This window comes from Mycobacterium appelbergii, from assembly GCF_032883035.1.
GTDB classification, from domain to species: domain Bacteria; phylum Actinomycetota; class Actinomycetes; order Mycobacteriales; family Mycobacteriaceae; genus Mycobacterium; species Mycobacterium appelbergii.
In genome coordinates, this window is record NZ_JAMQTH010000003.1 from 513,519 (window position 1) to 570,259 (window position 56,741).

The 56,741-nt window shown below is 66.9% G+C and carries 56 protein-coding genes (2 of these 56 cut by a window edge); 19 read left to right on the forward strand and 37 right to left on the reverse strand.

The genetic code is table 11. The features are described from left to right. The 4 genes in view from M1247_RS09825 to M1247_RS09840 are tightly spaced (at most 60 nt apart) and all read left to right on the forward strand, a layout consistent with a single transcriptional unit that may run on beyond the window. On the forward strand, window positions 1-233 hold the 3' portion of the coding sequence (locus tag M1247_RS09825) for a CaiB/BaiF CoA transferase family protein (protein WP_317156083.1). 1,054 nt of this gene lie to the left of the window's left edge; the window shows 233 of its 1,287 coding nt (coding positions 1,055-1,287); its start codon lies beyond the left edge, outside the window; it ends in the stop codon at window positions 231-233. Next, the gene (locus M1247_RS09830) at window positions 226-1,020 is read left to right on the forward strand and encodes an enoyl-CoA hydratase-related protein (RefSeq protein ID WP_317156084.1); all 795 of its coding nucleotides are present in this window, start codon (window positions 226-228) and stop codon (window positions 1,018-1,020) included. Before M1247_RS09825 ends, M1247_RS09830 begins: the two co-directional genes overlap by 8 nt. A 60-nt stretch (window positions 1,021-1,080) precedes the next feature. Beyond that, window positions 1,081-2,430: an SLC13 family permease gene (locus M1247_RS09835; RefSeq protein WP_317156085.1), complete on the forward strand. Its 1,350-nt coding sequence runs from the start codon at window positions 1,081-1,083 to the stop codon at window positions 2,428-2,430. A gap of 23 nt (window positions 2,431-2,453) precedes the next feature. Next, window positions 2,454-3,860 (forward strand): acyl-CoA synthetase, encoded by a 1,407-nt coding sequence (locus tag M1247_RS09840; RefSeq protein ID WP_317156086.1) that lies wholly within the window; start codon window positions 2,454-2,456, stop codon window positions 3,858-3,860. 4 nt (window positions 3,861-3,864) lie between these two features. Here M1247_RS09840 and M1247_RS09845 read toward each other — a convergent pair whose 3' ends face one another. The 8 genes from M1247_RS09845 to rimP form a co-directional block, all read right to left on the reverse strand. Continuing rightward, the gene (locus tag M1247_RS09845; protein ID WP_317156087.1) at window positions 3,865-4,485 is read right to left on the reverse strand and encodes a TetR/AcrR family transcriptional regulator; all 621 of its coding nucleotides are present in this window, start codon (window positions 4,483-4,485) and stop codon (window positions 3,865-3,867) included. Between the two features lie 81 nt (window positions 4,486-4,566). Continuing rightward, entirely contained in the window at window positions 4,567-5,913 is a 1,347-nt protein-coding gene (locus M1247_RS09850; protein ID WP_458695205.1) for an MATE family efflux transporter, read from the reverse strand. After that, complete coding sequence (locus M1247_RS09855; protein ID WP_317156089.1) at window positions 5,906-6,886, reverse strand: DHH family phosphoesterase; 981 nt, start codon at window positions 6,884-6,886, stop codon at window positions 5,906-5,908. Before M1247_RS09855 ends, M1247_RS09850 begins: the two co-directional genes overlap by 8 nt. Before the next feature lie 10 nt (window positions 6,887-6,896). Then, window positions 6,897-7,394 carry a 30S ribosome-binding factor RbfA gene (rbfA, locus tag M1247_RS09860; RefSeq protein ID WP_317156090.1) on the reverse strand — a complete coding sequence of 166 codons (498 nt, stop codon included), beginning with the start codon at window positions 7,392-7,394 and terminating at the stop codon, window positions 6,897-6,899. 3 nt (window positions 7,395-7,397) lie between these two features. Continuing rightward, window positions 7,398-10,214 (reverse strand): translation initiation factor IF-2, encoded by a 2,817-nt coding sequence (gene infB / locus M1247_RS09865; RefSeq protein ID WP_317156091.1) that lies wholly within the window; start codon window positions 10,212-10,214, stop codon window positions 7,398-7,400. A gap of 78 nt (window positions 10,215-10,292) precedes the next feature. After that, window positions 10,293-10,640: a YlxR family protein gene (locus tag M1247_RS09870; RefSeq protein WP_410506851.1), complete on the reverse strand. Its 348-nt coding sequence runs from the start codon at window positions 10,638-10,640 to the stop codon at window positions 10,293-10,295. 75 nt (window positions 10,641-10,715) lie between these two features. Next, window positions 10,716-11,747, reverse strand: a complete 1,032-nt coding sequence (nusA, locus tag M1247_RS09875; RefSeq protein ID WP_317156093.1) for a transcription termination factor NusA — start codon at window positions 11,745-11,747, stop codon at window positions 10,716-10,718. Continuing rightward, window positions 11,744-12,292, reverse strand: a complete 549-nt coding sequence (gene rimP, locus M1247_RS09880; protein ID WP_317156094.1) for a ribosome maturation factor RimP — start codon at window positions 12,290-12,292, stop codon at window positions 11,744-11,746. Before rimP ends, nusA begins: the two co-directional genes overlap by 4 nt. A 177-nt stretch (window positions 12,293-12,469) precedes the next feature. On the opposite strand from rimP, the gene M1247_RS09885 reads away from it, so the two are divergent. Together M1247_RS09885 and M1247_RS09890 are read left to right on the forward strand one after the other, a co-directional pair. Next, complete coding sequence (locus M1247_RS09885) at window positions 12,470-12,982, forward strand: hypothetical protein (RefSeq protein ID WP_317156192.1); 513 nt, start codon at window positions 12,470-12,472, stop codon at window positions 12,980-12,982. After that, window positions 12,979-13,446, forward strand: coding sequence for a ferritin-like domain-containing protein (locus M1247_RS09890; RefSeq protein ID WP_317156095.1), 468 nt, complete (start codon window positions 12,979-12,981; stop codon window positions 13,444-13,446). Before M1247_RS09885 ends, M1247_RS09890 begins: the two co-directional genes overlap by 4 nt. A 98-nt stretch (window positions 13,447-13,544) precedes the next feature. Here M1247_RS09890 and M1247_RS09895 read toward each other — a convergent pair whose 3' ends face one another. Both M1247_RS09895 and M1247_RS09900 read right to left on the reverse strand, forming a co-directional pair. Further along, window positions 13,545-15,290, reverse strand: a complete 1,746-nt coding sequence (locus tag M1247_RS09895; protein WP_317156096.1) for a proline--tRNA ligase — start codon at window positions 15,288-15,290, stop codon at window positions 13,545-13,547. Between the two features lie 27 nt (window positions 15,291-15,317). After that, complete coding sequence (locus tag M1247_RS09900) at window positions 15,318-15,998, reverse strand: 4a-hydroxytetrahydrobiopterin dehydratase family protein (protein WP_317156097.1); 681 nt, start codon at window positions 15,996-15,998, stop codon at window positions 15,318-15,320. Between the two features lie 116 nt (window positions 15,999-16,114). Here M1247_RS09900 and M1247_RS09905 point away from each other — a divergent pair, with 116 nt between their 5' ends. Continuing rightward, window positions 16,115-17,281: an FAD-binding domain gene (locus tag M1247_RS09905; RefSeq protein WP_317156098.1), complete on the forward strand. Its 1,167-nt coding sequence runs from the start codon at window positions 16,115-16,117 to the stop codon at window positions 17,279-17,281. Between the two features lie 21 nt (window positions 17,282-17,302). Here the strand turns inward: M1247_RS09905 and M1247_RS09910 are convergent, their stop codons facing one another. From M1247_RS09910 to mqo, 4 genes are all read right to left on the reverse strand, one after another. Further along, the gene (locus tag M1247_RS09910) at window positions 17,303-18,916 is read right to left on the reverse strand and encodes an MFS transporter (RefSeq protein WP_317156099.1); all 1,614 of its coding nucleotides are present in this window, start codon (window positions 18,914-18,916) and stop codon (window positions 17,303-17,305) included. A gap of 33 nt (window positions 18,917-18,949) precedes the next feature. After that, complete coding sequence (cobA, locus tag M1247_RS09915; RefSeq protein WP_317156100.1) at window positions 18,950-20,161, reverse strand: uroporphyrinogen-III C-methyltransferase; 1,212 nt, start codon at window positions 20,159-20,161, stop codon at window positions 18,950-18,952. Window positions 20,162-20,449: 288 nt separating this feature from the next. Further along, a complete protein-coding gene (locus M1247_RS09920; protein WP_317156101.1) occupies window positions 20,450-20,923 on the reverse strand; it encodes a GNAT family N-acetyltransferase in 474 nt (157 codons plus the stop codon). Between the two features lie 13 nt (window positions 20,924-20,936). Then, complete coding sequence (mqo, locus tag M1247_RS09925; RefSeq protein ID WP_317156102.1) at window positions 20,937-22,451, reverse strand: malate dehydrogenase (quinone); 1,515 nt, start codon at window positions 22,449-22,451, stop codon at window positions 20,937-20,939. Between the two features lie 139 nt (window positions 22,452-22,590). Between mqo and M1247_RS09930 the strand changes: the two genes are divergently transcribed. Both M1247_RS09930 and mtr read left to right on the forward strand, forming a co-directional pair. After that, window positions 22,591-23,610: an alpha/beta hydrolase gene (locus tag M1247_RS09930; RefSeq protein ID WP_317156103.1), complete on the forward strand. Its 1,020-nt coding sequence runs from the start codon at window positions 22,591-22,593 to the stop codon at window positions 23,608-23,610. An 8-nt stretch (window positions 23,611-23,618) separates the two neighbouring features. Further along, a complete protein-coding gene (gene mtr / locus M1247_RS09935; RefSeq protein ID WP_317156104.1) occupies window positions 23,619-25,016 on the forward strand; it encodes a mycothione reductase in 1,398 nt (465 codons plus the stop codon). 12 nt (window positions 25,017-25,028) lie between these two features. On the opposite strand, the gene nicT is transcribed toward mtr, so the two are convergent. The 7 genes from nicT to M1247_RS09970 all read right to left on the reverse strand — a co-directional run bounded on the left by nicT (window position 25,029) and on the right by M1247_RS09970 (window position 31,609). After that, window positions 25,029-26,141 (reverse strand): Nickel transporter NicT, encoded by a 1,113-nt coding sequence (gene nicT / locus M1247_RS09940; RefSeq protein ID WP_317156105.1) that lies wholly within the window; start codon window positions 26,139-26,141, stop codon window positions 25,029-25,031. A gap of 57 nt (window positions 26,142-26,198) precedes the next feature. Continuing rightward, window positions 26,199-26,528, reverse strand: coding sequence for an ArsR/SmtB family transcription factor (locus M1247_RS09945; protein WP_317156106.1), 330 nt, complete (start codon window positions 26,526-26,528; stop codon window positions 26,199-26,201). Window positions 26,529-26,611: 83 nt separating this feature from the next. Further along, a complete protein-coding gene (locus M1247_RS09950; RefSeq protein ID WP_317156107.1) occupies window positions 26,612-27,343 on the reverse strand; it encodes a FadR/GntR family transcriptional regulator in 732 nt (243 codons plus the stop codon). Window positions 27,344-27,355: 12 nt separating this feature from the next. Beyond that, the gene (locus M1247_RS09955) at window positions 27,356-28,129 is read right to left on the reverse strand and encodes a 3-oxoacyl-ACP reductase (protein ID WP_317156108.1); all 774 of its coding nucleotides are present in this window, start codon (window positions 28,127-28,129) and stop codon (window positions 27,356-27,358) included. Continuing rightward, window positions 28,130-29,494 (reverse strand): aldehyde dehydrogenase family protein, encoded by a 1,365-nt coding sequence (locus M1247_RS09960; RefSeq protein WP_317156109.1) that lies wholly within the window; start codon window positions 29,492-29,494, stop codon window positions 28,130-28,132. It lies immediately after the preceding gene. Continuing rightward, window positions 29,491-30,198 (reverse strand): gamma-glutamyl-gamma-aminobutyrate hydrolase family protein, encoded by a 708-nt coding sequence (locus M1247_RS09965; RefSeq protein WP_317156193.1) that lies wholly within the window; start codon window positions 30,196-30,198, stop codon window positions 29,491-29,493. Before M1247_RS09965 ends, M1247_RS09960 begins: the two co-directional genes overlap by 4 nt. 43 nt (window positions 30,199-30,241) lie before the next feature. Beyond that, window positions 30,242-31,609, reverse strand: a complete 1,368-nt coding sequence (locus M1247_RS09970) for a glutamine synthetase family protein (protein ID WP_317156110.1) — start codon at window positions 31,607-31,609, stop codon at window positions 30,242-30,244. 202 nt (window positions 31,610-31,811) lie between these two features. Between M1247_RS09970 and M1247_RS09975 the strand changes: the two genes are divergently transcribed. The 3 genes from M1247_RS09975 (at window position 31,812) to ngg (ending at window position 37,043) form a co-directional block, all read left to right on the forward strand. Further along, a complete protein-coding gene (locus tag M1247_RS09975) occupies window positions 31,812-33,380 on the forward strand; it encodes an amino acid permease (protein ID WP_317156111.1) in 1,569 nt (522 codons plus the stop codon). Window positions 33,381-33,438: 58 nt separating this feature from the next. Continuing rightward, window positions 33,439-35,244 (forward strand): N-acetylglutaminylglutamine amidotransferase, encoded by a 1,806-nt coding sequence (locus M1247_RS09980; RefSeq protein ID WP_317156112.1) that lies wholly within the window; start codon window positions 33,439-33,441, stop codon window positions 35,242-35,244. 65 nt (window positions 35,245-35,309) lie between these two features. After that, a complete protein-coding gene (gene ngg / locus M1247_RS09985) occupies window positions 35,310-37,043 on the forward strand; it encodes an N-acetylglutaminylglutamine synthetase (protein WP_317156194.1) in 1,734 nt (577 codons plus the stop codon). A 3-nt stretch (window positions 37,044-37,046) separates the two neighbouring features. Here the strand turns inward: ngg and M1247_RS09990 are convergent, their stop codons facing one another. From M1247_RS09990 to map, 3 genes are all read right to left on the reverse strand, one after another. Continuing rightward, window positions 37,047-37,610, reverse strand: a complete 564-nt coding sequence (locus M1247_RS09990) for an alpha/beta fold hydrolase (RefSeq protein WP_317156113.1) — start codon at window positions 37,608-37,610, stop codon at window positions 37,047-37,049. Between the two features lie 62 nt (window positions 37,611-37,672). Then, entirely contained in the window at window positions 37,673-38,341 is a 669-nt protein-coding gene (locus tag M1247_RS09995; RefSeq protein WP_317156114.1) for a hypothetical protein, read from the reverse strand. Between the two features lie 9 nt (window positions 38,342-38,350). Continuing rightward, window positions 38,351-39,220 carry a type I methionyl aminopeptidase gene (gene map / locus M1247_RS10000; RefSeq protein ID WP_317156115.1) on the reverse strand — a complete coding sequence of 290 codons (870 nt, stop codon included), beginning with the start codon at window positions 39,218-39,220 and terminating at the stop codon, window positions 38,351-38,353. Between the two features lie 85 nt (window positions 39,221-39,305). Between map and M1247_RS10005 the strand changes: the two genes are divergently transcribed. After that, window positions 39,306-39,692 carry a PaaI family thioesterase gene (locus tag M1247_RS10005; protein ID WP_317156195.1) on the forward strand — a complete coding sequence of 129 codons (387 nt, stop codon included), beginning with the start codon at window positions 39,306-39,308 and terminating at the stop codon, window positions 39,690-39,692. Window positions 39,693-39,710: 18 nt separating this feature from the next. Further along, window positions 39,711-40,154 carry a nuclear transport factor 2 family protein gene (locus tag M1247_RS10010; protein WP_317156116.1) on the forward strand — a complete coding sequence of 148 codons (444 nt, stop codon included), beginning with the start codon at window positions 39,711-39,713 and terminating at the stop codon, window positions 40,152-40,154. On the opposite strand, the gene M1247_RS10015 is transcribed toward M1247_RS10010, so the two are convergent. From M1247_RS10015 to M1247_RS10025, 3 genes are all read right to left on the reverse strand, one after another. Continuing rightward, window positions 40,151-40,732, reverse strand: coding sequence for a DUF1707 SHOCT-like domain-containing protein (locus M1247_RS10015; protein ID WP_317156117.1), 582 nt, complete (start codon window positions 40,730-40,732; stop codon window positions 40,151-40,153). The genes M1247_RS10010 and M1247_RS10015 overlap by 4 nt on opposite strands. Before the next feature lie 48 nt (window positions 40,733-40,780). Further along, window positions 40,781-42,601, reverse strand: a complete 1,821-nt coding sequence (locus tag M1247_RS10020; RefSeq protein WP_317156118.1) for a penicillin-binding transpeptidase domain-containing protein — start codon at window positions 42,599-42,601, stop codon at window positions 40,781-40,783. Window positions 42,602-42,690: 89 nt separating this feature from the next. Then, the gene (locus M1247_RS10025; RefSeq protein ID WP_317156119.1) at window positions 42,691-43,299 is read right to left on the reverse strand and encodes a TetR/AcrR family transcriptional regulator; all 609 of its coding nucleotides are present in this window, start codon (window positions 43,297-43,299) and stop codon (window positions 42,691-42,693) included. A 70-nt stretch (window positions 43,300-43,369) separates the two neighbouring features. Between M1247_RS10025 and M1247_RS10030 the strand changes: the two genes are divergently transcribed. Then, the gene (locus M1247_RS10030) at window positions 43,370-43,912 is read left to right on the forward strand and encodes a peroxiredoxin-like family protein (protein WP_317156120.1); all 543 of its coding nucleotides are present in this window, start codon (window positions 43,370-43,372) and stop codon (window positions 43,910-43,912) included. A 36-nt stretch (window positions 43,913-43,948) separates the two neighbouring features. Continuing rightward, the gene (locus M1247_RS10035) at window positions 43,949-44,881 is read left to right on the forward strand and encodes an arginase family protein (protein ID WP_317156121.1); all 933 of its coding nucleotides are present in this window, start codon (window positions 43,949-43,951) and stop codon (window positions 44,879-44,881) included. A gap of 21 nt (window positions 44,882-44,902) precedes the next feature. On the opposite strand, the gene M1247_RS10040 is transcribed toward M1247_RS10035, so the two are convergent. The 5 genes from M1247_RS10040 to sigI are packed head-to-tail and all read right to left on the reverse strand — an operon-like array spanning window position 44,903 to window position 50,291. Then, window positions 44,903-45,757, reverse strand: coding sequence for a GNAT family N-acetyltransferase (locus tag M1247_RS10040; RefSeq protein WP_317156122.1), 855 nt, complete (start codon window positions 45,755-45,757; stop codon window positions 44,903-44,905). 55 nt (window positions 45,758-45,812) lie between these two features. Then, complete coding sequence (ispG, locus tag M1247_RS10045; RefSeq protein WP_317156123.1) at window positions 45,813-46,970, reverse strand: flavodoxin-dependent (E)-4-hydroxy-3-methylbut-2-enyl-diphosphate synthase; 1,158 nt, start codon at window positions 46,968-46,970, stop codon at window positions 45,813-45,815. Window positions 46,971-46,997: 27 nt separating this feature from the next. Next, window positions 46,998-48,224 carry a M50 family metallopeptidase gene (locus M1247_RS10050; RefSeq protein WP_317156124.1) on the reverse strand — a complete coding sequence of 409 codons (1,227 nt, stop codon included), beginning with the start codon at window positions 48,222-48,224 and terminating at the stop codon, window positions 46,998-47,000. Then, entirely contained in the window at window positions 48,221-49,417 is a 1,197-nt protein-coding gene (gene dxr, locus M1247_RS10055; protein ID WP_317156125.1) for a 1-deoxy-D-xylulose-5-phosphate reductoisomerase, read from the reverse strand. Before dxr ends, M1247_RS10050 begins: the two co-directional genes overlap by 4 nt. A gap of 25 nt (window positions 49,418-49,442) precedes the next feature. Beyond that, entirely contained in the window at window positions 49,443-50,291 is an 849-nt protein-coding gene (gene sigI / locus M1247_RS10060) for an RNA polymerase sigma factor SigI (RefSeq protein ID WP_317156126.1), read from the reverse strand. A gap of 81 nt (window positions 50,292-50,372) precedes the next feature. Here sigI and M1247_RS10065 point away from each other — a divergent pair, with 81 nt between their 5' ends. After that, window positions 50,373-51,218 carry an NAD(P)H-binding protein gene (locus M1247_RS10065; RefSeq protein WP_317156127.1) on the forward strand — a complete coding sequence of 282 codons (846 nt, stop codon included), beginning with the start codon at window positions 50,373-50,375 and terminating at the stop codon, window positions 51,216-51,218. Window positions 51,219-51,245: 27 nt separating this feature from the next. On the opposite strand, the gene M1247_RS10070 is transcribed toward M1247_RS10065, so the two are convergent. Then, a complete protein-coding gene (locus M1247_RS10070; RefSeq protein WP_317156128.1) occupies window positions 51,246-52,052 on the reverse strand; it encodes a DUF4097 family beta strand repeat-containing protein in 807 nt (268 codons plus the stop codon). 23 nt (window positions 52,053-52,075) lie between these two features. Continuing rightward, window positions 52,076-52,546 (reverse strand): histidine kinase, encoded by a 471-nt coding sequence (locus M1247_RS10075; RefSeq protein WP_317156129.1) that lies wholly within the window; start codon window positions 52,544-52,546, stop codon window positions 52,076-52,078. 277 nt (window positions 52,547-52,823) lie between these two features. Between M1247_RS10075 and M1247_RS10080 the strand changes: the two genes are divergently transcribed. Beyond that, window positions 52,824-53,735, forward strand: coding sequence for a hypothetical protein (locus M1247_RS10080; RefSeq protein ID WP_317156196.1), 912 nt, complete (start codon window positions 52,824-52,826; stop codon window positions 53,733-53,735). 5 nt (window positions 53,736-53,740) lie between these two features. Here M1247_RS10080 and M1247_RS10085 read toward each other — a convergent pair whose 3' ends face one another. Next, window positions 53,741-55,237 carry a hypothetical protein gene (locus tag M1247_RS10085; RefSeq protein WP_317156130.1) on the reverse strand — a complete coding sequence of 499 codons (1,497 nt, stop codon included), beginning with the start codon at window positions 55,235-55,237 and terminating at the stop codon, window positions 53,741-53,743. 172 nt (window positions 55,238-55,409) lie between these two features. Between M1247_RS10085 and M1247_RS10090 the strand changes: the two genes are divergently transcribed. Next, complete coding sequence (locus M1247_RS10090) at window positions 55,410-55,664, forward strand: DUF2631 domain-containing protein (protein WP_317156131.1); 255 nt, start codon at window positions 55,410-55,412, stop codon at window positions 55,662-55,664. A gap of 21 nt (window positions 55,665-55,685) precedes the next feature. On the opposite strand, the gene M1247_RS10095 is transcribed toward M1247_RS10090, so the two are convergent. Continuing rightward, window positions 55,686-56,555 carry an acyl-CoA thioesterase gene (locus M1247_RS10095; RefSeq protein WP_410506846.1) on the reverse strand — a complete coding sequence of 290 codons (870 nt, stop codon included), beginning with the start codon at window positions 56,553-56,555 and terminating at the stop codon, window positions 55,686-55,688. Then, window positions 56,552-56,741, reverse strand: partial view of a hypothetical protein gene (locus M1247_RS10100; RefSeq protein ID WP_317156132.1) — the 3' end only. The gene runs 401 nt beyond the window's last position; the window shows 190 of its 591 coding nt (coding positions 402-591); its start codon lies off the right edge, out of view — the gene reads right to left on this strand; its stop codon occupies window positions 56,552-56,554. Before M1247_RS10100 ends, M1247_RS10095 begins: the two co-directional genes overlap by 4 nt.

Sequence of the window (56,741 nt, forward strand, 5' to 3'; positions counted from 1 at the left end):
TGCTGGCCCGCGACTTCTTCTGGGAATCCGAGCATTCCAACGGTGAGCGGGTCCTTCAGGTCGGTTCGCCGATGCGGTTGTCGAAGACACCAGCGGTACGCCACAGCGCCGGGCCTGTGCTGGGGCAGAACACCGCGGAGGCGTTGGACGAACTCGGCTACAGCCAGGCAGACATTGCCGAACTGTCCGCCGAAGGGGTCATCGCGGTATCGGGCAGCGCGCGCAATGACTGACGGCCCGTCGACACAGCATCTACTGACCGCGCAAGACGGCGCGGTACTCAACGTCACGTTCAATCGCCCGGAACGGCTCAACGCTGCGACTCCGGAGATGGAGGAGGCGCTGGTCCGTGCCTGCGCGCTCGCGAACTCCGACACGAGCATCCGGGTCGTGACGTTTTCCGGGGCCACCGGTTCCCGGCCGTCCTTCATGGCGGGCGCCGACATCGGGACCTTCTCGGCCCTGGATTCCGCGCAAGACGTGCGTGACCTCGAGGACCATGCTGAACACACCCTCGCCGCGATAGAGGGATTGAGAGTGCCGGCGGTTGCGGTGCTGGATGGGCCGGTCATCGGACAAGGGGCGCTGATCGCCTCATGTTGCGATGTCCTGCTAGCCGGTCCCGATGTCCGGTTCGGTTTCCCCATCGCGCGAACAGTGGGAAACTGCCTGACAATTCGAAACCTCTCGCGGATGACCGACTTGGTTGGCATTCCCGCGACCAAGACGATGATCATGCGCGCCAAGTTGTTCGACTACGCCGAGCTCATGCAGACCGGCGCCCTCAGCGGATCGGCCGATTCTCACGCCGGCTTACGAGAACTGGCCCGCACCGTCTCGGCGGAAATGGCCGAGCTGGCGCCCCTGACCCTTTCGAACACCAAGCTCACCTTTGCGCGGATGCGCGAGCCCGACGCGACTAACGAGGATCTGGTGGTGCAGAGCTACCTGTCCCAGGATGCGCGCGAAGCAGCCGCTGCTTTTTTCGAGAAACGCCCGGCGCGATGGCTCGGCCGGTAACCCCACCGTGCCCACTATGACCCACTACTCGAATCCCAAGAGCCACCGAGAGGTACCGTCATGACCACCGTCCAGCTGATCTCCATCGGGATACTGCTTCTCACCCTGGCAATCGGAACTCTGCGCGGCGTTCACATCGGCGCCCTGGCCTTGGCGGTGGCGCTCGGGGTCGGCTTGACCCTTGGCGCGGAGTCGGCCAAGGAAGTCATGGGAGGCTTCCCCGTAGACCTCATGCTCCTGCTGCTGGGGATCACCTATCTCGTGGCGATCGCACGGGTCAACGGAACCCTGGACCGGCTCGTGGATTGGGCCGTGCGCCGAACGGGTGACCGAAAGGCACTGTTGCCCTGGGTCATGTTCGCCATCGCGTTGGCCATCGCCGCGTTGGGCAACCCCCTTGCGGCGATGATCGTCATCCCCATCGCGATGCTGCTCGCAGAGCAGAACGGGCGCGACCCGGTCGTCATGGGCCTGGGGGCGATCAACGGTTCCCTCGCTGGTTGTTTCGCACCCACCAGCCTCTACGGCCTGCTTTCGGTGAGCATCGGGGAGATGGCAGGCGTTGAACTCAATCCCTTCGGCCAGTTTGCCTTCGTCCTGGCGGTGGTGATCGGACTACAACTCGGCGCCCAGTTCCTGTTCCGCCGTCACCGCACGACCGACCCTGACCACACACCGGTCTCGACCGCCGCCGCTTCGGCGCCCCCGGATATTGCGCCCCAGGACACCGACGAATCCGGCAGTGCCCCAGTCGCTGTCCAAACCAGGGTCGGCTATACCGCGCCGAGCGGCACCCGTGCGACCGCCGTTCAGCGCGTCACCATGGTGGCGCTGTCGCTTCTGGTGGCAGTGGTCATCCTGGTACCGCTGTTCGGCTACGAGGTGAACATCGGTGCCGTCGCGCTTTCTCTTGCAGTCGTCATTGCACTCCTGTTTCCGAAGGAGTCCCGTCCGGCCATCGCCGATATCGACTGGTCCACAATCCTGCTCGTTGGCGGCGTCGTCACCTATGTCGGGATCCTGCAGCGGATGGGCGCTGTGGACAGTCTCGGCGACGTCGCGGTGAACATTCCGTCGGCGCTGGCCGCCGCACTGACCGTATGTTTCATTGCCGCAGTGATATCGGCGTTCGCGTCGACGACCGCACTCTTCCCGGCGCTGATCCCCCTTGCCCTCCCGATGGTGGCCACCGGCAATGTGTCCGCAGCCGGCCTGATCATCGCGATCGGGGTCTCGGCGACACTTGTCGATGCCTCACCGTTCTCGACATCCGGCGCGGTCATGGTGGCGAGCAGCCCGCCAGAGGAACACACGCGGGTGTTCAAGATGCTGTTGCGCTGGGGGTTGTCCATGGCGATCATCGGCCCGCTCGTCACGTGCGGATTGCTCCTCCTGCCCGGATACTTCTGAGCCGTTCGACAGAAAGCACGCACATGACTTCTCCCCTGCTTCGCTCCCTCACCGGCACGACCGACTCCGACACCGCGGCGGTGAGCGTCGGCGACGCCACGTTGTCCCGTGAGGATCTCGTGGGATGCGCGACGGCGTTGGCCGATCGGATCGCCGGCGCCGAGGTGGTAGCGATCGACGCCGAGCCCGAGCTCTCCACCATCGTGGCGGTCGTGGCGTGTCTGCTGGCCGATGTCGCGGCAGTACCGGTCCCTCCGGATTCCGGCCACACAGAACTGGCCCACATCGTGACAGATTCGGGAGCACAGCTGTGGATCGGTGATGGTGCGCCGGCCATCTCACTTCCGGCGGTCCGGGTGGAGCTCGGTGCGCGCTCAGCCACCTCCTATCCCGAGGCCGACCCCGCACGGCCGGCGCTGATCATCTACACGTCCGGCACGACGGGTCGACCGAAAGGTGCGGTGCTGTCACGACGAGCACTTGCGGGCAGCCTCGACGGTCTGGCCGACGCGTGGCAGTGGAGCGAGGACGACACTCTCGTTCACGGCCTTCCGCTGTTTCACGTGCACGGGTTGGTCCTCGGTGTGATCGGGGCACTGCGATTCGGCTCGCCGCTCATCCACACGGTCCGCCCCAAACCGCAGGCATATGCCGCCGCGCAGGGCTCGCTGTACTTCGGCGTTCCCACCGTCTGGTCCCGTGTGTGCGCCGATCCGGCTGCAGCGCGCCAACTCAGCCGCGCACGCTTGCTCGTGTCCGGCAGTGCACCGTTGCCGGTGCCGACGTTCGAGGACCTCACCGCGCTCACCGGGTCGGCGCCCGTCGAGCGGTACGGCATGACTGAAACTCTGATCACCGTGAGCACCCGACACGATGGTGACCGCAGGCCCGGCTGGGTCGGTGAGCCGATCCACGGCGTACAGACCAGAATCCGCGCAGAATCGGGTGAGTTGGCCGGCTGGGACGGAAAGACGCTGGGCGAGTTGGAGATCGCCGGACCGACTCTGTTCGACGGGTACCTGAACGCGCCGCTCAAGACCCGGTCGGCGATGACCGAGGACGGATGGTTCCGTACCGGCGACATCGCAGTCATCGAATCCACCGGTTATCACCGAATCGTGGGGCGCGCATCCGTCGACATGATCAAATCCGGTGGGTACCGCATCGGTGCAGGCGAAGTCGAGCACGCACTCTTGTCGTTCCCCGGAATCCGCGAAGCGGCGGTCGTCGGTGTTCCCGACGAGGATCTCGGCCAGCGTATTGTCGCCTACCTCGTCGGCGACATCAGCGGCGGTGAGGCCATCAGTGACCATGTCGCCCAGGTGCTTTCCGTTCACAAGCGCCCCCGCGAAATCCGGGTCGTGGAGGCCCTGCCGCGCAACTCCATGGGCAAGGTGCAGAAGAAGCTGCTACTGGAGGGGGCGCAGTAGCAGCTCAGGCACTGGCCGCCTTGTTCAGTTGCCAAGTGGCAGCGAGCCATCTGGGCACCAGACCCGGGTCGAGGCTGACCAAGCCCAACACCTCTGGATCGAGCATGGCGTGCAGGGCTACTCCGTCGGACAGTCCGACCAGGTGCACGGCGAGTTGATCGGGATCGATCTCCGGCAGCGACCCCTCGTTCTGCGCCGCCACCACCATCCCGCGGACAGTGCGGCGCCAATTCGCCAGGTAGCCCGCAACCTCACGTCGTGTCACGTCGTCCGCGACAGCCTCAGCATAGAAATAGAGGAAGATGCGATTCAGCGCCACCCGTTCGGCGTCCAGCGGCAGGATGCTCTCCAGAACTCTCTGCAGCCGCTCCAGTTCGGTGTCGGCCGGCTCAGAATCCAGCTTCTTGAGCACCTTTCCCTGCAGATGCGCCGCCCGGCGCAGCGCGGCGATCAACAGTTCGTGCTGATTGCTGAAGTAATGCGCCAACAGGCCGGTCGAGCAGCCTGCCTCCTTGGCGACATCCTTGTTCGTGACCGCTGCCGTATCGCCCCGAGTCGAGATCACCCGCAGAACCGCGTCGGCGAGATCAGCGCGACGCTTGTCATGGTCGACGATCTTCGGCATGAATCCCCCGGCCCGTTGGTTTTATCTCGCTCGGTCAGTATACAAACCGGGACGCCGCATCCGACGCTTCTCGGTGAAACCTCAGCCGGTCCCCGGCACCAGCCAACGGCCGGACCAGGCACGCCACCCGACGAAAACCAGCCTCAGCACCATGAACGTGCTGAGCCCGGACCAGATCCCGAGCAGGCCCCAACCGAACGCCAATGACAACCAGATCAGAGGCAGAAAGCCGACCAGAGCACTGACCAGGGTGGCGTTACGCATGAACTTCGCATCACCGGCTCCCAGCAGGACGCCGTCGAGTGCGAAAACGATTCCGGCAACGGGCAGTTGGCCGACCAGGAACCACCACGGCACCCCGATGGCATCGAGTACCGAGCGATCGCCGGTGAACAGACCGGGCACCACCGAGGCACCGGCGGCGAACAACGCGGCCAGCGCCGTACCGGCGAGAGTGGAGAAGATGGTGACCCGCCAGGCGACGGACTTGGCGTGGGCCAACTGTCCCGCACCCAGTGCCGCGCCGACCAGGGACTGGGCGGCGATCGCCAGTGAATCCAACACCAGCGCAAGAAAACTCCACAACTGAAGCACCACCTGGTGGGCCGCCACCGCAGCCGCGCCGAACCGGGCCGCCACCGCGCCCGCGGAGACGAAACACGCCTGGAAAGCCAAGGTGCGCAACAACAGGTCGCGCCCCATCACCACCTGAGCACGCAACACGCCGGGGTGGATCCGCAGCGGTACCTTCTCCGCGAGCAGCGCCCACAAGAACAGGGAGGCGGCCAGCCACTGCCCCACCACGTTGGCGACCGCCGATCCGGGCAACCCCAGCCGCGGCATACCCAGCCAGCCGTAGACCAGCAGCGGGCACAACACCGCCGACACCGCGAATCCGAAGACCACATAGCGCAGCGGACGTGCGGTGTCCTGCACTCCGCGCATCCAGCCGTTACCCGCCAACGACACCAGGATCGCCGGGGCGGCCAGGATGGCGATGCGCAGCCATGGCAATGCCGCGTCCGCAATGTCGCTGCCGCCGGATTTGGCGCCCGAGATCACCGATACCAGCGGCACGGCCCCGGCCTGCACGACCGCCAGGATCACCACGCCGAGGCCGAGCGCCAGCCAGGTGGCCTGCACTCCTTCACCGACCGCGGCGGGCCGATTGCCGACGCCATAGAAACGCGCCGACCGGGCCGTGGTGCCGTAGGACAGGAACGTCAGCTGCGAACTGACCAGGCTCAAGATGAGGCCACCGATCGCCAGGCCGGCCAGACTGACCGCACCGAGGCGGCCGACGACCGCGATGTCGAACAACAGGTAGATCGGTTCGGCGGCCAACACACCGAGTGCAGGCAGGGCCAGGCCCGCGATGCGGCGGCTCGTCGCAGGGGCGACGGGCACATCGCCTTCCGGCTCAACCAAGAGCGGCCTGCAGCGCCCGTACTACCTCGTCTACCCCGCCGGTCGCCGAATATCCAGCGGCATGCGGGTGGCCGCCACCGCCGAAGGAGCTGGCCACCAGGGCCAGGTTGACCGACTTCGCCCGCATGGACACCGACCAGTGCTGCGGCTCGATCTCCTTGAACACCGCGGCCACTTCAGCCTGCTGGGTGGTGCGCACGATGTCGACGATGCTCTCGACCTCCTCCGGGCGGGCACTGGCCCATTCGGAGTGGGGAACGACGGCGTACACCAGCCCTCGGCCGGCGACAGCGTCCGGCAGGAGCCGTGCCGAGGACAGCACCCGCGACAGCATGGGCAGCCAGGCGAACGGATGGGTGTCGAGCAGGGTACGGCTGATCGACGCATTGTCCACGCCCAGTTCGACCAGTCGCGCAGCCAACCGGTGGGCCCGGGCGCTGGCCCAGCGGAACGATCCGGTGTCGGTGGTCAGACCCGCGTACAGGCAGTGCGCCACCGGTCCGTCGATCGGCTCGCCCCAGGCATCGAGTAACTCGGCGACCAGCACAGTGGTGGAGTCGGCCGAGGGATCGACATAGTTGGCGGTTCCGAACAGCTGATTGGAGGCGTGATGGTCGATGACCAGCACCTCAGCGCCGTGCTCGGCCAACCCACGTAATGTTCCGAGCCGGTTGATACTCGGAATATCCACTGTGACAACCAATTCGGCGTTGGGATGCATCGCCGCAGGGCTGACCAGCAGATGACCGCCCGGCAGTGTGCCCAGCGACTCCGGCAGTTTCTCGGGGGCCGCGAACGACACCTCGACCCGCTTACCGCCGCGCTCCAGGACCTGGGCCAGGGCAAGGCCCGCGCCGATGGTGTCGGCATCGGGATAGACATGGCACACCACGCTGACCGTCGCGGCCGCCGCCAACAGCTCGGCGGCCCGGGCCGCGTCGACCCGTTCGCCGGTGGGGGCGATGTCAGTCATCGGTTCGATCCTAGGATCGGTCGTCGTCACCCGCGTCCTTTGTGTCTGCCCCGTCGGCGAGTTCGTCCGTATCCTCCGCCCCGCTCACACGGTACGGGTCGGCGTCGCCGGCGTGCTTGGCACCCTCCCGAACTCTCGCCAAATCCTCATCCGCGGCCCGCGCCCTGGCCAGCAGCTCCTCCATGCGGTGCGCGGCGTCGGGCACGGTGTCGCGGACGAACGCCAGGGTCGGGGTGAATCGCACCCCGGTCCCGGCGCCCACCTTGGTCCGCAGTACTCCTTTGGCCTTCTCCAACGCCGCCGCCGCACCGGCATAGTCCGGTTCGTCGTCGAGCGTCGGGCCCAACACCGTGTAGTAGAGCGTGGCGTCGTGCAGGTCACCGGACACCTTGGCGTCGGTGATCGTGACACCGGCCAGCCGCGGATCTTTGATCTCGTACTCGATCGCCGAGGCCACGATCGTCGAGATCCTCTTGGCGAGCCGCTTGGCCCGTGCGGGATCAGCCATCTGCTACGTACGTACTTTCTCGACGAGCTCGTACGTCTCGATGACGTCACCTTCCTTGATGTCGGAATAGGTCAGCGTCAGACCACATTCGTAGCCTTCGCGCACCTCGGTGGCATCGTCCTTCTCACGCTTGAGCGAGGACACGGTGAGGTTCTGCGCGACGACGACGTTGTCACGCAGCAACCGGGCCTTGGCGTTGCGCCGCATGATCCCGGACTGCACCAGGCAGCCCGCGATGTTGCCGACCTTCGACGACCGGAAGATGGCGCGGATCTCGGCGCGCCCGAGTTCCTTCTCCTCGTAAACCGGCTTGAGCATGCCCTTGAGCGCGCTCTCGATATCGTCGATGGCCTGGTAGATCACCGAGTAGTACCGGATCTCCACACCTTCGCGGTTGGCCAGCTCGGTGGCCTTGCCCTCGGCTCGGACGTTGAAGCCGATGATGATCGCATCCGAAGCCGACGCCAGGTTGACGTTGGTCTCGGTGACGCCACCGACGCCACGGTCGATGACACGAAGCTCGACCTCGTCGTCGATCTGGATGCCCATCAAGGCTTCTTCCAGCGCCTCGACGGTGCCGGAGTTGTCGCCCTTGAGGATCAGGTTCAGCTGAGAAGTTTCCTTCAGCGCCGAATCCAGGTCTTCCAGACTGATCCGCTTGCGGCTGCGTGCGGCCAGCGCGTTGCGCTTGCGTGCGTTACGCCGGTCAGCGATCTGGCGGGCGATGCGGTCTTCGTCGACCACGAGCAGGTTGTCACCTGCGCCCGGCACCGAGGTGAAGCCGATGACCTGCACAGGTCGTGACGGCAGTGCCTCCACGACGTCCTCGCCGTGTTCGTCGACCATGCGTCGGACGCGACCGTAGGCGTCGCCCGCGACGATCGAGTCACCGACCCGCAAGGTGCCGCGCTGAACCAGCACGGTGGCGACCGGACCGCGGCCACGGTCGAGGTGTGCCTCGATCGCCACGCCCTGGGCTTCCATGTCGGGATTGGCCCGAAGGTCCAGGGCCGCATCGGCGGTCAGCAGGACCGCCTCGAGCAGCGCCTCGATGTTGGTGCCCTCACGCGCCGAGATGTCGACAAACATGGTGTCGCCGCCGTAATCCTCGGCCACCAGGTTGTATTCGGTCAGCTGGGCCCGGATCTTGGCCGGGTCGGCGCCTTCCTTGTCGATCTTGTTGACCGCAACCACGATCGGCACGTCAGCGGCCTGCGCGTGGTTGATGGCCTCCACCGTCTGCGGCATCACACCGTCGTCGGCGGCGACCACCAGGATCGCGATGTCGGTGGCCTTGGCACCACGGGCACGCATGGCGGTGAACGCCTCGTGGCCCGGGGTGTCGATGAAGGTGATCGGCCGGACGTTGCCGTCGAGGTCGACCTCCACCTGGTAGGCGCCGATGTGCTGGGTGATGCCACCGGCCTCGCCCTCGCGGACGTTGGCCTTGCGGATGGTGTCCAGCAGGCGGGTCTTGCCGTGGTCGACGTGACCCATGACGGTGACCACCGGCGGACGGATCTGCAGGTCTTCCTCGCCACCTTCGTCCTCGCCGTAGGTGAGGTCGAAGGACTCCAGCAGCTCGCGGTCCTCGTCCTCCGGGGACACGACCTGCACGACGTAGTTCATCTCGTTGCCGAGCAGCTCGAGGGTCTCGTCACCCACTGACTGCGTGGCGGTGACCATCTCACCGAGATTGAACAGCGCCTGCACCAGCGACGCCGGGTTGGCGTTGATCTTGTCGGCGAAATCGCTCAACGATGCGCCGCGGGCCAACCGGATGGTCTCGCCGTTGCCGTGCGGCAACCGCACGCCACCGACGACCGGGGCCTGCATGTTCTCGTACTCGGCGCGTTTGGCGCGCTTCGACTTACGACCGCGCTTGGGCGCGCCGCCGGGACGACCGAAGGCACCCGCGGCGCCGCCACGCTGCCCGGGGCGACCGCCGCCACCGGGACGGCCCCGGAATCCTCCGGCAGCTGCGCCACCGGCACCGCCGGCGCCACCGCCGCCACCGGGACGGTAGTTACCGCCACCGCCACCGCCGCCGGGACGACCACCCTGGCCGCCGGGACGGGGTCCGCCACCGGGACGCGGGCCGGGACGGGGCCCGCCACGGCCGGGTGCACCGGCTCCGGTCGCGGGACGCGGCGGCATGTTGCCAGGTGTCGGCCGCGGGCCGCCGCCTGGGCGGGGAGCACCGGGACGCGCCTGCGGCCGGGGAATGGGCCGCTCGACGGGCTGCTGTGTGGAGAACGGGTTGTTGCCGACCCGCGGTGCACGCGGCGCGGGCTTGGGGCCTGGCCTCGGACCTGGGGTGGCGCCCGGCGCGGGACGCGCGGCCTCGGTCGGACCTGCAGCAGGTGAAGCCTCCGCCGCAGCCGCCGGGGCACTGGGTGCGGCCGGCGCTTCGGGCGCGGCCGGCTTGGGCGCCGCAGGTTTCGCCGGAGCTGCCGGTGCCGGTGCCGCTTCTGCCGCGGCGGGCTTCGCCGGTGCCGGCTTGGCTGCTGCCGCGGGCGAAGGCGCCGACGCGCCTGCGGCGGCCGCCGGAGACGGCTTCGGGGCAGCGGGGGCGTCGACACTGGGTGCCGCATCGGCCTTCACGCCGGGCTTGGCGCCGGACGGGGCCGCCGACTTCGCGGCCGGTTTCGAATCAGATTTTGTGCCGAACGTTTCACGCAGTCGCCGTGCGACTGGGGCCTCCACGGTGGAGGACGCCGACTTTACGAACTCGCCCTGCTCTTTGAGCGTTGCGAGAAGTTCCTTACTTGTGACACCGAGTTCCTTAGCCAACTCGTGTACACGGGCCTTACCTGCCACTACATCTCCTCATCTAGAGGCGACAGCGGTGGTAGGCGCCGCGCCTCGGGTTAGCTATGACGCATGGTCATCGGGACTTCACGGTGTGCTCATGTTCTTCGCTACCTGTTCTCTTGCCGGGCGCATCGCCTCCGCCGAAAACTTCTCGACGTAGCCGACCACCGCGGATGTATCCGGTGAACCGGTGAGTCGCAACGCTCGTACGAATGCCCGCCGCCGGACTGCAACCTGTACGCACTGCCGATCGAGATGCAACCAAGCACCCCGCCCGGGCAGGCTTGCCGCTGTATCAACGGTTACGGAGCACTGTCCGTTCCCGTCGACCACGGCGACTACGCGAAGCAATTCGGCGGCCAGCTCCCGCTTCCGACACCCGATACATGTCCGCACTGGTCCGACAGAGGTGTCGGGGTTGCGTTGACGCATCGAATCCGGAGACTTGCGCTGGATCACGGCTGAGTCTACCGCCCCGCCCCCCTGGAGTTGAAACGCCGGTCGGTGCTAGTGCTCACGCACCGCTCCGTGGGCCGAATCCGATTCGGATTGGGGCGCCGCGTCGCTGCGAATATCGATCCGCCAGCCCGTCAGCCGCGCCGCCAACCTGGCGTTTTGTCCCTCCTTGCCGATCGCGAGCGACAACTGGAAGTCCGGCACCACCACCCGCGCGGCGCGCCCGGCCTCGTCGATCACCGATACCGACACCACCTTGGCGGGGCTCAGCGCGTTGGCGACGAACCGCGACGGGTCCTCGTCGTAGTCGATGATGTCGATCTTCTCGCCGGACAGCTCACTCATCACGTTGCGCACGCGTTGTCCCATCGGACCGATGCACGCGCCTTTGGCGTTGAGACCGGGAACCCGGGAGGTGACCGCGATCTTGGACCGGTGCCCGGCCTCCCTGGCGACCGCCACGATCTCCACCGACCCGTCGGCGATCTCGGGCACCTCGAGGGAGAACAACTTGCGCACCAGGTTGGGGTGGGTGCGCGACAACGTGATCAGCGGCTCGCGGGCGCCACGGGTGACGCCGACGACGTAACAGCGCAGCCGGTCACCGTGTTCGTAGCGCTCCCCCGGCACCTGTTCGGCGCTGGGGACCACCCCTTCGGAGCCCTTGGTCTCACTACCCATACGCACCACCACGAGGCCGCGGGCATTGGCACGGGCGTCGCGCTGGATCACTCCCGCCACGATGTCGCCCTCGCGCGCCGAGAACTCGCCGTAGTTCTTCTCGTTCTCCGCATCGCGCAGTCGCTGCAGGATCACCTGGCGTGCGGTGGTCGCCGCGATCCTGCCGAATCCTTCTGGCGTGTCGTCCCATTCGTGGAGCACGTTGCCGTCGGCGTCGATCTGCCGGGCCATGACCTTGACCACGCCGGTCTTGCGGTCGATGTCGATGCGGGCATCGGGCTCATGGCCCTCGGTATGCCGGTAGGCGGTCAGCAGCGCCGACTGGATGGTCTCGACGACCACATCAACCGTGATGCCTTTGTCCGCCTCGATGGCATGCAGTGCCGCCATGTCGATATTCATGCCCGGTCCCCCTTACCAGTTTGTCCAGCCAATTCCAGCTCGCGCGGGTTTGGAGGTGAGAACTCCACTTGGACAACAGCTTTGACGATCTCACTGAGTGCGATATCGCGTATCGTGAAGTCTCGGCCTGCCCGGACCACCACCTGCACCGTCGTGCCGTCGGCCTCCCCCAGCCGACCGGTCACCTGCGAGTCGTCGGACAGCGTCAACTCGACCTTGCGCCGGCGGGCGCGACGAAAATGCTTCTCGGTGGTCAGCGGCCGATCCACACCCGGCGAGGTGACCTCGAGCACGTACGGCGTGTCGTCGCCGGGACCGATCTGGTCCAGCAGTTCGGACGCGGTCCGAGACAGCTGCGCGATGGTGTCGAGGTCGAGGCCTTCATCGCCGTCGGCCACGACTGTGATGCGGGGCGGACGGGCGGTAGCGTCGATGACGACGTCGTCGATGTCATAGCCGGCGCGCGCGAACTCACCATCAAGTAGCTCGATCACCTGCGTCTGCGACGGTAAATCCGCAGACCGCAACTTAGGATCCGGTGCCACGGCGAGCTCCTCATCTTGAATTGTTCGGACATGATTCCCCGAGGAAGCCCCTGGAGACCCCCTGGAATCGACCTTCAACGATACGCCAGGCCAGCAGTGGCAAGTGTCGATCGGAGTTTGGTTCAGCGAATGCCGTCGGTCCGGCCCGCGCCGGAACGACCGACCGGCAATGGCAGGATGTTGCACGTGCCGAGCGCCCAGATCATGATCAGCCGGCGGCGTGCATTGTTCTCGGCCGCGGCTCTTGCCCTGGTGGGAGCCGCTGCTGCGTGCGGATCGAAACCACCGCCGCCCGAACTCGCCGACCTGACTGCACAACTCGACCGGGCGCGCGCCGACAGCAAGCTGGCCACGGATGCGGCGGCTGCCCTACCGCCGCAATCGCCGCAGACGCGGGCCCTGACCGCCGTCGCGACCGAACGTCGAGACCATGCCCAGGCGCTGTCGGATGAGTTGGTGCGGATGACCGGGGATTCGGCCGAGAGCTTCGAGGAGCCCTCGACCACCGAAACCTCCGACGCGCCGAAGCCCCCGCCGGCGGTCCGCGATGTGGTGGACGCCCTGAAGGAATCCGCACAGAGCACGACCGATCTCGCCGCCAAGCTTTCCGGCTACCGTGCCGGGCTGCTCGGCTCCATCGCCGCCTCCTGCACCGCGGCCTACTCCGTGGCACTGGGCGGTGCACGATGACCTCGACCGAACCCACGCCGTCGGGGCCCTCCGATCCGGCCGATGGGGCACTGTTCGATGCAGTCGCCACCGAACACGGGATCATCTACGGCTACGGGCTGGTGTCCGCGCATTCGACCGTCGAGGAAAACGCCCTGGTGGCGACCGCGATGGCCGACCACCGTGCCCGGCGCGAGGCCGGTATCAGGATGCTCAACGCCCGATCGGTGACGCCGCCGCTACCGGCGGCGGGCTATCAGTTGCCCGCGCAGGTGAGCGAGCCGACCGATGCCGCGAACCTGGCGGTGCGCATGGAACAGGACGCCGCCGTGGCCTGGCGGGCGGTGCTCGAACAGGCCACCACCAGCGAGGACCGTGCATTCGCGGTGACCGCGCTGACGGAGGCGGCAGTCACCGCAGCCAAGTGGAGCAAGATCCTCGACGTCTGGCCCGTCACCGTCGCGTTCCCCGGTGGCGCCGAGTAGGGACGCCCCCGATTTATGGCGAGCAGACAGTTAGGCCCCCTGCAACCTGCGGTTTCGGGTACCTAACTGTCTGTTCGCGCAGGCTGGTGAGTGCGGCCCTAGCTGGTGAGCGCCGCGGAGATCTCGGCAGCAGCGGTATCCACGCCGATCTCGCGGGTTTCGCCGGTGAACCGGTTGCGCAACTCCACCACGCCGTCGGACCAGCCGCGGCCGACCACCACGATCCACGGCATGCCGAGCAGTTCGGCATCCTTGAACTTCACCCCCGGTGACGCCAGCCGGTCGTCGAACAACACCTCGTGACCGAGCCGGTCCAGATCGGCGACCAGTTCACCGGCACCGGCGCGGGCCGCCGAGTCCTTGTTGGCGACCACGACGTGCACGTCGAACGGTGCCACCGACGACGGCCACCGCAGACCGATCTCATCGTGCTGCTGCTCGGCGATCACCGCGACCAACCGGGACACCCCGACGCCGTAGGAGCCCATGGTGAGTCGCACCGGTTTGCCGTTCTCCCCCAGCACGTCGGCGCCGAACGCCTCGGTGTATTTGCGGCCGAGCTGGAAGATGTGACCGATCTCGATGCCCCGCGCGCTCACCAGCGGTCCGGCGCCGTCCGGCGACGGATCGCCGTCGCGGACCTCGGCCGCCTCGATGGTGCCGTCGGGGGTGAAGTCGCGGCCCGCGACAAGCCCGAAGACGTGTTTGCCTGGCATGTCCGCCCCGGTGACCCAGGATGTCCCGTCGACCACTCGCGGATCGACGAGATATCGAACACCGTTGGCCAGCAATGCTTTCGGACCGACATAACCCTTCACCAGGTATGGATTGGCGGCGAAGTCGGCGTCGTCGAGCAGTGCGTACTCGGCCGGTTCGAGCGCCGCACCGAGGCGCTTCTCGTCGACTTCCCGGTCACCGGGCACACCGACGGCCAGCAGCTGCCAGTCACCGCCGGGTTCACGGGTTTTGAGGAGCACGTTCTTGAGAGTGTCGGCCGCGGTGAAGTTTCGGCCCAGGCCTGCCGAGTTGGCCCAATCGACCAGTGTCGCGATCGTCGGGGTATCCGGCGTGGCGTGTACCTGAGCCTCGGGCTGGCCTTCGATCGGCAACGGATCTGGTACCGCGGTGATCACCGCCTCGACGTTGGCCGCGTAGCCCGACTGCAGACAGCGCACGAAGGTGTCCTCACCGACCTCACTCTCGGCCAGAAACTCCTCTGACGCACTGCCACCCATCGCCCCGGAAACCGCCGATACCGTGACGTAGCGCACGCCCAGTGCGGCGAAGATCCGTTGGTAGGCCTCACGATGGGCGTGGTAGGCGTTCTTGAGACCGTCGTCGTCGACGTCGAAGGAGTAGGAGTCCTTCATCACGAACTCACGGCCACGCAGGATGCCCGCCCGCGGCCGCGCCTCGTCGCGGTACTTGGTCTGAATCTGATAGAGGCGCAGCGGAAAATCCTTGTAGGACGAATACTCGCCCTTCACCGTGAGGGTGAAGATCTCCTCGTGGGTGGGCCCGAGCAGATAGTCGTTGTCACGCCGGTCCTTCAACCGGAACAACGTGTCGCCGTACTCGGTCCAACGATTGGTGGTCTCATACGGTGCGCGGGGCAGCAGCGCAGGCAACAGAATCTCCTGGCCGCCAATCGCGTTCATCTCGGTGCGGACGATGTTCTCGATCTTGCGCAGCACCCGCAGCCCCAGTGGCAGCCAGCTGTAGATCCCCGGGCCTACCGGACGGACGTAGCCGGCCCGGATCAGCAACTTGTGGCTGGGCACCTCGGCGTCGGCGGGGTCATCGCGCAAGGTACGTAGGAACAGCTCTGACATTCGGGTGATCACAGCGCACACCTTAGCGACTGCCGACAGCTAGTCCCGTCCCTGCCAGGTACAGATGCACGCTTCGTTGCCTTCGGCGTCGGCCAGCACCCAGAACGCGGGCGCAGCGCGATCGTTCAACAGCGTGCCGCCGGCGGCCAACGCCGCCTCGATCCGGGCCGGCGCGGCGTCGTGTGGCACGTCGATGTCGAGGTGGATGCGGTTGCGCCCCCCGCGCGCCTGGTCCATCTGCTGAAACCAGATCGCCGGACCGCGCCCGAACGGGTCGACGAGGCCCTCGTTGAGGTCGGACGAGTCCGGCTCGTCGACGTATCCGGTGATCGCCTTCCAGAACGGCCGCACGGCGGCGATATCAAGCGCGTCGATCGCGATCTCAAACGCGCGGAGTGCCCCACCGCCGCGGACCGCCGGCTCGAAACCCCGGGCGGCCAGTTCCTGAGATACCTTGCGCGCCAACTCCAGATCGCGTCCGGTCACTGTGCCGGAGTCCCCCGATTGCAGCCGCAGGACCGCGCGGTCCGCGCGGACATCGATGCGCAGATGTCCCGGGGCATCGGCACCCGCTGCCGCGACCGCATGAGACGCCGCCGCCACGGCGTCAGCCATGGTCGGCACCAACACCTCGGTATAGACAGCGCCCAACACCAGCTGCCAGCCCTGCGGTCCGACCGCCTCGGAGATCTGTCTACGGGTGAGCGGTGCCTCCTGCACGGTGATCAGCGTAGCGACCCGCGCGATTCCGGAGGCCCTACATCTGTACATCCGGCCGGCATGCCAGCAAGATGACCAGTGATGCATTCTGCAAATATTGTCGTGGGGTAACCATCGTGCGAATCGCCATCAGCGGCGCCGGCATCGCCGGCCCCACCGCTGCGTATTGGTTGCAGCGCAGCGGTCACATCCCGACCCTGATCGAACGTGCCCCGGCGCTGCGCACCGGCGGCTACGTGATCGACTTCTGGGGCGTCGGGTACCGGATCGCCCAGCTCATGGGTATCGAGCACGATGTGCTCGACGCCGGCTACCGGGTCAGGAAGCTGCGGGGTGTCCGGTCGAACGGACACAGTTTCGCGAACGTCGACGTGGACGCGTTCGTGCGCGCGGTCGATGGCCGGTACGTCACGATCGCGCGATCCGACCTGGCAGCCATCATCTACTCGTCGATTGCCGATGACGTCGAGGTGATCTTCGACGACACCGTCACCGACATCGACAATCGCAGCGACGGAGTCACGGTCTCCTTCGAACGTCATCCGGCCCGCGAATTCGACCTGATTCTCGGAGCCGACGGCCTGCACTCAGCGGTGCGTGAACTCACGTTCGGATCCGAGGGCACCGAGCATTACCTCGGGTGCTGTGTCGGGGCCTTCACGACCGACGGGTATCGGCCCCGCGACGAACTGACCTATGTGCTCTACAACGTTCCCGGCGCGCAGGTCGGGCGGTTCGCGTTGCGGGATGACCGCACCCTGTTTCTGTTCGTCTTTCGGCACCCGGATCCGCATTCGGTCGACGATGCGCGTGCTCTGCTGCGGGCCCGGTTCGACGGCGTGGGATGGGAATGCCGGCCGATTCTGGCCCGGCTCGATTCGGCCACTGATCTGTATTTCGACGCGGTCAGCCAGATCCGGCTGGACCGCTGGTCACGGGGGCGCGTCGCCCTGCTCGGGGATGCCGCGGCCGCGGTGTCCTTCCTCGCGGGCGAAGGCACCGGGCTGGCGATGCTGGAGGCCTACGTGCTGGCCGGCGAGCTGGCACGGGCAACGGGCGATCACCGGATCGCATTCGCCGCCTACGACGAGCGGCTCCGCATGTTCATTGCCGACAAGCAGCGCGCCGCGTACCGGTACCTGCCCTTTTTCGCGGGCACCACGCGTCTCGGACTGAGTCTGCGCAACCTGGGCCTGCGGGCCATGAGCATTCCGGGCCTGGCCGAGCGGCTGGCCTCGCGTAGTTTCCGTGACGACATCGACCTACCCGATTACGGCATGTGACATCAGGCCGGGACGGTCAGGCTAATCGACTTCGATCTCGCCCGCGTCCATGGCGTCCTTGACGTCCTGCGCGTGTGCGACCTGATGGGACGTGTAGCCGATGAACAACGCCGCAGCGCCGACCAGGACCGCCACCGCAGCCACCCACAACAGCCCGTAGGTGTAGCCGGCGTCCAGCGCGGCGAGTTGAGTGTCGTTCATCTCCTTGACCGGTCCGGTGACACCACCCAGATACAGCGTGCGCGAAGTGATGACCGCCTGGACGACGGCCAGCACCAGCGGCCCGCCCAGGTTCTGCAACATCAACGCGATCGCCGACGCCGGGCCGATCCGGTCGAGGTCGACACCGGCGATGGCCGACAGCGTCAACGGCACCACGATCATGCCGATACCGATGCCACCGACGGTGATCGGCACCACCAGGTTCGGGAAGTACGGGATGCCTTCGTGCAACGTCGATCCGTAGATCATCGAGCCCAGCACGAGGATTCCGCCGGCGATGACCACCAGCCGCGGCTGGAAGAACCGCACCACCTGTGAGGACACCCCGAGCCCGATACCCATACCGATCACGAACGGGATGAAGCCGATACCGGCCCGAAGTGCGCTGTAGCCGAGAATGTCCTGCACGTACAGGCCGATGAGCACGGTCAGGGTGAACAGCACACCGCCGGCCAGGAAGATCGCCACGAAGGTGGCCACGCGGTTGCGTTCGTGGAACAGATCGAACGGCACGACCGGGTTTTCGGCATTACGTTCGGCGATGAGGAATGCCAGCCCGAAGACCGCCGCGGTGGCACCGGCGCCCAGCGTGACCGGCGACAGCCAACCGCTTTCGGGTCCCTGGGTGAACGCGAACACGGCCGCGGTACACGTCAGGGTCGCCAGCAGCGCCCCGGCGGCGTCGAGCTTCATCCGCTCCCGGTGGGTCTCCTGCAGGGCGGTGCGGGCCAGGTAGAGCATCACCAGGCCGATCGGCACGTTGACCAAGAACGCCCACCGCCACGACACCTCGGTCAGAGCGCCGCCGACCACCAGGCCCATCACCGAGCCGATCGCGGTCATGGCGCCGAACACCGCGGTGGCGGCGTTTCGTGCCGGCCCCTTGGGGAAGGTAGTGGCGACCAGCGCCAAACCGGTCGGCGACGCGATCGCCGCGCCGACGCCCTGCAGCAGCCGCGCGGTGACCAGGGTGGCCTCGTTCCAGGCGATGCCACACAGGATCGAGGCGATGATGAACAGCGCAACACCGACGATGAAGGCACGCTTGCGGCCGATGGTGTCGCCGAGCCGTCCGCCCAGCAGCATCAGCCCGCCGAAGGTGAGCACGTACGCGGTGATGACCCAGCTGCGGCCCGCATCGGACAGGCCCAACTCGTCCTGGATCTGTGGCAGTGCCACGATCGCCACGGTGCTGTCCATGGTCGCCAGCAGCTGCATGCCGCCGATGGCGATCACCGCGGACAGGAAACCCCACGACGGGAACCAGGACGGCAGCCGGCCTGCCAAACCTTGGCGTCGACCGGAATCTTTGCCGTCAACGCTCGCCGGCGTATACACGGGAATCGCCCGGTTTGCCCCGCCACCAGCGTCTCGATCGATGGCCGCGCCCTCTGCCTTATTGAGAGCAGTCATATCGGGCTACCTTACCGGAATCTTAAGAATCCTTTAACCGCCGAAGCCCGCCACCGCACCGATCACGATGATCGCGGGAGGGCGAATGCCGTCTTCACGGATCCGTTCCGGCGCGTCGCCCAGGGTGGCCCGCAGCGTCCGCTGCGCGACGGTGGTGCCGTGCTGCACCACCAGCACCGGTGTATCCGCAGGTCGGCCGCCTTCGAGCAACACCTTGGCGAACAATTCGATGCGTTCGACCGCCATCAGCAGCACGATGGTGCCGTTCATCGCCGCCAGTGCATTCCAATTCACTAACGATTCCGGATGCCCGGGTGCAACATGGCCGCTGACCACCACAAACTCATGCGTCATGCCCCGGTGGGTGACCGGAACACCGGCCAGCGCAGGAACCGCTATGGCGCTTGTCACACCCGGTACGACCGTGACCGGGATGCCCGCTTCTGTGCACGCGAGCAATTCTTCGTAACCGCGGGCAAACACGAACGGGTCGCCGCCCTTGAGCCGCACCACGAACTTGCCTGCCCTGGCCCGCTCCACGATGACCTGGTTGATCGCGTCCTGCGCCATCGCCCGCCCGTAGGGGATCTTCGCCGCGTCGATCACCTCGACGTGCGGACCGAGCTCGGCAAGCAGATCCTGCGGTGCGAGCCGGTCGGCGACCACGACGTCTGCATGGGCCAGCAGCCGACGGCCCCGCACGGTGATCAGTTCCGGATCGCCGGGACCGCCACCCACCAGCGCCACACCGCTCGTGACCGCGTCGGGCGCATCGGCGGCGACGATGCCACGCTGCAGCGCCTCGTGGATGGCCGATCGGATGGCCGCGGAGCGGCGGTGCTCACCACCGGCGGTCACGCCGATCGAGAGGCCGTCGTACTCGAAGGTCGCCGGGGTGACTGCCGAGCCGTCCCTGGCCACGTCGGCGCGGACACAGAAGGTGTGACGCCGTTCGGCCTCATCGGCGACCGCGGCGTTGACCGCCGAGTCGTCGGTGGCTGCGATGACATACCAGGCGCCCTCGAGGTCGCCCTCACGGAAATCTCGCAACTGCAGGGTGATCCCCGGTTTGTCTCGGCTGAGTGCTTCCACCGCAGGCGTCGCGGCGCGGGCGATCACGTGCACGTCGGCGCCGTGGGCGATCAACAACGGCAATCGGCGCTGCGCAACGGTTCCGCCGCCGACGACGACGACCTTCCTGCCGGACAGGAGCAGGCCGACCAGATAGGCATTCTCTGAACTCACATCGCTCCTCGCGTCGAACTCACATCGCTCCTCGCGTCCGCGCCACCCGCCGAGCTTAGAGCGTGCCGCCCCAGGGCATCGGTGGCAGCACCGGTGCCGGAGTGGTCACTTCTCCCGGCGAGCAGACACTAATGCACCCTTTTCCACGGGCTTTCGGGTACCGGAGCGTCTGCTGGCGGAGATGAGGTGACCCGCGGGGATGAGGTGACCCGCGGAATCACGTGACCCACCGTGTGGCGCTTGATCTTCCGGCGGCCCGGTGCGCCGGTCACGTCGTCGGGGCGCGGTTCATGACTGCTCGGCTTCGGCGCGTGAGCCGGGACGCGCCATCGGCACGTGCGGAATACCGTCGTCGAGAAACTGATCCCCGTCGGGGACGAATCCGTGCTGGGCGTACATGTCGATCAGATAGGTCTGGGCGTTGATCCGGCAGGGATAATCACCGACGTCGGCCAACGCCGCCTGCAACAACCGGGTGGTGTGACCGAGTCCTCTGGCCTCGCGCTTGGTGCAGACCCGGCCGATGCGGAACGCCTTCTCCCCGCCCGGATGCTCCTCCATCAACCGCAATGTGGAGAGCACTTCGCCGTCGGGTACCTCCAACCAGAAATGCCGGGTCTCGGCCAGCAGATCGCGGCCGTCCAACTCCGGATACGGGGTGGCCTGTTCGACCACGAACACCTCGACTCGGAGCTTGAGCAACTCGTAAAGGGTTGCCGCGTCGAGATCTTTGGCCCAGCTGCGGCGCAGTGCGACGGTCATCCGCCCACCACCGTCAGACGACCGCGGGAGTGTCCGCGGGCGCGTCCAGCTTGAGCACCTTGGTGCCCCACGACCACACTTCCTCGAACAGACCCGGTTCGTCGGAGAGCTTCGTGCCGAGCGAGGGGACCATCTCCTTGAGCTTGGGCAGCCAATCCTGGTAGCGGTCGGCAAAGCAGCGTTCGAGCACGTCGAACATGGCGGGCACCGCCGTCGACGCGCCCGGTGAGGCACCGAGCAGCCCGGCGATGCTGCCGTCGGCGGCGTTCAGCACGGTGGTGCCGAACTCGAGCACACCACCGGCGCCCTTGCGTCGGATCACCTGCACACGCTGTCCGGCGATATCGAGCTCCCAATCGGAATCGACTGCGCTGGGGGCGAATTCACGAAGAGTATCGACCCGGTCGGCCTCGCTGAGCAGCAACTGGCCGACCAGGTACTTGACCAGGCCCACCTCGGTCAGGCCGACTCCGAGCATCGAGGCGAGGTTGTTGGGCTTGACCGAAAGGGGCAGGTCGGTGATCTTTCCCTGCTTCAGGAACTTCGGCGACCAGCCGGCGAACGGGCCGAACAGAAGCCAGGACTTGCCCTGAATGACGCGGGTGTCCAGATGCGGCACCGACATCGGCGGCGCGCCCAGCGGCGGCAACCCGTACACCTTGGCCTGGTGTCCGGCGGTCAGCGACGGCCTGTCGGTGCGCAGGAATGCACCCCCGACCGGGAACCCGCCGAACCCCTTGGCCTCGGCGATACCCGACTTCTGCAGCAGCGGCAGCGCCCCGCCGCCTGCACCGACGAACACGAACTTGGCATTGATCTTCCGCTTGCCGCCGGTGCGCCGGTTGAGCACCTTGAGCGTCCAACTGCCGTCGGACTCCTTGTGCAGATCCCGCACGTCATGGCCGAACAGCGTCGTCATCCCCCGCTGGGCGGCATAGCCGATCAGCTGCCGCGACAGCGACCCGAAATCGACATCGGTGCCGTCCTGGCTCCAGTTCAGTGCGACCGGATCGGAGAAGTCGCGCTTGGCCGCCATGAACGGCAGCCGACGGGCGAACTCGTCGTTGTCGTCGATGAACTCCATCGAGGCGAACAACGGGTTGCCGACAAGCGCCTCATAGCGGCGCCGCAGGTAGTCGACGTTGCGCGCGCCGTGCACGAAGCTGACGTGCGGGACGGGGTTCAGGAAGCTGCGCACGTCGGGCAGCACACCGTTCTCCGCGGCGTATGCCCAGAACTGCCGCGATACCTGAAACTGTTCGTTGACGGTGACCGCTTTGGCGATGTCGATGGAGCCATCGGAACGCTCGGGGGTGTAGTTGAGCTCACACAGCGCGGAGTGCCCGGTGCCTGCGTTGTTCCAGGGATCGGTGCTCTCGGCGGCGGCACCGTCGAGGCGTTCGATCAGTGTGATCGTCCAGTCGGGCTCCAGCAGCCGGATCAAGGCGCCCAGGGTGGCGCTCATGATGCCGGCGCCCACCAGCACGACGTCTGTCTTTGCGGTCGCAGCTACGTTTGCCTCAGACACCCTGATCGCTCGTCCTTCAATCGCGGGACCCGTCTACGTTGACGGCTGTTGTTATGCCCAGGTTATCGCGCGACGAATCCCGATTGACCGGGCATGGCAGTGCTGTCGGTCACCCCGCCGCCGCCACTAGGGTGGGAGCGTGACGTCACGGGAGCCCGACTGGGAGCCGGATGTGCTACCCGGCTTCTGGCAGTTGACCATCGACCTCGGCCCGGACCCCGACGGCGAAGGCCAGCTGGTTGCCACTCTGGTGCGCCGCGGCGAACCCGGAACCGGCGGGCATGCGGTGCTGGGGCTGCACGGCTACACAGACTATTTCTTCCACACCGAGCTCGCCGACAAGTTCGGCGAACGCGGTTTCACGTTCTACGCGCTGGACCTGCACAAGTGTGGACGCTCCCGCCGGGAGGGCCAGACGCCGCATTTCACCACCGACCTCGCCCGCTACGACACCGAGTTGGAACGCGCGTTGTCGACCATCGCCGCCGACACCGGCGGCGCCCGGGTTTGTCTGTACGGCCATTCGGCGGGCGGGCTGATCGTCACGCTGTTCGCCGACCGACTGCGCCGCCGCCGCGCCGTGACCGACCACAACATCGGCGGGCTGGTGCTCAACAGCCCGTTCTTCGATCTGCACGGTCCGGCGATCCTGCGCACCGCACCCACCTCGACCGCGCTCATCGCCCTCGCCAGGTTGCGCAAGCACCAGGTCATCCGCAGGCCCACCGAGGGGGGCTACGGCAGCAGCCTGCACCGGGACTACGCCGGCGAGTTCGACTACAACCTGGAGTGGAAGCCGCTGGGCGGGTTTCCGATCACGTTCGGCTGGATCAACGCCATCCGCCGCGGCCAGGCCAGGCTGCATCGAGGGCTGGATGTCGGTGTGCCCAACCTCATCCTGCGGTCTGATCACAGCGTCACCGAGACCCCGGACCCTGAGGACCTGCAGCGCGGGGACGCGGTGCTCGACGTCGCTCAGATCGCCCGATGGGCCGGCTGTGTGGGTAACCACAGCACCATCGTCCCGATCGCCGACGCCAAGCACGACGTGTTTCTCTCACTCTCCCAGCCTCGCGCCGCGGCGTACCGCGAACTGGACCGCTGGCTCGACCACTACCTGAGCTCGCAAACACCATCGAACGCAACATCTTCCGGATAGGAACGGCTGTGGAGCACTACGACCTGACAATCATCGGCACCGGCTCGGGTAACAGCGTCCTCGACGACCGTTACGCCGGCAAGAAAGTGGCGATCTGCGAGCAGGGCACCTTCGGTGGCACCTGCCTGAATGTCGGCTGCATACCGACCAAGATGTTCGTGTACGCCGCCGAGGTGGCCCACGCCATCCGCGACAGCGCGCGGTACGGCATCGACTCCCACATCGACAAGGTGCGCTGGCCCGACATCGTCTCACGGGTGTTCGGCCGGATCGATCCGATCGCCGCAGGCGGGGAGTCCTACCGCCGCTCCAACCCCGACATCACCGTGTACGCCAGCCATACCCGGTTCCGCCCGCGCGCTGCCGACGGCCGCTACATCTTGCGCACCGAGGCCGGTGACGAGTTCAGTTCCGACCAGGTGGTGATTGCCGCGGGATCGCGCACCTTCATTCCCCCGGCCATCGTGCAGTGCGGGGTCAAGTACTACACCAGCGACGACATCATGCGGATCCCTGAGCTCCCAGAACATCTCGTGATCGTCGGGGGCGGCTTCGTGGCCGCGGAGTTCGCCCACGTGTTCTCCGCTCTCGGGGTCCGGGTCACCATCGTGGTGCGCGGATCCGGACTGCTGACTCATTGCGACGAGACAATCTGCCACCGCTTCAGTGACCTCGCCACCGAGAAATGGGACCTGCGCACGCATGAGAACGTGATCGGTTCCCACGTGTCAGGTGAATACGGTGAGACCGTTGTCCTGGAGCTCGACGACGGCAAGACCTTGGACGCCGACATGCTGCTGGTGGCCACCGGACGGATTCCCAACGGCGATCTGCTCGACGCCGAACTGGCCGGCGTCGAGGTCGACGAGGATGGTCGCGTGATCGTCGACGAGTACCAACGCACCACGGCGCCTGGCGTTTTCGCGCTGGGTGACGTGTCGTCGGACTATCAGCTCAAGCATGTGGCCAACCATGAGTCCCGCGTGGTCAGAGAAAACCTGCTGCGTGACTGGGACGACGCCACGGCACTGGTGCGCAGCGATCACCGGTTCGTGCCCTCGGCGGTGTTCACCGAACCCCAGATCGCGACCGTCGGCCTCACCGAGGCGCAGGCCCGCGAGGAGGGCTACGACATCGTCACGAAGATCCAGGATTACGGCGACACCGCGTACGGCTGGGCGATGGAGGACACCACCGGCATCGCCAAACTGATCGGCGACCGTGCCACCGGCAAGATCCTGGGTGCGCACATCATGGGCTATCAGGCGTCCTCACTGATCCAGCCGTTGATTCAGGCGATGAGTCTGGGACAGACCGCCAAAGAGGTTGCGCGCGGACAGTACTGGATCCACCCGGCGTTGTCCGAAGTGATCGAGAATGCGTTGCTGGGCCTGGTGGAGGACTGAGACCAGGCGCCGTCAGGACGGAGTGCTCCAGCGCTGCTCGATCCGGCCGAAACGCCAGATGCCCACGGCGACGAGCCAACTCAACACGAACAGCCCGACGATCGCGAAGCCGACGGACTCCAGATCGGCGGATCCGATGACCGCGAGCGGCCCGTCGGTGATGCCGAGGCGATCGACCAGCAGGCCGGTGAGCACGATGACACCGATCACCAGCGCGACGATGACCGACAGCACGGTGACCGTGAGGTTGTAGTAGACCTTGCGGATCGGCTGCAGGAATGCCCAGCCGTAGGCGCGGGCCATGAAGATGCCGTCCAGGCTGTCGAAGAGGCTCATACCCGCGGCGAACAGCACCGGTAACACCAGGATCGCGTACCACGGCAGCGTGAACGCCGCCGTCCCCGCTGCCAACACCAGCAGCGCCACCTGGGTGGCGGTGTCAAAGCCGAGGCCCATCAGGAAGCCGACCGGGTAGAGGTGCCATGGCTTGCTCACCCGTCGCATCACCCGGCCGAGCAGGCGGGCCAGGAAGCCGCGCTGGTGGAGTTGACGTTCGAGTTCGGCCTCGTCGAAGTCGCCGCTGCGCATCGCACGAAAGATCTTGGCGATCCCCACGGCGGCGAACAGGTTCGTCAGGCCGATCAGGATGAGGAACGTACCCGCCACCAGCGAGCCGACCAATCCGAGGGTCTGCAGCATCGGTGAGCCCTCGTCTTGAACCGGGCCTGCGAGCGCATGGACGCCGAGCGCCAGGAGCAGGGCAAGCCCGAAGACCACACTCGAATGCCCGAGTGAGAACCAGAAGCCCGCGGACAGCGACCGGGTGCCCTCCCCCACGAACTTGCGGGTGGTGTTGTCGATGACGGCGATGTGGTCGGCGTCGAAGGCGTGCCGCACGCCCAGTAGGTAGGCCGTGACCCCGAGGCCGACACCGAACACTCCGGCCGAGCCGAGTGTGATGTGCTGCGGTACCACTCCGAAAGCCAGCACACCCCAACCGAATAGGTGAAGCACCAGAACAACGCCGCCGATCATCGCGATCGAGAGCCAATCGGAGCGGTCGAAGCCGGGCGACTTCGTGGCGCTGGTGGGGTCGCTCAGCTCGGGAAGCGCGCCGCTGATCATTGACCGAGCGTAGAACCACACCAGATATCTGTCCAGATGAACAGATGACAAGGTCACTCAGCCGTGTCGTGCACCGATCCAATGCAGCAGGTCGTGCACGATCTGGTCCTCCAGCCGGTAGTTCACTGTGCGCCCCACCCGGGTGGCACTCACCCAACCCTGTTGACGCAGCACACGCAACGCCTGGGAGGTGGCGTTCTCCGACCGCCCGAGCGCCGAGGCGAGATCGCTGACGCAGATGCCGGGTGCCCGGTGCAGTCCGAGCAGAATTTCCAGACGGTTCGGATCCGACAGCAGATCGAAGCGCAGCGCCCAACCAGAGGCATCCACGTCCGCCAGTGCCGACGACGCACGCTCGACATGCACTTGATTTCCAGGCCGGGCCACGGTTCGAATTTAGCCCAGGACTGGGTGTCGGGCGCCTGCATGCGGCCGACCGGTATGCGGCCTTGGTGCAGAGGTGCAGGGAGTCAGTCCAGGAAGCCGTGCAGCAGCGCGGCTGACCCACCGACGTGGGCCAGCATGGCGGCCGCCGCACTGTCCGTGTCACCGGCCAGGATCGCGATGACGATCGCCTCGTGCTGTTCGTCGGAGTGCGCGATATTGCGTGGCAGCAGCGGGATCTGGTCCAGTAGCGCGTTGAGCCGCATCCGGTTCTCCGCTACCAGCGGCACCAGCGACGGCGATCCGGCGGCCTCGGCGATCGCCAGGTGCAACCGCGAATCGAGGCGTCGGTAGTCGTCGGGCTCGGCACCGCGGACATCCGCCAGCCGGGAGTACAGGCCGTCGCGCTCACCGGCGCTGAGTGTGCGGCCCGCCGCCATCCGGGCCGCCCCCACCTCGAGGATCTCCCGCAGGCGTAGTGCGTCGTCGATCTCGTCACGAGTGGGTCGCCGGCTGGTCGTCGGCAGTGCGGGCAATTCAGAGGCCAGGAACGTGCCGCCGTACCGGCCCCGCTTGGCCACCAGGTACCCCGCGTCGGACAGCGACTTGATCGCCTCCCGGACGGTGTCACGGCTGACCCCCAGCCGGGCGGCGAGTTCCCGCTCCGGCGGCAGCGATTCGCCGGGGGCCAGCACCCCGAGCCGAATGGTCTCCAACAGCCGGCCAACGGTGTCCTCGAACGCGTTGCCGAGTCGCACCGGCCGCAGGAGGGCGTCGGTTGTTTCAGGGGTGGACTCCGGGTCCGGTTCGGCGGTCACGATGTCAGGGCCTCAGAGCGGGGTCACGTACGCGGAACTGATCCCGCCGTCCACCAGGAATGTGGAACCGGTGATGAATGATGCGTCGTCACTCGCCAAGAAGGCGACCGCGGCGGCAAGCTCCTCCGGCTCGGCGAACCGGCCCACCGGAATGTGCACCAACCGGCGCGCCGCACGCTCCGGGTCCTTGGCGAACAGTTCCTGTAGCAGCGGGGTGTTCACCGGTCCCGGGCACAGCGCGTTGACCCGGATGCCCTGCCGCGCGTACTGCACGCCCAGTTCGCGAGACATCGCCAGCACCCCACCCTTGGATGCGGTGTACGAGATCTGGGAGGTCGCCGATCCCATCACCGCGACGAACGAGGCGGTGTTGATGATCGATCCCTTGCCGGCAGGAACCATGTGCCGCAACGCCGCCCGGCATGACAGATACACCGACTTGAGGTTGATGTCCTGGACCTTCTGCCACGCGGGCAGCTCGGTGTTCTCGATCAGATCATCCTCTGGCGGGGAGATCCCGGCGTTGTTGAACGCGATGTCGACCGAGCCGAAGGTCGCGGCAGCGGTATCGAAGAGGTTGTCGACGGCGGCTTCGTCGGCGACGTCGACCGGCACGAACAGACCGTTGAGTTCGTCGGCGGCCGCCTTGCCCGTGGTGGGGTCGATATCGCCGACGACGACGGTGGCGCCCTCGGCGTGCAGACGCTTGCCGGTGGCCAATCCGATACCGCTTGCGCCGCCGGTGATCACGGCGACCTTGCCTGCGAGTCGTTGGGTCAGGTCCATCTACAGCTCCTCTACGGCGAAAAAGACGTTCTTGGTCTCGGTGAAAGACAGCGGCGCATCGGGTCCCAGTTCACGGCCGAGGCCGGACTGCTTGAATCCGCCGAACGGGGTGTTGTACCGCACCGAAGAATGCGAGTTGACACTGAGATTTCCCGCTTCCACAGCGCGTGACACCCGTATCGCGCGCGACACATTGTCGGTCCACAGCGAACCGGACAGCCCGTAGGGCGTGTCGTTGGCCAATGCGATCGCGTCGGCCTCGTCGTCGAACGGCAGCACCGTGACCACGGGTCCGAAGATCTCCTCGGTGACAGTCCGATCGGTGCGCTGCGGGGTGAGCACCGTTGGCGGGAACCAGAATCCGGGCCCCGACGGTGCGGAACCGCGGAATGCGACGGGTGCGCCTTCGGGAACGTAGGCCGATACCGACTCCCAGTGCGGCCGCGACACCAGTGGCCCCATCTCGGTGGCGCGGACGTTGGGATGCCCGACCACGACGCCCTTGACGGCGGGTTCGAGGAGCTCCATGAAGCGGTCATACACACTGCGCTGCACCAGGATCCGACTGCGTGAGCAACAGTCCTGTCCGGCATTGTCGAACACTCCGTAAGGCGCGGTGGCGGCGGCCTTCTCCAGATCGCAGTCGTCGAACACGATGTTGGCGCTCTTACCACCCAGTTCCAGGGTGACGCGCTTGATCTGCGCTGCCGCGCCTGCCATCACCCTGGTGCCCACCTCGGTGGACCCGGTGAACACCACCTTGCGGATGTCGGGATGGCTGACGAAGCGCTCCCCCACCACCGAGCCCTTCCCCGGCAGCACCTGGAACAGGTCGGCGGGCAACCCGGATTCGACCGCGAGCTCCCCGAGACGCATGGTGGTCAGTGGCGTCCATTCGGCCGGCTTCAGCACCACCGCGTTGCCCGCGGCCAGTGCCGGGGCGAACCCCCAGGCGGCGATGGTCATCGGGAAGTTCCACGGCGTGATGACCCCTACCACACCGAGCGGTTCGTTGAACGTGACGTCGAGTCCGCCCGCCACCGGGATCTGCTTACCGGACAGGCGCTCCGGGCTTGCGGAGTAGAACTGCAGCACGTCGCGGACATGCCCTGCCTCGCCCTCGGCCTGTCCGATCGGATGTCCCGAGTTCGCCACCTCGAGGGCGGCGAGCTCGTCGACATGGGCGTCGACCGTGGCCGCGAATGCCCGCAGGGCCGCGGCCCGCTGCGCCGGAGCCAGCTTGGCCCAATGCCGTTGCGCCACCTTGGCGCGCGCCACCGCATCGTCGACGCCGGCCTCGTCGAACTGCTCGACGTCGGCGAGCACCTCCTCGGTCGCCGGATTGATGACCTGACTGACGCTCATGAGACCCTTTCTGTGGCATAAACTCTCGCGGCATCCACCACACCGGTGAACAACCGGATATCGTCGAGCCGCTCCTCAGGATGCCACTGCACCCCGAGCACGAAATCAGCGCCGGGCAGCTCGACCGCTTCGATCACTCCGTCGGTGTCCGACGCGCTGACAATCAGCCCGTCGCCGATCCGGTCGATGGCCTGGTGGTGGTAGCACTGGGCATCGGAGGACTCACCGATCAGCCCCGCCAACCGGGTACCCGCCACCGTGCGCACGGCCGAGGTGCCGAACACCGCGTTGCCCTTCTGGTGGTGGGTGTGGCCGATGACCTCCGGCAGGTGCTGATGCAGCGTGCCACCAAGGGCGATGTTGAGCAGCTGCGCGCCGCGGCACACCCCCAGGACCGGAATGCCGCGCCCCAGTGCGCCTTTGATCAGGGCGAACTCCCACTCGTCGCGGGCGCGGGCCGGCTGGTCGGTGGTCGCATGGGGCGCCTGCCCGTACCACGCCGGATCCACGTCGGGACCGCCGGTGACGACCAGGCCGTCCAGCCGGTCGAGTACCCGATCGGCGATCTGCTCGTCAACCGGTTGCGGCGGCAGCAGCAGCGCGATTCCGCCTGCCAGGTTGACACCCTCGAAGTAGACGTGCGGCAGGAAGCTGGCCCGCACATCCCACACGCCGGTCTGCGCCTGCTGCAGGTAGGTGGTCATGCCGATGACCGGCGCCACCACCGAGTCGGGAGCAGAACCTGGATCAGAGCCGTTCAAAGCCGCGTACCCTTTCCCAATCGGTCACTGCGGCATTGAATGCCGCCAGTTCCACCCGTGCGTTGTTCAGATAATGCTCGACGACTTCGTCACCGAACGCCGCGCGAGCCACTTCTGACTTCTCGAACAACCCGGCAGCTTCGGCGAGCGTCGTGGGCAACCGTTGGGCGCCACTGGTGTATGCATTGCCCGCCAACGCCTCCGGCAGATCGAGCTCGCGCTCGATGCCGTACAGTCCGCCTGCGATCAACGCCGACACCGCCAGGTACTGGTTGACGTCCCCACCCGGCGCCCGGTTCTCCATCCGCATGCCATGGCCGTGCCCGACCACCCGCAGGGCGCAGGTACGGTTGTCGATCCCCCAGGCCACCGCGGTTGGCGCAAAGCTACCGTCGACAAAACGCTTGTAGGAGTTGATATTCGGCGCGTAGAACAACGTCAGCTCGCGCATCGTTTCCAGCTGTCCGGCGATGAAACTGCGGAACATCGGCGACATCCCGAGCGGGTCACCACGATCAGCGAACACCGCGGAGCCGTCCTCCCCGCGGAGCGAGATGTGGATATGGCAGCTGTTACCTTCGCGCTCGTCGAACTTCGCCATGAACGTCAGGCTCTTGCCGTGCTGGTCGGCGATCTCCTTGGCACCGTTGCGGTAGATGGTGTGGTTGTCGCACGTCACCCGCGCGTGGTCATAGCGAAAGGCGATTTCCTGCTGACCGAGGTTGCACTCGCCCTTGACGCCCTCGCAGTACATTCCCGCCCCGTCCATGCCGAGTCGGATGTCGCGTAGCAGGGGTTCCATGCGGGTGGACGCCATCATGGCGTAATCGACGTTGTAGTCGCTGGCGGCGCTCAGATTCCGGTATCCGGCTTTCCACGCCTCGCGGAAGCTGTCGTCGAACACCATGAACTCGAGTTCGGTGCCGACGTAGGGCACCAGGCCGAGTTCGGCCAGCCGGTCGATCTGCCCGTTGAGGATGCTGCGCGGGGCCGCGGCCACCGGGCGGCCGTCGGTCCAGGACAGGTCCGCCATGACGAGGGCGGTGCCGGGCAGCCACGGGATCACCCGCAGCGTGGTGAAATCCGGTGTCATCACCATGTCGCCGTAGCCGGTCTCCCAGCTCGACATCGCGTAGCCGTCGACGGTGTTCATATCGACGTCGACAGCCATCAGGTAGTTACAGCATTCCGCGCCGTGTGCGGCGACGTCCTCGACGAACAGCCGGGCGGACACCCGCTTACCGGTCAGCCGGCCCTGCATATCGCAGAACGCGACGATCACGGTGTCGATCTCGCCGGCGGCCACCATTTGCTCCAGGTCGCGCTGCGCCAGCATGCCGGGGTTCGGGCTCATTGCGCGCCTTCCTAACGATGTTCAGATAACAGGCCGACATGACGACAAGCCGACCATTGCGTTGACCATGACCGGGAGATAGTCCCTCCAAGCCAGGAAATTGTGGCACTCAAAGGTAGGACAATCAACCAATAACAGCCTATTCTGCCTACGCAGTGACTGTGCGTCCGACCCGCCCATACCTCCCGACAAGGAGACCGCGATGCCAGAAGGCCACGAGCAACTGAGCGACGACGAGAAGCACCTCGCGAAGCTCGGATACGTCCAGGAGTTGCAGCGGTCCTGGTCGGGGTTCTCCAATTTCGCCATCTCGTTCTCGATCATCTCCATCCTGGCCGGTTGCTTCACCTCGTTCGGGCTGGGCTGGAACAACGGCGGTCCCGCTGCCATCGCGTGGGGCTGGCCCATCGTCTCGGTGTTCATCCTGATGATCGGCCTCTGCCTCTCCGAATTGGTGTCGGCATTTCCGACCTCAGGTGGCATCTACTGGTGGGCAAGTAAACTCGGTGGCGCAAAGGCCGGCTACTACACCGGCTGGCTCAATCTGATCGGGCTGGTCGCCATCCTGGCCTCGGTGTCCTACGGGTGCGCCACCTTCCTCGACCTGACCTTGGGCACGTTCAGTGAAGGCTGGCTGGCCGGCTACAGCCTGACGCGCACCTTCATCATGTTCGTGATCATCCTGGCCGCATCGGCGACCATCAACATCTTCTCGTCACACCTGTTGGCGATCATCAACAACGTTTCGGTGTGGTGGCACGTGGCAGGCGCGACGGCGGTGATCGCGATCCTGTGGCTGATCCCCGAGCAGCACGCCAGCTTCGGTGAGGTGTTCGCCCGCACCATCAACAACAGCGGCATGATGGGCGGCGCGACCTCCGGCTGGGGCTGGCTACTGTTCGTGCTGCCGATCTCGGCGATCCTCACGCAGTACACGATCACCGGCTACGACGCGTCGGCGCACCTGTCCGAGGAAACCAAGAGCGCGGCCAACGCTGCGGCCAAAGGCATCTGGCAGTCCATCTTCTACTCCGCCATCGGCGGCTGGATCCTGCTGCTGTCGTTCCTGTTCGCCGTCCAGGATGCCGACGAGGTATCGGCAGGCGGCGGCGCCGTCGCGGTCATCTTCAGCCAGGCCCTCGACGCCAAGTGGGTGGTGGTCGTCCTGTTCATCTCCACCGCGGGCCAGTTCTTCTGCACGACCGCCTGCCAGACCAGTGCCTCCCGGATGCTGTACGCGTTCAGCCGCGACCGCGCGGTCCCGGGCCACCAGCTATGGTCGAAGGTCAGCTCCAAGCGCGTGCCTGCCAACGGCGTCGTCGTCACCGCGGTTGTCGCGGCGCTCATCACACTGCCCGCACTCGTCGAGGTCGACATCAACGGGGCACCCGTCCCGGTGGCGTTCTTCGCGGTGGTCTCGATCGGCGTCGTCGGGCTGTACCTGTGCTTCGCGGTGCCGATCTACTACCGGTGGAAGGCCGGGGACTCGTTCGAGGCGGGCAGCTGGAATCTGGGTAGGCACTACCGCTGGATGGCCCCCATCGCGCTGGTGGAGATCGTCCTGACCTCGATCATCGCGATGTTCCCGACGTCGCTGGGCGGGATGCCGTGGGACCCCAGCTTCGAGTGGAAGTACGTCAACTACACACCGCTGCTCGTCGGCGGTGTACTGGTGCTGCTGTTCGTCTACTGGCAGGTGTCGGTGAAGCACTGGTTCACCGGTCCGATCAAGCAGATCGATGCGGGCGAGGAGCTCGAAGGGGTGGCCTGACCTCCCGGCGACACGCCGCCGGGAGACACCCGGGCACAAGCCTTGTAGGGTCGAATTGATGTGTGGAGCCACGGGCGAGGTGCGTCTCGATGGCCGGTCACCCGATGTTTCAGCGGTGACGGCCATGGCGGAGGCGATGTCGCCCAGAGGTCCCGACGCGGCCGGAGTGTGGTCGCAGGGTCGGGTAGCTCTGGGCCACCGGCGCTTGAAAATCATTGACCTGACCGAAGCCGGCGCACAGCCGATGATCGACTCCGAACTGGGGTTGAGTGTCTGCTGGAACGGCTGCATCTACAACTATCAGGATCTGCGGCGGGAGCTGGCCGGGCATGGCTACCGGTTCTTCTCGCACAGTGACACCGAGGTGCTGCTCAAGGCCTACCACCATTGGGGCGATCGATTCGTCGAGCACCTCAAGGGCATGTTCGCATTCGCGATCGTCGAACGCGACAGCGGCAGGGTGTTGCTGGGACGCGACCGGCTGGGCATCAAACCGCTGTACCTGACCGAGGATGCGCACCGGATCCGCTTCGCCTCCTCCCTGCCTGCCCTGCTTGCCGGTGGCGGCGTGGATACCAGCATCGACCCGGTCGCCCTGAACCACTACCTGAGCTTCCACTCGGTGGTGCCGCCACCACTGACGATTCTGCGTGGCGTAAAGAAAGTCCCGCCCGCGTCGATCGTCGCCATCGAACCCGACGGCAGCCGGCGAACCACCGTCTACTGGTCACCGGACTTCAGCCGGCGGGCCGATCGAGCCGACTGGTCCGAACAGGACTGGGAGGACGCGGTGCTGGAATCGCTGCGACTGGCCGTCGAGCGGCGACTGGTCGCTGATGTCCCGGTCGGCTGCCTGCTCTCCGGCGGGGTCGATTCCAGCCTGATCGTCGGTCTGCTCGCCGAGGCCGGCCAGCACGGACTGGCCACCTTCTCAATCGGTTTCGAGTCGGTCGGTGGTGTGGCCGGAGACGAGTTCAAGTACTCCGACATCATCGCCGAGCACTTCGACACCGATCACCATCAGATCCGCATCGGGACCGACCGCATGCTGCCCGCGCTCAGCGACGCGATCGCCGCCATGAGCGAGCCGATGGTCAGCCACGACTGTGTGGCCTTCTATCTGCTCAGCCAGGAGGTGGCCAAGCACGTCAAGGTGGTGCAGTCCGGGCAGGGCGCCGACGAGGTGTTCGCGGGGTATCACTGGTATCCGCCGATGGCCGAGCCCGGCGCGGCAACGCTGGACGGTGCGGTGGCCAGCTACCGGGGCGCCTTCTTCGACCGCGACAGCACCGGGGTCCGCGCCCTGATCAGCGATGCCTACTGGGCCGAAGCCGATCCCAGCGGCGCGTTCCTCACCGAGCATTTTGCGGCTACTGGTGCACAGACCGGCGTGGACCGGGCGCTGCGCCTGGACACCACGGTCATGCTGGTCGACGATCCGGTCAAACGGGTCGACAACATGACCATGGCGTGGGGCCTGGAAGGCCGCGTTCCGTTCCTGGACCACGAACTCGTCGAACTGGCGGCCACGTGCCCACCGGAACTCAAAATCGCGTACGGCGGCAAGGGTGTGCTCAAGCAAGCGGCGCGCCGCGTGATCCCGGCGGCCGTCATCGACCGTCCGAAGGGTTACTTCCCGGTGCCGGCTCTGACCCATCTCGAGGGGCCATACCTCGAGATGGTCAGGGACGCGCTGTACGCACCGGAAGCCAAGGAGCGCGGCCTGTTTCGTCCCGAGGCCGTCGACCGCCTGCTCGCCGATCCGAACGGCAGGCTCACCCCGTTACGCGGTAACGAACTGTGGCAGATCGCGCTGCTCGAGTTGTGGTTGCAGCGCCACGGCGTGACGGGGGCCGCGGTGTGACCAGCCTCGACCCCGACTCGGCGAAACCTCAGGCACCTCACCTGAGCGCCGACCATCCGGAGGCCATGACGCTGAGCCTGCACGACGCCTCGCCTCAGCACCTGGTCGATGCGATGGCTGACGATGTGGTGCTGGAACTGGGTTGGGGTCGTTTGATTTTCGGGCAGACGTTCGCCGACCCCGAAAAGCTGGCCGAGGCGCTGCAACACGAAGGCCTGGGCCGTCGGGACATCTGCATCTATGCCCGTGAGTCCCATGTGCTGATCGCCCGCTCCCCCGCGGAGTTGTTCATCGACCCCAGCCACACCTACCGGCTGCGGTTCGCAGACGATTTGAATCCGGCCGAACCGATCGGCTTCACCGTGCGGAGTCTGCAATCCTCGGACGACGCCGACGAGATGAACCGGCTCTACGTGCGGTGCGGGATGGTGCCCGCCCCGGTCGAGGTCATCTGGGAAAACCACACCAGCAACCCGGCGGTGCAGTATCTGGTCGCGGTACGCGACGACGACGGCACCGTGATGGGGACGGTGACCGGCGTCGACCACCAGCGGCTGTTCAACGATCCGGAGAACGGGTCGAGCCTGTGGTCACTGGCCGTGGACCCGACGGCCGGGCTGCCCGGTGTCGGCGATGCATTGACCCGGACGCTGGCCCAGACGTTCCGGGACCGCGGCCGGGCCTACATGGACCTTTCGGTCGCCCATGACAACACCGCCGCGATCGCGCTGTACGAGAAGCTCGGCTTCCACCGGGTGCCCGTGCTGGCGGTCAAACGCAAGAACGCGATCAACGAGCCGCTTTTCACCCACCCGCCGGAAACGGTCGATGATCTCAACCCGTATGCACGGATCATCGCCGACGAAGCGATCCGCCGCGGCATCTGGGTGGAGGTGCTCGACGCCGAGACCGGCGAGATCCGGTTGTCGCACGGTGGCCGCAGCGTCGTCACGCGCGAGTCCCTGTCCGAATACACCTCGGCGGTGGCGATGGCCCGGTGCGACGACAAGCGGTTGACCCGCCGCATCGTGTCGGAGGCCGGCATCAAGGTGCCGCGTGGGCGGCTGGCCACGTTCGACGACGCCGACCGCGCGTTTCTGGCCGACGTCGGCGAAGTGGTGGTGAAACCGACGCGTGGCGAGCAGGGCAAGGGCATCACCGTCGGTATCGACAACCCGGAGGACCTCGAGGCGGCGCTGGCCAGGGCGCGCGTTCAGCACCCCGAAGTGCTCATCGAACAGCGTGCCCCCGGCGACGATCTACGGCTGGTGGTGATCGACGGCAAGGTGGTCGCGGCTGCGATCCGCAGGCCCGCCGAGATCATCGGCACCGGTGTGCACACCGTGCGTGAACTGATCGAGAGGCAGAGCCGCAGGCGGGCCGCCGCGACGGGCGGTGAGTCCACCATCCCGATGGATGACGTCACCACGGCGACGGTGGCCGAGGCGGGGCACACCTTCGACGACATTCTTCCGGAGGGTGTGCATCTGCGGGTACGGCGCACCGCCAACCTGCATCAGGGCGGCACCATTCACGACGTCACCGCCGAGGTGAATCCCGAACTGTGCCGTGTTGCGGTGATGGCGGCCGAAGCCATCGGCATCCCGGTCACCGGGATCGACCTGCTGGTGCCGGACGTCACCGGCCGCGAGTACGTTTTCGTCGAGGCCAACGAGCGCCCCGGGTTGGCGAATCACGAGCCACAGCCCACCGCGGCGGCCTTCGTCGATTTCCTGTTTCCGGGTCAGCCCGGACTACCCCAGGCCTGGACCCCGGAAGAACAACAGACGCAGCAGTAGGGCTTACCAGGTACTGGTGCGCAGCACGATCTCGGCGGCGAACTGCGCCGTCGACTCCTGCGCGTTGCGGCGACCCAGCATCTCCACCAGACGGAAGTCGCCGTAGACGTACCGTTGGCTGGCCTTGGCCACCGCCCGGGTGGCGGGGGTGCTGACCAGGGCGGTGGTGTTCATCTCCACCGGCGGGCAGGTGTCGTCGCGGACCACCCCGGTGAGGTCGGCCACGCAGGGGTGGCCGCGGTCGACCACTACCAGTCCGATGAACCGGTCCAGTCGGGTCGCCGCCAGCTCCCAGGCCAACTCACCACCGAGCCGGTCGCCGACGAGCAGCGCCCACTTGATGTCCAGCACATCGAGGATTCCGACCACCGACTTCGCGGTCAGCCGCGGGTCGGGTCCGATGACGACGGTTCGCAGGGACGCGGTGTGCAACCGATGACATACCGCCTCATACGCCGCGGGCCCGTGATGGCCGGCGCTGAGCAACACCACCGTGGAGCCCCTCTCCGGTCCGGCGACGTCGACGGGCACCGCGAAGCCGTCGATCGTCATCACGCTGGATTGCATTCGGACAACCTACCGTCCCGATTCGACGAGCGGGGGAAATCCCGCGGTCCTTGACGTTGACGTCAACGTAGTTCCAGGCGGTCGGTCTGCATGTCGAACGTGTCCAGAAACGTCTGCGGCAACGTGGCTTTGACGGGAATCGACGGGTTTGCCGCGGGGAATGCGATGCCGAATACCGCCCACCCGTCGATATTCGCGAAGGCGAAGTAGACGTGCTCTTCAGCCCCGCTCAACCGCATTGTCTGTTGGTAGGCCAACGTCGAGGAGTTTCGGGTGGGCAGCTTGGTGGTGGTCATCGGGATGCCCGGGTCCGATGGATCAAAGTAGGTGCGGAACTCTGCGCACCGTTCGGCGGTCGCCTCGAGTTGGTCCAGCCGCAGCGGCGAGGACAGGACCGTCAGCACCATGCGCGCGCCGTCATAGGTGGCGACGAATTGTGCGGCGCTGCCGGGACCACGCTCGGCCGATCGGGCGATCACCCGGGTCAGCCCGTCCGAACAGCCCTCCGGCGAGGACAGCATGGCCGGAGGTCCGCCCGCACCGTCGGGGCGTCCCGGATCATCGCTGACGCGGTCGTATTGCACGCCCGCGGGAAAGTCGGCGGCGGTGAGCACGACCTTGTCCAGGGTGGCGCCGGGCCAGGTCGCCTGCCCGGACACCACGGCGTCGCACGCGGTCGCAGTCAACAGCACGATGACAAGCACTGCCTGCGCAGATACCCGCCCGATCATGGGTCAAGGTTACCCAGTTGACGACGACAGGGTCAGGATGTCGGCGCCGTCATCGGTGACCACCAGGGTGTGCTCGAACTGTGCGGTCCATTTGCGGTCGGTGGTGGCCACGGTCCAGCCGTCGTCCCAGATCTCGTAGTCCAGCGACCCGAGATTGATCATGGGCTCGATGGTGAACGTCATCCCGGGTTCGAGCACCGTCTCCACGGCAGGCTGGTCGTAGTGCAGCACCACCAGACCATTGTGGAAGGTGGTGCCGATCCCGTGACCGGTGAAGTCACGAACCACGTTGTAGCCGAACCGGTTTGCGTACGACTCGATGACCCGACCGACGACCGACAGTGCCCGGCCCGGCTTGACCGCCTTGATGGCGCGCATGGTCGCCTCGTGGGTCCGCTCCACCAGCAGCCGATGCTCCTCGGACACATCGCCGGCGAGGAAGGTCGCGTTGGTGTCGCCGTGCACCCCGTCGATGTAGGCGGTGACATCGATATTGACGATGTCACCGTCTTCCACGACGGTCGAGTCGGGGATGCCGTGGCAGATGACCTCGTTGAGCGACGTGCAGCAGGATTTGGGAAAGTCCTTGTAGCCCAACGTCGATGGGTATGCGCCGTGGTCGACCATGAACTCGTGGGCGATGCGGTCCAGTTCGTCGGTGGTGACGCCGGGAGCGACGGCTTTGCCCGCCTCTTCCAGCGCACCGGCGGCGATGCGGCCCGCCACCCGCATCTTCTCGATCACCTCGGGGGTCTGCACCCAGGGTTCGCTGCCCTCCTGCACGGTCGGTTGCCACGCGTACTCGGGTCGAGGGATCGATTTGGGCACCGAGAGGGTCGGCGAGAGCACGCCGGGGCGAAGGGCGGTACGAACGGACATAGCAGCAAGGATAACGACGAGAATGACAATCTCTCACAGCGAGAACGGTGCTAACTTATTAGCCATGCTCAGCGAATCGGTCCCGATGCAGACCACGCCCGGCCACCTGCTCGGTCAGATGGGCTTCCGGGACGTGCTGGAAAACGACGAGATGCTGATCGTCGAGATGGACAACCGACCCGACCTGACCAATACGCGCGGGGCCCTGCAGGGCGGCCTGGTCGCGACCCTGATCGACATCGCGGCCGGGCGCCTGGCCGGCCGTCATGTCGAGCCCGGCCAGGACGTCACCACGGCGGACATGAACGTCCACTACCTCGCACCGGTCGTGTCGGGACCCGCCAGGGCGGTGGCCACCGTCGTGCGGGCGGGACGGCGGTTGATCGTGACCTCGGTCGAGGTCACCGACACCGGACGCGATCGCCTCGCGGCGTGCGCGACACTGAGTTTCGCTGTTCTGGATCGACGCTGACCTCGCTACCCTCATCCCATGAGCGACGAGGTCGACGAAGAATTCGCCACCACCTTCGCCGGTCGGTTCGCCGACACCTGGCGCACCCCTGACCTGTCAAAACACGTTGCGCTGTGGAGCGACGACATCGTGCTGATCCAGCCGATGATGGGCACGCTGCGCGGCAAGCAGGCCTGCCGTGCATCGTTTCACCGGTTGTTCTCGCTGATTCCCGACCTGCACGCCGATGTGCACCGCGTCGCCCACGGCCGCCACGAGGTGTTCATCGAATTCACGTTGAGCGGAACCTACGGCGGCAAACCGATCGCGTGGGATGCCGTCGACCGGTTCACCTTCGCCGACGGTCTGATCGCCGAACGGGTTTCCTACTTCGACGCCACTCCCCTGGCACTCACGCTGCTCAGACGTCCGCGGGGTTGGTCTCGCCTGATCCGCACCGGGGCTCAACTCTTCAAGCGTTAATGCGAGCGGCTGAACCAGGCCTTGCGCGGACCGCGGATTTCGACTGAACCGCACACCACCCGCCCGGTCAGGATGACGTGCGGGGTGCCGTCTGCCGGCGCGTCACGACGGTGGTCGCGGGCACTGCCGACGATCACCTCCACATCGTCGATCGAGGCGCTGGCGCCCTCGGGCAGCCGGATGTCCACCGAACCGAATTTGATGTCGAGTTCGACGACCACGATGGGGCCGCCGAACCGGGCCCGCGTGAGATCGAGGTCCACCGATCCCATCCGGCGCACCAGCGCCAGCCGGGTCGGCACCGTCCATTCACCGTGGCGCTTCAGCGATCCGAGCACGCCACGCAACTCGACCCGGTCGGCAGCCGAGGTGACGATCGCACCGGGCCCCGGCAGATCTCCGACCAGAGCTTCGAGGTCGGGCTGTAACCGCGCCCGCGACACCAGCGCCGAACGCTCCTCGAACTCGGCGATATCGATCAGCCCGAGCGCGACGGCGTTGTGCAGCCGCCGCAACGTCCCGTTACGGTCGGCATCCGAGATCCGCAACTCCACCGATTGCTCATTGGTCCCCGTCATGGCGTGTCCCAGGTTACCGCTAGCCGCTACCGCAGGTAACGCACCGCGTCACGCCAGGTAGTCGGGCGGAAGGCTGTCGAACATCGCTTTGCACATCCGCACGGCGTACTCCGAACTACCGCCCCCGACGATCAGCGCCGCGAACGCCAGGTCCCCGCGGTAACCGGCGAACCAGGAATGCGATCCGCCCTCGAATTCGGCCTCGCCCGTCTTCCCGCGGACGTCCCCGATCCCGTTGAGTTCCTTGGCGGTGCCGTTGGTGACCACCAACCGCATCATGGGCCGAAGCCCGTCGATCATCTTCGGGCTGATGGGCGCACCCGCATTGTCGACGACGGTCTCGTGTCCCTCGATGAGTTGCGGCACCGGGGTTTTGCCCGCCGCCACGGTCGCGGCCGCCATCGCCATGCCGAACGGGCTGACCAGCACCTTGCCCTGACCGAACCCGTCCTCTGTGCGTTCGGCGAGGTTCACCGTGGGAGGCACCGAACCGGTCACCGTGCCGATGCCCGCGACGTGATAGTCGGGCCCGATGCCGTACCGGGCGGCGGCCTTGGTCAGGCCCCGCGGCGGCATCCGGCTGGCCAACTCGGCGAAGGTGGTGTTGCACGAGTTCGCGAAGGCCCTGGACATCGGCACCGTGCCGAGGTCGAATCCGCCGTAGTTGGGCACGGTGCGGTGGCCGATGTCCAGATGCCCGGGGCAGCCGAGCAGGGTGTTCGGGGTAGCCATGTCGCGCTCGATGGCAGCACCCGCGGTGATGATCTTGAAGGTCGATCCCGGCGGATAGAGCCCCATGGTGGCGACCGGCCCGTCGGCATTGGCGGCGGCGTTCTGCGCGACGGCCAGGATTTCACCGGTCGACGGTTTGATCGCGACGATCATCGCCTTCTTGCCGGTGATGTTGACGGCGTTCTGCGCGGCGTTCTGCACGGAGCGGTCCAGGCTGATGGTGATCGAGGGTGCGGGATCGCCCGGGACCTCGTTGAGCACGTCGACGTCGACACCGTTCTGGTTGACCGTGACCACCCGCCAGCCGGCCTCGCCGTCGAGCTCGTCGATCACAGCCTTCTTGACTTCGTTGACGATCGCGGGGGCGAAAGTGTCGTCGGTGGGCAGCAATTCCGCTTGCGGTGTGACGACCACGCCGTCAAGCTGTGCGATCGCGGGGGCGACCCGATCGTGGTCGGACTGGCGCAGTGTGATCAGGCTCAGCGGCTGTGCCGAAGAGCTGGCCAGTTCGGCCAGGCGTTGTGCGTCCATCGTGGGATCGAACGGTCGCAGCGCATCGGCGACCGCCCGTGCGGTGATCATCAGGCGCGCACCGGCGGACCTGGCGTCCAGCGCGTAGTGATAGAGCCTGCCCGGCACCAGGACGTCGCTGCCGCCCCGTTCGTTGACCGACGCCCGTCGCGGCGGATCGGCACGCAGCGCGAACGTCTGGTGCTCGCCCAGCCGGGGATGCAGTCCGGTGGCACTCCACCGCACCTCCCAACGGCCTTCGTCGCGAATCATGTTCAGCTGACCGTCGTAGGTCCAGGTGCGGTTCTTCGGCAGGTGCCAGGTGTAGCGGTAGGCCACGCTGCCGGTGTCCTCGGAGTACTTCGAACCCAGGATCTGCGCGTCGAGTCTGGTGGCCTGCAGTCCCGCCCACGCCTCGCTCAGGGCCGTTTTGGCGTCCTCGGGGCGGTCGGAGAGTTCTGCCGCCGCCGCGGTGTCCCCGGTGGCCATCGCGGCAAAGAACATCTCGGCCGCCGGTTCGGGCCCGTTGGGCCGAGGCGTGCAGCCGCTCAGCGCCACCGCGCCCAGAACCGTCACGACCGTGAGGAACCCGGCGACTCGTGTTGCTGATGATGTTGTGGTTGCCATTGGGGCTGATGTTAAGAACGTTGGAGCCTGATTCGTCGGAGGCGCACCGAGACCGAACCGAGACTCCGGCGATATCTATCTGTTGAGCATCACAGTCCCAGCCCGCGCAACAGGACTTCGAGTCCACCTCGGAACTCCTCGCGCGGATCGATACCGCGCGCCAGCGTGGCGGCCTGCGACAGCAGTGGATACCGTTCGGCAGCCAATTGGGCGAGCTCGTGGGTTCCCGCACCACCCAACGCGCCGAACCGTTGCACCTCGAGCGCACCGAAAACGTAGGCCAGCAGCGCCCGGAACGCGTACACGCGCCGTCTGCCGGTGCAGCCCGCGTCGGTCAGCACGCCCAGCACCGCTTCTCCCCACCGCAGCGACGTTGGCGCGCGATGCCGGTGGGCCAGCAACAGGGGCATCGCCGCGGGATGCTGCTCGGCGGCGTCGCGCACCCGTTCGGCCAGCACCGTGAGCCGGTGCGCCGCCGAGCCACGGGGTACCTCGAGATCCACCCCGCCGAGCAGCAGATCCACCAACATCACCTCGAGTTCGTCGCGGTCGGCGACATAGCGGTACACCGACATCGTCGCGATCCCGAGCTGACGCGCGACCGTGCGCATCGACAGCCCCGCGAGGCCGTCCGCATCGACCACCGCCAGTGCGGCAGCCGCAACCTGATCCTGACTGAACGAACGTGGGCGTGGCACGCCGTTAGCGTACAGCGTACGGTTATGGCATCGATCGTATGCGCACATCGCACGCCGACAAGGAGTCACGATGGCCCGACCGCCCGTACCGAGCACTGTCACCAGAACCGAATTCGTCAGTGTCACCGGACAACACATTCAGGTACCGGATCCCCAGCACCTCGTGCACCTGCAGTTCCGCCGATTCGCCGGCTGCCCCATCTGCAATCTACATCTGCAGTCTTTCGTCGCCCGTCACGATGAGATCACGGCCGCGGGCATTCGTGAAGTGGTCTTCTTCCACTCGCCGGCAGCCGAATTGGCCGAGCACACAGCGGATCTCCCGTTCGCCACGGTGGCCGACCCGGACAAGGAGACCTATCGACGCTTCGGCGTGGAAGCCGGGGCGCGGGCGCTACTCGACCCGCGGAGCTGGCCGGCGATCATCCGTGGCAGCTCCCTCACGTTGCGCGGTCGCTTCCGCGCCCCCGCCGCTAGGCAGACCGGCGGGCGGCTCGGCCTTCCCGCTGACTTTCTGATCGGTCCGGACGGGACGGTGCTGGCCGCGAAGTACGGCACGCACGCCGACGACCAGTGGTCGGTCGACGAGATGTTGGCATACGCGAGCGAATGATCCGGTTCTGGCCTCGGGTCTCCCACCACGGCTATCGTGTCCATCGAGTCCGACGCCTTTCGATGGGACGACCTGATGCCCGTCACCGAGATGATCTACGTGCCGTGCAATGCGGCAGGGGTGCCCACCGGTGTGGCGCGCATGCCGCAGGCCGTCCGCGCCGCCGGTGTCGAGCGGCGGATTGCCGCGCCGGTTCGCTCCACGTGGATTGGCGTGTCTGCGATGACCACGGCACGCGGCAACAGCGGGCTGATCAACGAAGACGCGTTGACACAGGTGGTGACCGACACCGCTGCCGCCGTGGACGCCGCATGGCGTGACGATGCGGTTCCTGTCGTCGTCGCCGGCGATTGCCCGGTCCTGTTGGCGCCGCTCATCGCGGCGGCCGGACGCGGCGGCGCCGGATTGGTCTTCATCGACGGCCACGAAGACGCGTGGGATCCTCACCGCACCCCGACCGGTGAAGCCTCGGACTGCGAAATCGGGCTGGCGCTCGGGCTTTTCACCGGGCCGCAGGCTCTCACCGCGCGCCTGCCGTGTGTACGTCCACAGCACCTACTGATGCTCGGACCGCGCGACCACGCCGAACTCGCCGAGGCCGGCCAGCCGAGCGTCCGGGACCAGATCGCGAACTATGTCAGCGGCGCCGCGCTCGCGGTCCACGCCGACGCTTCCCGCTTCGGCGAGGTCGCCGAACTGGTAGCGGGAACTGCTGCCACCGCTGCCGCGGGTTGGTGGTGCCATGTCGACCTCGACATTCTCGACCCCACGGCGCTGCCTGCCGTCGATTACCCGCAACCCGGCGGCCTGACGTGGAATCAACTGGACCAACTCACCGCCGCCTGCCTGAGTGTTCCCGGGTGTCTGGGCGCCAGCGTGGTCATCTACAACCCTGACCTCGACGGCGGTCAGGCCGCCGACCGAATAGCCGGCTATATCGCGTTCATCCGAGATCGGTTGAGCCCATGACGCTGTCTGAGAGGTACCGCCCTAGTCCAGCAGCACAGTGGCGAAGGTACCCACCTGCTCGAACCCGATGCGGGTGTAGGTGGCGCGGGCCACGGTGTTGTAGCTGTTGACGTACAGGCTGGCGATGCGGCCCGTCCCGACCACCGCTGTGGCCAGCGCTGCCGTCCCGGCGGTGCCCAGGCCGCGACCGCGCCAGTCCGGACGTACCCACACCCCTTGAATCTGTCCGACCGCGGGCGACTGCGAACCCACCTCGGCCTTGAACACGACCTCGCCCCGATCGAAGCGGGCCCACGCCCGTCCGGCGGCGATCAATCCGGCGATCCGGCGGCGGTACCCGCGGCCGCCGTCGCCGACCCGCGGGTCGACACCGACCTCGCCGATGAACATGTCGACCGCGGCCACCAGATAGGCGTCGAGTTCGTCGATGCGGACCGGCCGCACGGCCGGGTCGATCACGCACTGCGGCATCGAATTCAGTGCCATCAGGGGTTGCTGATCGCGCACGTCGCGGGCCGGGCCCCACACCGTCTCCAGGCGCTGCCACATCGGCATCACCAGTTCGGCGCGGCCGACCAATGACGAGCACCTCCGCGCCGTACTCATCGCCTTGTCGGAGAATGCCTTCAGATCATCGGCGTCGCCGCGCAACGGAATCAGGTTCGGGCCTGCATAACACAGCGACTCACTCGCTCCGCGCCGCGTCCACAACTCGCCGCCGATCGCCCCCGGTTCCACGCCGTATTCGGCGACCCGCGCGGCGACCATGCACGACCCCACCGGATCCTCGTCGAACACACGTAGCGCGGCGGTGGCATCACGCAGCACCGACACCCGTCGCTCGTCGACGAGGCGGAAAAGTGGCGGAGCCGACATCCAGATTCTCTCTGCTTAACCCGATGCTGTGGTGACCCCGCTCACAGGGTCGTGTTCAGCTTACGGTCACGACCGGCGAACCGCTCGTATCCCCTGAACCGAGTTCTTCGGCGAGCCGCATGGCTTCCTCGATCAGTGTCTCGACGATCTGGGACTCGGGCACCGTCTTGATCACCTCGCCCTTGACGAAGATCTGGCCCTTGCCGTTGCCCGATGCCACCCCGAGGTCGGCCTCACGTGCCTCCCCGGGACCGTTGACGACGCATCCCATCACCGCCACCCGCAACGGGATGTCGAGCCCGTCGAGGCCCGCGCTGACCGCGTTGGCCAAGGTGTACACGTCGACCTGGGCGCGCCCGCACGACGGGCAGGACACGATCTCCAGGCCGCGGGGCCGCAGGTTCAGCGATTCCAGGATCTGGTTGCCCACCTTGACTTCCTCGGCGGGCGGGGCCGACAGCGACACCCGGATGGTGTCGCCGATGCCCTTTGACAGCAACGCCCCGAACGCCACCGCGGACTTGATGGTGCCCTGAAACGCCGGGCCGGCCTCGGTGACGCCGAGGTGCAGGGGGTAATCGCACTGCGCGGCGAGCTGCTCGTAGGCCGCGACCATGATCACCGGATCGTTGTGCTTCACGCTGATCTTGATGTCGCCGAAGCCGTGCTCCTCGAACAGCGAGGCCTCCCACAGCGCCGACTCCACCAACGCCTCGGGAGTGGCCTTGCCGTACTTCTTCATCAACCGCGGATCCAGCGAACCTGCGTTGACCCCGATCCGGATCGGGGTGCCCGCCGCGCCCGCAGCCTTGGCCACCTCTTTCACGCGGCCGTCGAACTCCTTGATGTTGCCCGGGTTCACCCGCACCGCGGCACAGCCCGCATCGATCGCGGCGAAGATGTACTTGGGCTGGAAATGGATGTCGGCGATCACCGGGATCTGGCTGTGCCGGGCGATCTCGGCCAACGCGTCGGCATCCTCCTGCCGCGGACAGGCCACCCGCACTATGTCGCAACCCGACGCGGTGAGCTCGGCGATCTGCTGCAGCGTGGAGTTGACGTCGTGGGTCTTGGTGGTGCACATCGACTGCACGGCGATCGGGTGCTCACTGCCGACGCCGACGTTGCCCACCATGAGCTGACGGGTCTTGCGCCGCGGTGCCAGCGTGGGCGCCGGCGGGGCCGGCATACCCAAACCGATGGACGTGGTCATAAAAGTCTCCTACCGACTGTGCCTAGTTCACTGAAAAAGCCTGATGGGGTTGACGAGATCCGCGGTCACGGTCAGCAGCATGTAGCCCACCACCACGAACAGGATCGCGTAGGTGGCCGGCATGAGCTTGAGGTAGTTCACCGGCGCTGCGGCCACCTTGCCGCGCGCCGCCCGGATCATGTCCCGGATCTTCTCGTACACCGCAACCGCGATATGGCCACCGTCGAATGGCAACAGCGGCACCAGGTTGACCGCGCCGAGCACGAAGTTCAGCTGCGCCAGGAAGAACCAGAACGCCACCCACAGACCGGCCTCGACGGTGTCGCCACCGATGATGCTGGCGCCCACCACGCTGATCGGGGTCTCCGGGTCACGCTCACCGCCGCCGATCGAGTGCACCAGGGCGCCCACCTTGGTGGGGATCTTTGCCAACGATTTGCCCAGCTCGACCGTCAGATCACCGGTGAACACGATCGTGCCCGGCACCGCCGAGAGCGGGTTGTACTGCGTCGGCCCGAATTGTGCCGCGGCGACCCCGATGGTGCCGACATCGGCGGGTGCGGGCTCCTTCGCACCGTCACCGATGATGTAGCGCTGGGTCGAGGTGACGTCGACGGTGGTGGTGATGGTCTGCCCGTCGCGCTGCAGGGTGATCTCGGTGGGCCCGTCGAGCTTGCGTACTGCTGCTGCCATATCGGCGAAGGTGGCCACGTCGGTGTCACCGACCTTGACCACGGTGTCGCCCGGTTTGACGCCTGCCTGCGCGGCCGGGCTGGGACCGATGCACGGTCCCTGCTCACCCTGTTTGAGTTCGTTTGTGAGGCATCCTGTTTCACCGACAACCGCACCGGTCGGTGCATGCAGGTTGGGCAGCCCCCAGACCACCGCGATGCCGTAGATCAGTACCAGCCCGATGATGAAGTTCATGGCGGGCCCGGCGAACAGCACCGCGACCCGCTTCCACACCTTCTGCCGGTACATCGCGTACGGCCGGTCCTCCGGGGCGATCTCGTCGATCGAGGTCATTCCGGCGATGTCGCAGAAGCCGCCCAGCGGGACGGCCTTGAGGCCGTATTCGGTCTCCCCCAGCCGGTTGGGCCTGCGCGTCGACCACAGCGTGGGGCCGAAGCCCACAAAGTAGCGCCGGACCTTCATCCCGGTGGCGCGCGCCACCCACATGTGGCCACATTCGTGCAGAGCCACCGAGACGAGGATGGCCAGCGCGAACAGCGCGATCCCGATTGCGAACATCATTTGGTGACGAGCCCTTTTCTGACGGATTCCCGCTCGACCGCCTGGCGGGCTTTTTCTCTGGCCCACCGCTGCGCGTCGAGTACGTCATCCACGGTAGCGGGTTCTTGCGCCCACTGGCCTGCAGCGTGCAACACGTCACCGATGGTGTCGACGATCGCGGGGAACCGGATGCGGCCGTCGAGAAAGGCCTCGGCGGCTTCCTCGTTGGCGGCGTTGTAGACCGCGGTGAGGCAGCCGCCGGTCTTCCCGGCGTGACGTGCGAGCTCGACCGCGGGGAACACCTCGCTGTCCAGCGGGAGGAACTGCCAGGTGGACGCCGTGGAGAAGTCGCAGGCCAGCGCCGCGCCGGGCACCCGCGCGGGCCAGCCGAGTGCCAGCGCGATCGGCAGTCTCATATCGGGCGGGCTGGCCTGGGCCAGCGTCGAACCGTCGGTGAAGGTGGCCATCGAGTGCACGATCGACTGCGGGTGCACCACCACCTCGATGCGGTCGTAGTCGATACCGAACAGCAGGTGGGTTTCGATCAGTTCCAGGCCCTTGTTCACCAGCGTCGCCGAGTTCAGCGTGTTCATCGGGCCCATCGACCAGGTCGGGTGCTTGCCCGCCTGTTCGGGGGTCACGGAGTCCAGGTCAGCGGCCGAGGCGCCGAGGAACGGACCGCCCGAGGCCGTGAGCACGATCTTGGCGACCTCCTCGGCACTCCCGCCGCGCAGGCACTGCGCCATGGCCGAATGTTCGGAATCGACCGGCACGATCTGGCCGGGTGCTGCGGCTTTGAGGACCAGTGGCCCGCCAGCCACCAGTGACTCCTTGTTGGCCAGCGCCAGCCGGGCGCCGGTGGCCAACGCGGCCAGGGTCGGTCGCAACCCGAGCGCTCCGACCAGCGCATTGAGCACGACGTCGGCCTGGGTTTCCTCGACCAGCCGGGTGACGGCGTCTTCCCCGGTGTAGGTGACGTCCTCGATCTGCGCTGCGGCTGCCGGATCGGCGACGGCGATGTCGACACCTCCGGTCGCGGCGCGTTGAGCGGCGAGCAGATCGGGATTGGCACCGCCGGCGGCCAGCCCGACGACTTCGAACCGGTCGGGGTTGGCGGCGATCACCTCCAGCGCCTGGGTGCCGATGGACCCGGTACTGCCGAGAATCAGCACACGCTGCCTGTTCCCCGGGTTTGGACTGCCGAATTCGCTCACTGATCCATTGTGCCGCGTGTCGGTGTCATCGGGCCAATGGGTCGGCGGTGGCCTCGAGCTTGGTCACCAACCCGTGGCGGATGCTCAGCACGATGACCGCGAACAATCGGCGGCGGGCGAAGGCGAGCAGCACCGGCTCTCCGGCCGGCCCGCAGACCACCGTCGCACCTGGCCCGAGGTAACGCAGGAGATTGGTGGCGACATCGACGGGACCGTGATTGACCTGCCGGGCCTCCCGCCCGCTGACCAGGATGGTGCCGACACCCCACACCGTGGGGTCCAATACCGCGGTCAACGCCTGCACGTCCCCGGTGGCGCACGCGGCGATGAACTTCTCCATCACCCGACGATGCTCGACCGTGGCGACGTCGACCGGTCGGGACGCCGTGGTGGCGAACTTTGCGCGGGCCCGGCGTGCCAACTGCCGGCAGGTGCCGACCGGCCTGCCGACCGTCTCGGCTATCTCCTCGAACGGCACCGCGAACACATCGTGCAATACGAACGCCACCCGCTCCCCCGGGCTGAGCCGGTTCAGCACCTCGAACAACGCGGCACGCACCTCGTCGTCGAGGGTGGCCCGGTCGGCGGGATCGGGATCGGGCGACGCGGTGGTCTCCACGGCGGCGCCGGGATCCGGCCGCTCCAGCCGGGTCCTGGCCGAGCGGATGTGGTCGAGGCACAGCCGCCCGGTCACCACGGTCAACCAGGCGCGGACATCCTCGATGCCGTCGTGGTCGTTGCGCGCCAGGCGCAGGAAGGCCTCCTGCGCGAGGTCCTCGGCGTAGCCGATGTCGCCGAGCATCTGGTAGGCCAGGTTGACCAGATACGGGCGATGCTCTCGCCACGCCTGCTCGAGCATGGGCGAATCGGTCATGCCGTTACGACGAATGTGCGGCGCGAAAAGTTACCGTGCTCCCGCGGTAACTTTTCGGCGCGTTGACCCGTCCTTGATGACATGTTCACCACAATTCTCGTCACGGGCGCGACCGGCAACGTCGGACGCCCACTGGTCACCGAACTTCTCAACGCCGGTGCGCGGGTCCGCGCCGTCACCCGCAACCCGGAGTCTGCCGATTTTCCGGCGGGGGTCGAAGTGGTGCGGTCCGCCGCGGAAGGGTTGCCCGGTGCCACCGCGGTGTTCCTCAACTCGCGCGCGCTGGGTGCCGAGCTGGCGGCAACCGTCGAAGCGGCCCGAGCGGCGGGCGTGCAACGGCTGGTGGCGTTGTCGGCCATCAACGCCGACGACCATGATTCGCGCCAGCCCTCGCGGGTGCGTGGCGACCGCAACCGGGAGACCGAGCAACTGGCAGTGGCATCGGGCGTGGAGTGGGTCAGCCTGCGGCCGACGGTATTCGCCTCCAACTTCGCCGGGATGTGGGCGGGGCAGGTCCGGTCTGGTGATGTGGTGCGCGGTCCGTACGCCGATGCGTCCACCGCACCGATCGCCGACGCCGACGTCTCCGCGGTCGCAGTTGCCGCATTACTGACTGATGACCTTGTCGGGCAGCGCATTCCGCTGACCGGGCCACAAGCGCTGACCAACGCCGAGCTGGTGGGGACCATCGGCACAACACTGGGCCGCCCGTTGAGCTACGTGGAGATGGGACCGGACGCGGTGCGGCAGCGGTTTGTCTCATTGGGCTTTCCGGCCGAGTTCGCCGACGCCTACACAGCGATGCTGGCCGACACCGTCGGACGTCCGGCGCTGGTCACCCGTGAGGTGGACAAAATCCTGGCGCGACCGGCCACCTCCTTCGCCGAGTGGGTGTCCGCCCACCGCGAGTTGTTCGCCGACAGGTAAGGGAGGCAACGCCAGAGCAGTAACCAGCTACGCGGCCACGGGCCCGCCGGCGCGGCGGATCGAGATGTCACCGGATCCGGTTCGCGCCCGCACGACGACGGTTTCATCGCCGTCGGCCGGACCCGCCGACGCGGACATTGCGTTGTCGACCGTTCCTGAGTGGGTTTTCAACTCGAGACGGGCCGCGGTGCCCTCCGGGATACCGACCTCCACCACACCGCTGCCGGTCTGCACGCTGAACCCGCCCTGTACGGCCGCGCTCACCGTGGCCGAACCCGATGCGGTCTGCGCCGTGACATGTCCACGCAGCGTCCCGACGGTGAGCCCACCGCTGGCCGCCTGGAACTTCACGTCGCCGTCGAGCCGGCCGATCCTGGCATCACCGGAGGCCGTCGCGATCTTGCCGTCGCCAACCAGACAATCCACGGTGATGTCACCGGAGGCCGTGTCCGCCTTGAGGTTTCCGTTGACCGTCTCGAGGCGGGCGTCTCCGCTCGCCGAGGCGAACCGGGACTCGGCGTAGCTGCCGTCGCCGATCACGTTCGCCGATGCCGAAGACGCCTGCAGGCTGGACCCTGCGGGCAGTGCGATGTCGATGTCGACCGCGCCACCGCGGCCCAGTGACAGCGCCCGGCGGCCGGCGGAAACCTTCAACACGCCGTTGCGGTAATCGACCCGGGCCTGTTCGGCCGCCCGGACATCGGAGGCGCGGTTGGGATCGCGCGGTCTGACGTCGACGACCGTGTCGGTGCGTTCGCCTGCGCTCAGGTGAACTGAACCGGCCACCACCTCGATGGTGGCGGTGATGGGCGAAGGCGTGTCGAATGTCGGCATGACGGTGCTCCTTTCGGTAGGTGTCAGCGGACCCAACCGCTGAACGACTTGCCCGGTACCTGCGATGGGCGGCCGGATCCGCCGAGCGCGGTGGTGACCGCGCGCACCAGCCACGCGTTCACCGACAGGCCGTCCCGGCGGGCGGACGCATCGACCCCGGACCGCAGGCTCTCGGGTAGGCGCAGCGTGACGCGCCAGGTTCCGCCGTCCTCCGGTGATTCCTGGGGTGCGGGTGGATGATCGTCGGTCGGCAGACCGGGGCTGAGGGTGAATTCCGGGTCCCGTCCGCGCAGCCGAACGTCCACCGAGGCCGGCGCGAGGTCCCGGGTGATGTGCTCGGTCGCCTCGGACAACGCCTCCAGAAGCGCGAGTCGGATCGCGGATTCCAGCGGTGCGGTCAACCGGCCGGCCAACTCCTCGGCTTCAGGTCCACCCGCGGCGGCCGCGACTGCGAGTTCGTGCCGAACCGCGTCGACGTACGGCTGCAAATCCATGACGTCATGGTGACACCACTTTGATGTCATCGCAAGCGTCGTCTGGTGCCGCGGGTTGGCAACGCGAACCGGAAAGCCATTCCGAGGTGGCCGTATGCTGGACCCGATGAGATCAGCCGAGGATGCCCCGGTGGTCCCGGTGACCGCCCGGACCGAGTACCTGACCGGTCGTCATCGCATCTCCACCGTCGCGTCGGCCGCGGCGCTGGCAACCGCACTGGTCGCGCTGGTCGCATTGAATTACGCAGGCGCGTCGGGAGTGCTCACCGCGGTCATCGTGGCAACGCTCGTCACCGTCACGCTGGGTACGGCGGCCTACGGGCGTCTGGTGAAGCCGGGCGCGGTACTGGTCACGGTCGACGGCCGCACCGTCCAAGTCGGCGACGAGCAGCATGGCATCGTCGGATACCCACTGTCGTCGCTGATCGCGGTGGGTCACGCCGGTCCGGCCGATGAGACAACACCGGAGGCCCGCCGCCTGACGGTGCGCGGGCACAAGTACGTGACACTGGCTTTCGCCACCGACACCGGCACCGACGAGTGGCGGGTGGCTGTCGTCGGGTCGGATCCCGCGGCAGCAGAGGTACTGCGGCGTCTGGAGGCGGCGCTACCCGATGCGGAACCTGACGTCGGCGCGCCGGGTTCCGGGGCGCGGATTGCCGACGCCGGGACAGACGAGGCGGCGAAACGCTTGTGGGAGGAAGCCTCCCGGCGCCACGACGACATCCTGCACGCATACGGCACCTACGAACTCGATGCGGCGATGTTGTTGCGCTACCCCGCCGTCACCGATGTGACCGTCGAACAGACGCAGACATTCCACGTTCATCTCGACGAAGCCGCCGCATTACGCACCGACGCATACCCGGGTAACCGAGGCCTGGCCGACGCCTACCAACAGGCTGTGGTGACGCTGCGCCGGGCCTGGATCGCGTGTGAATCACACGGGAAGAAGGTGGGTACCGCGTACCTCGACCCCACCGACCGCACCGAACTCGACACCGCGCTCAAGCTTTACAACCACGCCGAATCGAGCACCGCACCGGCGGAGCAGGCCACGTACTACGGCCGCGTCCGTGACATCGTCACGCGACTGACCGACCGTGGCGTCCTGCATCCGCCCAAAGGTCAACTCGCACAACTGGAAGGGGTCACCCGCCGGGCGATCGAGGCGGCCCGGTCGAGCTGACGGGTTCAGATGGCCTCGGGCGCAAGGAATTGGCCGGTGACCGAGTACGTTCCCGTCGCTGCTTCCACCCCGGCGAGTTCGATCCGGATCGCCAGCCGGTGCTCGTCGATCTCCCGGTCCGTCATCCAGATCTCGACGGCCTCGCGTTCGTAGGGTTCGAGGGCACCCCGCTGCATCGCCTGTGCGCGAACAGCTTCGAACACCTCCTGCGAGATGTCGTCGAATGCGAAGGTCTGCGATTGTGAGTGGTATGACCCATCGGTGACCTCGGGAAGCTCGCCCGGCACGATGATGATCCGGCCGGACCGGTCGCCGGTCTGGAACTCGAGCAGCACGCCGCCGCTGCTCTGCAGTTCACCGGCGTGCGCGGTCGGCGTGGCCCGGTGCGTGCCGCGGATCTCGAAGTTCGTCAACACCCGGTCGGACGGGGCGATCCCGGCCAGTGCCAGGGCATCCCGTGCCCGCTGAAACGACACTGCGAAATCGGCGGGGTCGAAGATCTCACCCACGGTGCCGTCCGGGAGAGCGTGGACGGTCTTGCTGCCGAAATTGCCGGTCAGGATCACCGGAGCCCCGGGGCCCGACCGCTTGATCTCCAAGGTCTCGAGTTCACTGCGCCTCCCGGCGGAATCGAGTTGCGCTGCCATCTTGTCGGTGATCGCGGTGAGATCGGTGGCGGCGATGTCGCCTGCGGTAAACGTGCTGTCCTTGCGCAGGACCTGCGCCGAGGGCGTGGTGAACGCGTCGCCACCGTTGTTGATGTAGACGATCGTGGCATCACCGTTGGTGGGGTCGAGCACTGTGCCGTAGTCGGACCCGCTCCCGGTGAGGCGGAGGTCGAGCAGATTGTTCGCCGCGGCGGGCCCGAACTGCTCGGTGATCGCCCGGATCATGCCGTCCCGGCGGGCGTTGAGGTTCATGTTCTTCGATGTCGGGGCGTTGCCAGCGCGTGGGGCTGCTGATGCAGGCGGGTCGAACGTGATGTGCCAGGCATCGCCGACGCCGAAGAGCACCGTCAGCGCCACCAGGCCGGTGATCAACGGATAGCTCGCCGCCCACTTGCCGGGTTGATCGCCGAATTCCGGCGTCCGATCTACCTCGCGCGGCGGCAGCCGATCGGGTGCCAGCGTAACGGCCGGCTCGTCGGTCAACGACTGGAAATCGCCCCGTGACATCGACGCGATCCACCGCGCCTGATACGCGGTGTCGTGCGGCGGGCTGACCGTCGCGGTCACCAACGTCGGCTGCAGATCTTCGCTGGTCAGGCTGCTACGGGTGAGTGCCTCGACACGAACCGGCACGTGCTGGGCGCCCGTCGCCGGCTGGAACTGTTCCAGCTCGGAAGTGCGTGAGTGCCGGGGCACGAGCACAAATCCCACGATGATGAGCGGCACCGCGAGAAGCGCGACCCACCAGTCGTTGTAGGCGCCGAGTCCGATTCCGAGCGCGATGAGGGCACCGGCGGCACCGGCCCGGCCGACACGTACCGCAGTCCTCGTCACCGAGTGACCCTCTCTGTTTGCGCTTGTTGCGCGTGATCTTAGTGAACGGGAACGGCTGGAGGCGCTGCGCCGTTTCCAACGGTTACGGTGACGCGGCACACCTGACATACGACACGATGTCGTATGTCAGAATGTGGGCAGCCTGAAGCCAGCCCGACTGTGAGGAGCAACCGTGGCCAACACCGAGGTCGAGCGTTACAACGGCGTCGATGTCGAGGACGTGCCGTCCGCAGCGTGGGGCTGGTCGAAAGAGAACATCACGCTGATTCACGTCGGCGGCGTGCTCTCGGCGCTGTTTCTGCTCGTGATGATGCACGGCAACCATGTCGGCCATGTCGAGGACTGGTTTTTGATCGCGTTCGCCGCGATCATCCTGTTCCTGGTGGGACGCGACTGGTGGCTGCGCCGCCGCGGCTGGATCCGCTAGCCGCACCGGCACCGCGATCTCCTAGAGCCGCGCCGGCGTGTCGACAGCGGTGTCGGTGGTCCGCAGCGCGCGGGCCAGGCCCTCTTGGGCAAACGATGCGACCAGTTCACCGTCCTCGGTGTGGACTTGTCCCCGCACGTAGGACATTCCCGCGCCCGCCTGGGTGCTTTCGTGCCCGTACAACAACCAGCCGTCCCAGCTCACCGGCTCGTGGAAGCTGACGAACGTCGACATCACCGCCGTGGACACCGCGGCGTGCGCCCGGGCGGTCCCCACCCCTGAATGCGGACGCATGGTCGTCGAAATACCAAACCGACCCGTGAAGTACGCGAGCAACGCCTTGGCAAGCTCGTCGCGGGCCGGAATCGGGTCGTAGTGCAACCACGCATACAGCTCGGGTGGCCCGACCTCCTCGGGGCTGTCGGCGTCGATGACGTCGACCAACCGCAGATCCTGGCCCGCCATGACATTTCGGGCGGGATGGGCGTCATCGGGCGTATCGACGTCGGGGCGCAGTGCCTGGTGGGTGATCACATCGTCGGACGGCACGTCGGCCAGTACGGTCACGGTGGCGCAGCGCCGAGCATCCTGGATGACGGTGACGACGGCGGCCGCGGTGGAGCGACCCTCGTGGACGATGTCGACGAGTAGTTCGACAGCGGATTCGACCGTGACCGGCCGCACGAACACCGCGTGGGCCGATCGAATTGTCTTGTCGGGAAATCGTTTCGCCGTCGCCACGATAGCCTGCGCCAAGATTTGGGCGCCCTTGGCCACGTGACGCCCGTCGGCCCCGACCGCGCCCGTAGAGCCGGTGAAGCGATCCGGCCCGGCAGCCGTCACGTCGAACAGCTCGAGCAGCCCGGCGACCGACTCCCGCGCCGCCGTCAACAGACGCCGACCAGGCCCATGTCGAGCACCCCGGTCGCGGAACCACCGCGGAACACCGTCTCGGGGGCTTCCGCCGAATCCCCTGGGATCGCCAGTGAGACAAGGGCATGCTTCTTGAACGCCCGGGCGGCGGCGCTGGGCCGGTAGAGCACCTGTTGCGGCGCGAGGCCGAGGAGACCGGGAGTG

Excerpts from the sequence above, each read along its gene's own strand:
- ispG (WP_317156123.1), bottom strand. The coding sequence starts at position 46,970 with ATGACCACGTCCATCGGTTTGGGTATGCCGGCCCCGCCGGCGCCCACG.
- M1247_RS10010 (WP_317156116.1), top strand. The coding sequence starts at position 39,711 with ATGAGCGACGAGGTCGACGAAGAATTCGCCACCACCTTCGCCGGTCGG.
- M1247_RS10015 (WP_317156117.1), bottom strand. The coding sequence starts at position 40,732 with ATGACGGGGACCAATGAGCAATCGGTGGAGTTGCGGATCTCGGATGCC.
- M1247_RS09975 (WP_317156111.1), top strand. The coding sequence starts at position 31,812 with ATGCCAGAAGGCCACGAGCAACTGAGCGACGACGAGAAGCACCTCGCG.
- M1247_RS10070 (WP_317156128.1), bottom strand. The coding sequence starts at position 52,052 with ATGCCGACATTCGACACGCCTTCGCCCATCACCGCCACCATCGAGGTG.
- M1247_RS10050 (WP_317156124.1), bottom strand. The coding sequence starts at position 48,224 with ATGATGTTCGCAATCGGGATCGCGCTGTTCGCGCTGGCCATCCTCGTC.
- M1247_RS10005 (WP_317156195.1), top strand. The coding sequence starts at position 39,306 with ATGCAGACCACGCCCGGCCACCTGCTCGGTCAGATGGGCTTCCGGGAC.
- M1247_RS09830 (WP_317156084.1), top strand. The coding sequence starts at position 226 with ATGACTGACGGCCCGTCGACACAGCATCTACTGACCGCGCAAGACGGC.
- nusA (WP_317156093.1), bottom strand. The coding sequence starts at position 11,747 with ATGAATATCGACATGGCGGCACTGCATGCCATCGAGGCGGACAAAGGC.
- M1247_RS10020 (WP_317156118.1), bottom strand. The coding sequence starts at position 42,601 with ATGGCAACCACAACATCATCAGCAACACGAGTCGCCGGGTTCCTCACG.
- M1247_RS09835 (WP_317156085.1), top strand. The coding sequence starts at position 1,081 with ATGACCACCGTCCAGCTGATCTCCATCGGGATACTGCTTCTCACCCTG.
- map (WP_317156115.1), bottom strand. The coding sequence starts at position 39,220 with ATGTCCGTTCGTACCGCCCTTCGCCCCGGCGTGCTCTCGCCGACCCTC.
- sigI (WP_317156126.1), bottom strand. The coding sequence starts at position 50,291 with ATGACCGATTCGCCCATGCTCGAGCAGGCGTGGCGAGAGCATCGCCCG.
- M1247_RS10030 (WP_317156120.1), top strand. The coding sequence starts at position 43,370 with ATGGCCCGACCGCCCGTACCGAGCACTGTCACCAGAACCGAATTCGTC.
- M1247_RS09980 (WP_317156112.1), top strand. The coding sequence starts at position 33,439 with ATGTGTGGAGCCACGGGCGAGGTGCGTCTCGATGGCCGGTCACCCGAT.
- M1247_RS09990 (WP_317156113.1), bottom strand. The coding sequence starts at position 37,610 with ATGCAATCCAGCGTGATGACGATCGACGGCTTCGCGGTGCCCGTCGAC.
- M1247_RS09890 (WP_317156095.1), top strand. The coding sequence starts at position 12,979 with ATGACCTCGACCGAACCCACGCCGTCGGGGCCCTCCGATCCGGCCGAT.
- M1247_RS09965 (WP_317156193.1), bottom strand. The coding sequence starts at position 30,198 with ATGACCACCTACCTGCAGCAGGCGCAGACCGGCGTGTGGGATGTGCGG.
- M1247_RS09870 (WP_410506851.1), bottom strand. The coding sequence starts at position 10,640 with ATGCGTCAACGCAACCCCGACACCTCTGTCGGACCAGTGCGGACATGT.
- rbfA (WP_317156090.1), bottom strand. The coding sequence starts at position 7,394 with ATGGCTGATCCCGCACGGGCCAAGCGGCTCGCCAAGAGGATCTCGACG.
- nicT (WP_317156105.1), bottom strand. The coding sequence starts at position 26,141 with ATGATCAGCGGCGCGCTTCCCGAGCTGAGCGACCCCACCAGCGCCACG.
- M1247_RS09955 (WP_317156108.1), bottom strand. The coding sequence starts at position 28,129 with ATGGACCTGACCCAACGACTCGCAGGCAAGGTCGCCGTGATCACCGGC.
- ngg (WP_317156194.1), top strand. The coding sequence starts at position 35,310 with ATGACGCTGAGCCTGCACGACGCCTCGCCTCAGCACCTGGTCGATGCG.
- M1247_RS09960 (WP_317156109.1), bottom strand. The coding sequence starts at position 29,494 with ATGAGCGTCAGTCAGGTCATCAATCCGGCGACCGAGGAGGTGCTCGCC.
- M1247_RS10040 (WP_317156122.1), bottom strand. The coding sequence starts at position 45,757 with ATGTCGGCTCCGCCACTTTTCCGCCTCGTCGACGAGCGACGGGTGTCG.
- M1247_RS09885 (WP_317156192.1), top strand. The coding sequence starts at position 12,470 with ATGTTGCACGTGCCGAGCGCCCAGATCATGATCAGCCGGCGGCGTGCA.
- M1247_RS10075 (WP_317156129.1), bottom strand. The coding sequence starts at position 52,546 with ATGGATTTGCAGCCGTACGTCGACGCGGTTCGGCACGAACTCGCAGTC.
- M1247_RS09840 (WP_317156086.1), top strand. The coding sequence starts at position 2,454 with ATGACTTCTCCCCTGCTTCGCTCCCTCACCGGCACGACCGACTCCGAC.
- M1247_RS09845 (WP_317156087.1), bottom strand. The coding sequence starts at position 4,485 with ATGCCGAAGATCGTCGACCATGACAAGCGTCGCGCTGATCTCGCCGAC.
- M1247_RS09910 (WP_317156099.1), bottom strand. The coding sequence starts at position 18,916 with ATGACTGCTCTCAATAAGGCAGAGGGCGCGGCCATCGATCGAGACGCT.
- M1247_RS09855 (WP_317156089.1), bottom strand. The coding sequence starts at position 6,886 with ATGACTGACATCGCCCCCACCGGCGAACGGGTCGACGCGGCCCGGGCC.
- M1247_RS09920 (WP_317156101.1), bottom strand. The coding sequence starts at position 20,923 with ATGACCGTCGCACTGCGCCGCAGCTGGGCCAAAGATCTCGACGCGGCA.
- M1247_RS09995 (WP_317156114.1), bottom strand. The coding sequence starts at position 38,341 with ATGATCGGGCGGGTATCTGCGCAGGCAGTGCTTGTCATCGTGCTGTTG.
- M1247_RS10065 (WP_317156127.1), top strand. The coding sequence starts at position 50,373 with ATGTTCACCACAATTCTCGTCACGGGCGCGACCGGCAACGTCGGACGC.
- M1247_RS09970 (WP_317156110.1), bottom strand. The coding sequence starts at position 31,609 with ATGAGCCCGAACCCCGGCATGCTGGCGCAGCGCGACCTGGAGCAAATG.